A 47,836-nucleotide genomic window follows, 5' to 3' on the forward strand; every position below is an offset into this window, starting at 1 on the left:
AACTCGTTTCCCGAGAGGCGCGATTGAACTGGCTGTGGCGGGGCGGTTGAAATCCGACAGGTCCCGCGAAACTGTCTCACCCAGATTTGGCGCGCCTCCTGCTTTTTCTCGTGGATAATAGGGAATTCGAATTTGCATTGGGGTTTCCTTGAGCGCAACATCCATTTCATGAATTTTTGAACGGGAGCGTCTCATGCATCTGGCCCGGTTTCCCCGCGTCCCTCTTGCCCATCTACCCACTCCGCTCGAACGGCTCGACCGCCTGAGCGCCGAACTCGGCGGACCCGAGATCTGGATCAAGCGCGACGACTGCACCGGTCTGTCCACGGGGGGCAACAAGACCCGCAAGCTCGAATTTCTCATGGCCGAAGCACAGGCCATGGGTGCCGACATGGTGATGACCCAAGGTGCCACCCAGTCGAACCACGCCCGCCAGACGGCGGCCTTCGCCTCCAAGCTGGGGCTGCGCTGCCACCTGCTGCTCGAGGACCGCACCGGGTCAAAGGATCACAACTACAACCGCAACGGAAACGTGCTGCTCGACCATCTGCACGGCGCCACCACCGAGACCCGCGGCCCCGATCTCGACATGCATGCCGAGATGGAGACGGTGGCCGATACTTTCCGCAAGGACGGCAAGAAGGTCTACACCATCCCCGGCGGCGGCTCGAACGCCACCGGCGCGCTCGGCTATGTCAACTGCGCCTTCGAACTGGTGGGCCAGGCCAATGACCGCGGCATGGTGATCGACCACATCGTCACTGCCACCGGCTCCGCAGGCACACAGGCCGGGCTGATCACCGGCCTCAAGGCGATCAACGCGCAGATCCCGCTTCTGGGCATCGGCGTCCGCGCCCCCCGCGAGAAGCAGGAGGAGAACGTCTACAAGCTGGCCCGTCTGACTGCCGAAAAGCTCGGCTGCGGGGACGTGGTGGCGCGCGAAGACGTGATCGCCAATTGCGATTATGTCGGCGAAGGCTACGGCATTCCGCGCGAGGACACGATCGAGGCGATCCGCATGTTCGCGGAGCTCGAAGGCATCCTTCTCGACCCGGTCTATTCCGGCAAGGGTGCTGCCGGCCTGATCGACCAGATCCGCAAGGGTCGCTTCAAGAAGGGCGAGCGGGTGGTGTTCCTGCACACCGGGGGTGCGGCGGCGCTGTTCGGCTACGACGCGGTGTTCGAGCGCGCACCGGGCGACAAGATGGCGGCGGAGTGAGAGATGGCCGAGATGCGTTTCACCGGTAGCTTCACCCAGCAGGAGCCGATCCCGGAGGAGGGCATCTCGGCGGCGCTGGAGCTCCTTCGCACCGGGCGGCTGCACCGCTACAACACCGTGCCGGGCGAGACCTCGCTCACCGCCCGGCTCGAGGCGGCCTATGCCGAATGGCAGGGCGCGAAATACTGCCTCGCGCTGGCTTCGGGCGGACAGGCGATGCAGATCGCCCTGCGCGCCTGCGGCGTACGCCCCGGCGACAAGGTCCTGTCGAACGCCTTCACCCTTGCCCCCGTCCCCGGCGCCGTGGCCGCGGTCGGCGCCGAGACGGTGCTGGTCGAGATCACCGAGGATCTGGTGATCGACCTCGACGACCTCGCCGCCAAGGCCCGCGCCTCCGGCGCCCGGCATCTGCTCTTGTCGAACATGCGCGGCCATCTGTGCGACATGGACCGGCTGATGCGGGTCGCCAAGAAGTGCGGCCTGACCGTGATCGAGGATTGCGCCCACACCATGGGGGCGAAGTGGAACGGGCGCCGCTCCGGCAATTTTGGCGCGATGGGTTGCTTCAGCACCCAGACCTACAAGCACATGAATTCCGGCGAGGGCGGGTTCCTCACCAGTGACGATCCCGAACTGATGGCCCGCGCGATCATCATGTCGGGCTCCTACATGCTCTATGAACGCCACGGCGCGGCCCCCGCCGCGGAGGCGTTCGAACGGATCCGGCTCGAGACGCCGAACATGTCGGCGCGGATGGACAATCTGCGCGCGGCGATCCTGCTGCCGCAGCTTGAGCGGCTCGATGACGCCATCGCCCGCTGGAACGCGCTGCACGACCGGATGGCCGAACGCCTCGCCACCCTGCCCGGCGTCGCCCTGCCGCATCGACCCGAGCCCGAGCTCTATGTCGGCTCCTCGATCCAGTTTCGCCTGCCGGGGCTCGGGGGCGACGCGGCGCGGCAACTGGTGGCCGAGGCGGCGGCGCGCGGGGTCGAGCTGAAATGGTTCGGTGCGTCGGAGCCGGCGAGCTTCACCTCGAACCATGGCAGCTGGCGCTACCTGCGCGAACAGTCCCTGCCCCGCACCGACGCGGTCCTGTCGACCCTGTTCGACATGCGGCTGCCGCTGACCTTCACCCCGGCCGATTGCGATGCCATCGCCCATCATCTCGACGCCGCCCTCGCGGCGCTGCGCAGCCCGGAGGGCGCGGCATGACCCCGAGGCGGATCGGCATATTGGGCGGCATGGGCCCCGAGGCGACGGTGCTGCTGATGCAGCGGCTCATCGCCGCGACACCGGCCCGCGACGACGCCGACCACATCCCCCTCCTCGTCGACATGAACCCACAGGTGCCCTCGCGCATCGCGCGGCTGATCGAGAGGCGCGGCGAGGACCCCGGTCCGGTGCTGGCCGCGATGGCGCGGGGACTGGTGGCGGGCGGGGCCACCGCGCTGGCCATGCCTTGCAACACCGCGCATCACTACGCCCCCGAGATCCGCGCCGCCGCCTCTGTGCCCTTCATCGACATGATCGCGCTCTCGGTCGATCATGCGGCCCGGCTGGCCGGGCCGGGCGGCACGGTCGGGCTTCTGGGTTCGCCCGCGCTGCGCAAGATCGAGGTCTTCGACCGCGCCTGCGCCGAGGCCGGGCTCACCCTTTTGCATCCGGCCGACGAGGGCGCGCTCCTGACCGCGATCCGCGCGATCAAGGCGCGCGGCCCCGATGAAGAGAGCCGCGCCGCCCTGTACACGGCCTCCGCCGATCTCGCCGGGCGCGGCGCGACGCTACAGCTTATCGCCTGCACCGAGTTTTCGCTCATCCCCGAGGCGCTCGCGCCCGAAGCGCAGGGCATCGACACGCTCGACCTTCTGGTCGAGGGCATCCGCGACGCCGCCTGGGGCGCGCGCAACCAAGACGGCCCCGCCGTCTGACCCCCGCATGAAGGCGCGAAACAGCGCCGATGCACCCAACAATGGAGACTGAAATGAAACGGATGACGACACGCGCGGCCCTCGCGCTTACCACCTTTCTGGCCGCCGGATCGGCGCTGGCAGAGACCGTGACGATCGGCCACTTCGGCAACCCCACGCCGATGCAGGTCGCCCGCGCCGAAGGCAAGTTCGACGCCGCCACCGGCTGGGACATCGAATGGCGCAAGTTCGGCTCGGGCTCCGAGGTGATCGCGGCCATGGCCTCCGGCGACATCAAGCTCGCCGAGCTGGGCTCCTCGCCGCTCGCCATCGCCACCAGCCAAGGCGTCGAGTTGGAGATGTTCATGCTGGCGCAGGTGCTGGGCTCGGCCGAGAGCCTGATCGCCCGCGACGGCAGCGAGATCGAGACGCTGGAGGATCTCACGGGCAAGCGGGTCGCGGTGCCCGTCGGCTCGACTGCGCATTTCTCGCTGATGGGCGCGCTCGATCATGCCGGGATCGAAGCCTCGGATCTCACGCTTCTCAACATGCCGCCCGACCAGATCGCCGCCGCTTGGGAGCAAGGCGCGATCGACGCCGCCTTCATCTGGCAGCCCGTCCAGAACCAGATCCTCGAAACCGGCACCCGCCTCGCCACCTCGGCCGAGACCGCCGAGTGGGGCTTTCCGACCTTCGACGCCTGGGTGGTGAGCGCCGAATTCGCCGCCGAGAACGCCGAGGCCGTCGCCGCCTTCGCCAAGACGATGGACGAGGCCAACGCCGCCTATCTCGCCGACCCGGCGGCCTGGACCGCAGACAGCGCGCCGGTGCAGAGCATCGCCGCCGAGACCGGTGCCGATGCGCAGCAGGTCCCGACGATCCTCGAGGGCTTCACCTTCGTGCCGCTCTCCGAGCAGCTGGGCGAAACCTGGCTCGGCAGCGCGCATGAGACGATGCGCGACACCGCCGAGTTCCTCAACGAAGCCGGTCGCATCGACCAGGTGGCCGAGGACTACTCGGGCTTCGTCAACACCGAGATCGGCTCCGCCGCGACGCAGTGATGCCGCGCCCCCGGCCCCCGCGCGGGGGCCGGGGCCTCCAGACCCCGACGAGGAGTGGTCCAATGGGACTGAACATCAATTCTGCCTCCGTGGTGTTTCCCGCAGCCGAGGGTCGGCCGCCGGTCGAGGCGCTGCGCGGCATCGACCTGGCCATCGCCGAGGGCGATTTCGTGGTGGCGCTCGGCGCGTCCGGCTGCGGCAAATCCACGCTTTTGAACCTGATCGCGGGCTTTCTCTCGCCCAGCTCGGGCGAGATCCTGCTCGATGGCCGCCCCGTGACCGGCCCCGGTGCCGACCGCTCGGTCGTGTTCCAGAAACACGCGCTGCTGCCTTGGCTCAACGTGATCGAGAACGTGGCCTTCGGGCTCAAGATGCAGGGCGTGGCCGAGGCCAAGCGCCTCGCCATCGCCGAGGAATATGTGAGGCTTCTGGGCCTCGACGGGTTCCAGAAATCGCCCGTCTACCGGCTCTCCGGCGGCATGCAGCAGCGCGTCGGCATCGCCCGCGCCCTGACCTGCGACCCAAGGGTGCTTCTGATGGACGAACCTTTGGGCGCACTCGACGCGCTGACCCGCGAAAAGGCGCAGGAGCTGATCCTCAGGATCTGGAACGACACCGGCAAATCCGTCTTCTTCATCACCCACAGCGTCGAGGAGGCGCTGTTCATGGGGACCAAGTTGATCGTGATGTCGCCCCGCCCGGGCCGCATTTCGCATCGCTTCGATCTGCCCTTCTCGCGCCGCGTGCTCGCGGGCGAACCGGCGCGGCAGGTCAAGGCCTCCCCCGAATTCATCCAGCTGCGCGAGGAGGTGCTCGGCATCATCTTCGCCGACGAGGAGGAAGCGGCATGATCGAGACCGTGAAGCACCGCCCGAGCGTCGCCGAAAAGGCCCGCATCAACCCGCGCAGCGGCGTCTTCGCGTGGTTCGCGCGCAGCCGTCCCACCAAGCCCGGCGAAACCTACGGCGTTCCCGGACAGGGCGACACCGCCTGGCTCTCGGTCGCCTCGATCCTGTTCCTGCTCTTCGTTTGGTGGGCGGTGACGGCGCTGGGTCTGGTCAAGCCGCTCTTCGTGCCGAGCCCGCAGGCCATCGTCGCCAAATTCATGGACGTCTGGCAGAACGGCTTTACCAACACCTCGCTGCTCGAACACGTCGCGGTTTCGACCGCGCGGGTCTTCGGCGCCTTCCTTCTGGCCTGCGCCGTGGGCATCCCGCTCGGCCTCGCCATGGGGATGAGCCCGGTGATGCGCGGGTTGTTCGATCCGCCGATCGAGTTCTACCGCCCCATCCCGCCGCTGGCCTACCTGCCCCTGATGATCATCTGGTTCGGCATCGGCGAGACCTCCAAGGTGCTGCTGATTTTCCTGTCGGTCTTCGCGCCGGTCGCGCTCGGCGCCCGTGCCGGGGTGCGGTCCGCCGCGATCGAGCAGATCCACGCCGCCTACAGCTTCGGCGCCTCGCGCTGGCAGGTGATGCGCCACGTGATCCTGCCCTCGGCCCTGCCCGAGATCCTGACCGCGATGCGCGTCGGCGTCGGCTTCGGCTGGACCACGCTGGTCGCCGCCGAGATGGTCGCCGCGACCAAGGGGCTTGGCTACATGGTGCTGTCGGCCAGCCAGTTCCTGCAGACCCCCACCGTGATCATGGGGATCATCGTGATCGCCGCGATCGCCTATGCCTTCGACCTGCTCATGCGCTGGATCGAACGCAAGGTCATTCCCTGGAAAGGCAAGATGTGAGACCCGACATGACCGTGACCCATCTCAAGACCGCCAAGCGCCACGCCGAGAGCGACCAGGCCGATACCCGCGCCGCCGTCAGCGCCATGCTGGCGGAGATCAAGTCGGGCGGCGAGGCCCGGGTCGAGGCCTATGCCCGCGACCTCGACCGCTGGGACGGCCCGGTGCTGGTTGATGCCGAGACCCGCCGCGCCGCCGCCGATCGGCTCCCCGAAAGCCTCAAGGAGGACATCCGCTTCGCCCATGCCAACATCCGCCGCTTCGCCGAGGCGCAGATGCGGACAGTGCAGGACTGCGAGGTCGAGATCCTGCCCGGGCTGATCGCCGGGCAGCGACAGATCCCGATCTCGGCGGCGGGCTGCTACGTGCCGGGCGGGCGCTACAGCCACATCGCCTCGGCGCTCATGACCATCACCACCGCCAAGGTGGCGGGTGTCGGTCACATCACCGCCTGCTCGCCCACCCGTCCGGGCGAGGGCATCCCGGCGGCGATCCTCTTCGCCATGGATCTCTGCGGCGCCGACGCGATCCTCAATCTGGGCGGCGTGCAGGGCGTGGCGGCGATGGCCGACGGGCTCTATGGCCTGCCGCGCGCCGACATCCTCGTCGGTCCCGGCAACCAATACGTGGCCGAGGCCAAGCGCATCCTGTTCGGCGAAATCGGCATCGACATGTTCGCGGGCCCCACTGACAGCATGGTGCTGGCCGACGAGACCGCCGATCCCGAGATCGTCGCCGTCGATCTGGTGAGCCAGGCCGAGCATGGCTGGAACTCTCCGGTGTGGCTTGCAACCACCGACCGCGCCTTGGCCGAAAAGGTCATGGAGATCGTACCCGGCCTGATCGACGCGCTGCCCGAGCCCAACGCCTCGAGCGCCCGCGCCGCATGGGCCGATTTCGCCGAGGTGATGCTCTGCGACAGCCGCGAGGCGATGGCGCAAATTGCCGACGATTACGCGCCTGAACACCTCCACGTGCAGGCTGCCGATCTCGACTGGTGGCTGAACCGGCTGCGCGCCTATGGCTCGCTGTTTCTGGGCGAAGAGACCACCGTGGCTTACGGCGACAAGGCGTCGGGGCCGAACCACGTGCTGCCGACCTCGGGGGCCGCGCGCTATACCGGCGGTCTTTCGGTGCACAAGTTCATGAAGACCGTGACCTGGCAGCGTGCCGACCGCGCCGCTTCGCGCCGGCTTGGCGGGGCGACCGCCCGGATCAGCCGGGTCGAGGGGATGGAGGGCCATGCCCGCGCTGCCGACATCCGCCTGACCCGCTACGCCGTGACCGAGCCCAGCCCCGCCTCCGCCAAGGTCGCGGGCTAGGTCCTCCCCCCGGTGCCCCGGCCCGGCCCGGCCCGGTCGGGGCGCCTTCTCTGCCGAAGGATTTCCCGATGTTCGTCGATGCGATCGCGCCAGCCTGGCTACGCGCGCCGGTGCTGCGCCTGCCCGTGCTGCTGCCCGGTTTCACCGTCGCCGCCGTGGTCGCCGTGGCGGCCCAGTTCATCTCCGAGCATTATGGTGCGCCGGCGATGCTCATGGCGCTGCTCTTGGGGATGGCGCTGCAGTTCCTGTCGCTCGAGGGGCGCTGCGTCGAGGGCATCGGCTTCACGGCCCGGCAGGTGCTGCGTCTCGGCGTGGTACTCCTGGGCGCGCGGATCTCGGTCGAACTGCTGCTCGATCTCGGGGCGGGGTTGATCGGTCTTATCGTGGCGGCGGTGGCTGCGACGATCTGTTTCGGCTTTCTCGCGGGCCGCGCGCTCGGCAAGGGTTGGCGCTTCGGCCTGCTGACGGGGGGCGCGGTGGCGATCTGCGGCGCCTCGGCCGCCATGGCCATCGCCGCCGTGCTGCCGCGCGACGAGACCTCCGAGACGGATCTGAGCTTTACGGTCCTCGGCGTCACCGTGCTGTCGACGCTGGCGATGATCGCCTATCCGCTGCTGACCAACTGGTTCGGCTTCGACACGCGCACCACTGGCGTCTTCCTCGGGGCCACGATCCACGACGTGGCACAGGTCGTCGGCGCGGGTTTCTCGATCTCGCCCGAAGCGGGCGAGACCGCGACGCTGGTCAAGCTGATCCGCGTCACCCTGCTCGCGCCTGTCGTATTGCTGTTCTCTCTGGCGATCCGAGCACGCGGCCTGGGCGAGAGTGCCGAAGGTCGCAGGCCACCGCTGATCCCGGGCTTCGTGCTCGGGTTTCTCGCTCTGGCGGCTCTGAACTCCGCCGGTTTCGTCCCGGCCATTCTGGCGGATCTCTTGGCCGACGCCTCGGGCTGGGCGCTGCTGATCGCGATCGCGGCGGTGGGGATGAAAACCTCTCTTGCCACCGTGCTGCAGGTCGGCGGCGTGGCCATCGCGCTCATCGCAGCCGAGACGCTCTTCCTCGCGGGTATCTTTGCCGCTGCGCTGTGACACGGTGTCGAGGGACGGCGCGGATGCGCTCGGCACAAGGAGAAGGCGCAGGCCGATCACGGCGGGCAGACGGGGCCTGCGGGTGATGTCACGGCTGTTCCTCCGGTCGGGCAGCCGGGGGTTCGGGGTGGCGGTACGGCGCGCGGCGGGCAACACCCCCCGCCGCGCCAGTGGGCGGTATCCTCAGTTCACCGCGAAGCAGTAGAACAAACCATCGCCGCCCGTGCCCTGCAGGTCCGGCAGGCTGCATCCGCGTGACGCATGAGCCGCGTTCCAAGACGTCGGCGCGTCGCCGCCACCGATGCGGTCGTGATGCCCGACCATGGCCGAGCCTTCGCCGCTGCTGGTCCAGTCCGAACAAGCCTTGCCCGCGAGCCTGCCATCGGCGGTCGAGCCGGTCAGGATGTCGTGCCGGTTCGGCTCGTCGCCACGCCCGTTGATGACCGCGCCGGTTTCGCTGAGCGAGGTCTCCTTGCCCAGATCGTTGGCCTCGCTATGCAGCTCGTCCACATCGGCGGCCACCGTGACACCTTGGGCATTCACCCAAGGGCCTGTCCCGATCCGGTCGCGGGCATCCTCGGCGCTGGAGGAAAGATAGGCAGCCCATGTCCTGCCGGTGACACCCACCGCCTCGGCGAGCGCAGTGCAATGCGCATCCGCCCCCTCCAGACCGCCCAGATCGGCGCCTTGCCCGGGGTTCTCGCTGGTGATGAAGAAGCTCATATCCGCGTCTTGGGCGGTGGCGGCCGTGCCGAGGCCGGTCAGAAGCACGAGGGGAAACATCAAGATTCTGGTCATTGGTTTTCTCCTGCTTGGGTGTCGTTCTACTGGTCCGCCTCCGGCCCGCCTTGCCCACCGGGTCCACCGGGGCCGCGCCCTTGCGCGGAGGCGTCGCATGTGCCTTCCGCATCGTTCAAGGTGCAGCCCGCCTGCGCGGTCAGACAACCAAGGATCGCGTTCGATCCCGGCGCGCCGGCGTGATAGTGATAGCCGTCCGTTTCATCCGCATGGCCATTGCACTGATCGAGGTCCGCAGGCGCCGATCCATCCGCCATCAGATGCGGCCGGATCGCGTGGCCATCCATGGCGATGCCGATCCGCGCGCCGTGATCCCCGGCCCCGTCCGTCTGCGCCACGCCGTCGAGGCAATCGGTGACCGCGTGGTAATGATAGCCGACATGCGGGTTCACATGCCCGCCACAATCGTCGAAGGGCGCGATGGTATAGGCCCCGAGGATCGCGTCGACAGGGGCCGGCCCGTCGAGACGCACGCCGTTATGGGCAAGGCCCGAGCCGTTCTGCCCGGTGCGACCCGCCGCTTCGGCCGCGACCGGCTCCAGCGGGATGACATAGGTCATCGCAGGCGTCTCGGGCAGCGTCTCGGGCAGGCATTGCACGCAATAGTTCTGATAGGCCGGGTCGACATCCGGGCGCGCCGCCGCCTCGCAGTCCTCGAGTGTGCCGGTATAGCGCACCTTACCGGTGTCGGGATCGAAAAGCTGCCAATTGCTGTCGCCGTAGATCTCCGACAGGCGGGTGATGAAATCGCCATCCACGTCGACGGTCTCCCCGTCGAGAAACCAGATGCCGCCCGCCTCCGCGCCGTCGCTCACGGTCGTCGGGCACCATGGCCCCGGCGCATGGCCCTGCGGAGCTGCGGTGAGGGTGATCGAGAAGCAGTCCGCTTTGGCCCCCTCCGACAAGGTGCATTCGACGATCTCGGGGCCGGAGACGACATCCGCGCCCTCGAAGAAATGCGCAATGTTCTGCAGGCGATCATCATTTTCCTGCGCCACGCCGATGGTCGGAAGGCTGGCCAGCGCGGCAAAGACGCACGTGGTCCTGATGGTCACGGGCTCTCTCCTCTTGTTGCCGGTCATTGCCCGCCGGGCGTGGGCAATGCCGCGCGCAAGGCCTCTTCCTCGATGCCGAGCGCCTGTGCGACTTCAGCCAGATCGGCCTCGCGTCCGCCCGCGTCGGTCATGGCCTTCATCAATGTCTCGGCGCTGATCCCCAGCGTGGTGGCGGCCTCTTCGAAGCCCGGGGGCATGCCACCGGCCGGCCCGCCGCCGCCGCGCATCTCTGCGGCACCGATGCCCTGATCCGCGGTGGTCGAGAAGTTGTCTTCGGCCATCGTGCCGACGAGGCAGGCGGGCAGGTTCGGGAAGCTTTCGGAGGCATGGTAGTGATAGCTCTCGCCCTGCGCCGTCATGCCGAGATGGCCGCCGCACTCATCCAGCGCCTCGGGCGCGCTGCCATCCGCCTCGACGCTGCCGAACATGGGAAACCCGTCGAAGGCATAGCCGAACAGAGCGCTCTTGTCCTGTTCCTGCGCGCAATCGGCCAGAACGCCCTCGGTCTCGTAGACCGTCTCGATATCCGAGGCGGTCGCGTGCCAGTGATACCAGCCGCCCGGATCGATGTGACCGCCGCAAACGTCTAGCGCGGGCAGGTGGCCGGTGTCGAGCACCGAGGGCGCGTCGGCAAAGATCGGCACCCCGTCGAGCGCGACGCCGACCTTGGCCACGGTGCCCAGATCGGTCGGGCTCTCGGCCATGACCGGCTCCACCGGCAGGCGCATGGTGATGACCACGCTTTCGTCCTGCGTCGCCATCAGGCAGGCATGATCGACATCGGGCCGCGCGCCCGAACCGGGGTCGCTGATCGCGACGTCGCCATTTTCGTCGTAGAACCTGTAGCCCTGATCGGCCAGCATCTCGAAGAAGGCGCGGTCGAGCCGGTAGAGCCCCGCCGCTTCGCCATCCCAGTCCCAGACGCCGCCGCTCTCGTCGAGATTGGTCGGGCAGAACGGCCCGATTTCCAACGCCTCGGGCTTGTAGGCGGCGGTGAATTCGTAGCACTTCGCCTCGCTGCCATCCTCGAGCGTGCAGTCGACGATCTCGGGCTCTTGGGTGAAGGCCGTGGGCGCGAACTGCGCGGGGTCGGGGTTGGACAGGGCCATGCCGGGTGTCAGCAGCAGCAGCGATGCCGAAAGCGGTGTCATCTTGCGAATTGTCATGTCTCGTTCTCCGGATCATCGTTTCGGCTGCGCCTACGGGGCGGTTCGGGCGCATGCTCGACCAGGACATCAAGTAGATCGGGGGGGAGGGTTTCAAGCTGTGTCGTCCGGCACGGGAACCTGACGTGCAAACGCCAGATCGACCTTTTGGCGACAGGTCGTTCGCCCCGAAGGAGACACCCCGTCCCGGATCGCCCCGCATCAGGCGCCCGAATTCCTTGACGGCCATTTCCGACATGCGCGTGATCCTTTCATGAACACGCAGAAACTAAACACTCGTCGGCAGCAGCCCGTTATCTGACAGACCGTAGGGGAAACATATACTTGGAACGATGAGGCCAGCGGTGGAAACGATGGTACAGGACATTCGTCCTTCATCGAAAATTTGGCGCTCGAGCCGTCTTCCGGATCGGGCCGTGCCGCTCGCTTGAAAAGCGATGACCTTCACGAAGCCGTGGATGTGGCGTCTGTGGTATCCCTTGCCCGTCCGTAATTTGATATGAACGAAAATGAGGTTCGCGCGCATGGCCTCGACCGTCTCGACATGCCAGCGCCGGCTTTCGACAAGCGACACAGGAGGGACCGACATGTTCCCTGACCGACCCAACCGACGCGGATTTCTCATCGCCGGCACGACCACGGCCGCAGCGGCGCTGGCGACCGGTGCCTCCGGGCTTCTCTTGCCCGCTTATGCACAAGGCCTCGCTCCGACGCGCAGCATGCGCGGCGGTTCCAACAACTACCTGCCGGGCGCACCGATCGTCGGTCGGATCGGCGGCGGCGGGTTCTGGATGGCGGGCACTGTGCGGCGCGCGGGCGACGGCGCCCCGCTTCGGAGCGTGCGCATACAGATCTGGGCGCACACGACCGAGGGGCACGAGCGCGACCCCCATAGCCACGGCGCGACGCTGACCGATGCCGATGGCGCGTTCCGGCTCGAAATGCCGCAGATCGTCCCGGCTTTCGGCCAGCCGCACGGCCACCTTGCCTATGACGACGCCGATTTCGAGACGGTGTTCTTGCGGCCGGTGATGCCGAGCGCCAAAGACACCAGCCTGAGCGCGCATTTCGTGCTTCGGCCCGTCTGAGCGGCTTGCCGGTCCTGCGCGCGATCCTGATCTGGGGGGCGCTCGTGATGGTCGCCGGGGTGCCGGTCGCCGTGGCCGCGACGAGCCCGCTGCTTGCTTGGCGCGATCCGGCCTACATCGCGGCGGGCTTCGCGGGTGTGGTCGCGATGGTGCTGCTGCTGCTTCAGCCGCTTCTGGCAGGAGGATACCTTCCCGGCCTGTCCGCTACGCGCGAACGGCGTGTTCACGGCTGGATCGGGGGGACGCTGGTCGCGGCGGTCGTTTTGCATGTTGCAGGGCTATGGGTCACCAGCCCGCCCGATGTGATCGACGCGTTGCTATTCGCGTCGCCCACACCGTTCTCCGCCTGGGGCGTCATCGCCATGTGGGGCGTTTTCGCCTCCGCGATACTGGTGGTCCTGAGGCACAAGCTGCGCCTTCGCCCAACGCAGTGGCGCCTCGGGCACACGACGCTCGGGGTAGTGATCGTGCTGGGCAGCGTGGTGCACGCGCTGCTGATCGAGGGGACGATGGGCATGGCCTCGAAAGCGGTGCTCTGCGCGCTGGTCCTTGCCGCCACGCTCAAACTCGTGATCGATCTGCGCCATCGGCTTTTACGAGCGAAGGCCGGCGACCCTCCCTGACAGCCCGACCGGTTCGGACTGGCAGGGCCGCGTGCAATGGCGGCCCTGCCGATCCCGTTTGGGCCTTCGCAAAGGCAGGCCCTCAGAAGGCGGGTACGGTCTGGCGGCGGCGCTGCAGCAGCACCACCACGCCCAAAAGCAGCAGCGCCGGGATATAGAACACGTATTTCGTGATCCGCTCGCGCGGTGCCTGCACCTGCGAGATCTGCACCGGCGTGTCCGAGTAGAAATCGAAATTGCCGAGCTTCTCGGCCGCCGATGTGCCGAACATCGGCTCGTCGAGCCGCACCACGTCGCCCTCCGGGAAAAGCAGCAGGCCGGAGGCGTCAATCCGCTCGGCGGCCCCGCCATCGCCCTCGATGTCCATCACGAGCGTCGTCTCGGTGATCTCGCCCGAGGTGAAGTCGGGCCCTTCGATCTTGAGACGCAGCGTGTCGCCCGCATTGGCCTCGGCCACCGCCGTCTCGAACTGCGCGGGCGCGTAGCTCTGGAACGGGCTCTGCAGCTGGTTCAGCCAGAAACCCGGCACGAAGAGCGTGAAGGCCACGAGAAGGAGTGCCGCGGATTCGTGGATCTTCGACGGCGCGAGGAAATAGCCCTGCGTCGCGGCGGCGAAGAGCAGCATGGCGAAGGTCGCCACCACGAAGATGAACACCGCCTGCCCGATGCCGAACCACGTGCCCAGATCGATGCCATAGAGGATCAGCGCCGGGTTGTAGATGAACAGGAAGGGCAGCGCGACGGTGCGCAGCGAGTAGAAGAAGGCGGTGAAGCCCGTCTTGATCGGATCGCCGCCCGACACGGCGGCGGCGGCGAAGGAGGCCAGCCCCACGGGCGGCGTCACGTCGGCCATGATCCCGAAGTAGAACACGAAGAGATGCGCCGCGATCAGCGGCACGATCAGCCCCTCCTGCGCGCCCAGATTCACCACCACCGAGGCCATCAGCGACGACACCACGATATAGTTCGCCGTGGTCGGCAGGCCCATGCCGAGGATCAGCGAGAACAGTCCCACGAAGATCAGCATCAGGATCAGGATGCCGCCCGAAAGCTGCTCGACGAGGCCGGCGAGCTCGGTGCCGATCGGCGTCTTGGTGACGGTGGCGACGATGATGCCCGCGGCCGCCGTGGCGACGCCGATGCCGATCATGTTGCGCGCGCCCGCAACGAGGCCGTCGCGCAGGTCGTGCAAGCCCGCGCCGAACTCATGCGCGATCTGGCTTCCCCGGCCGCGGAACATCGCCTTGAGCGGGCGCTGGGTGACGATGATGAAGAGCATCAGGCAGGTGGCGTAGAAGGCCGATTTGGCCGGGCTCTGCCGCTCCACCATCAAGAACCAGACCAGAACGATGATCGGCAGCACGTAGTGCAGGCCGGTGGCATAGACCTCGCCCACGGTGGGCAGCTTGATCTCCTCGTCCGAGGGGTCATCCATCGCGAGGTCGGGACGCTTGGCCGCGACCCAGACGAGACCGAGATATAGCAGACCCAGTACCACCATCATCACCGGTGCGGCGAGGGACGGCAGCGCCGCCTCGAGCGCGTCGACGCCGTAGATCAGCGCCGTGAAGGCGATGCCGCCGACGGCGAAGCCGAGCAGGAATTTCACGATCATCCCGGCGAAGCTCTTGCTTTGGCCAAGCGCGGGCATCTCGCGCTTCAGCGCCTCGAGATGCACGATGTAGACCAGAGCGATGTAGGAGATCACCGCCGGGATGAAGGCGTGCTTGATCACCTCCAGATAGGAGATGCCGATGAACTCGACCATCAAAAAGGCGGCGGCGCCCATCACCGGCGGCATGATCTGGCCGTTGACCGAGGAGGCCACCTCGACCGCGCCGGCCTGCTCCTTGGAGAAGCCCACCCGCTTCATCAGCGGAATGGTGAAGGTGCCGGTGGTGACCACGTTGGCGATCGACGAGCCGGAGATGAGACCGGTCATGGCCGAGCCGACCACGGCCGCCTTGGCAGGACCACCGCGCAGATGCCCCAGCCCCGCGAAGGCGAGCTGGATGAAGTAGTTGCCGGCGCCCGCCTTGTCGAGGAGCGAGCCGAACAGCACGAAGAGGAAGACGAAGGCGGTCGAGACCCCGAGCGGGATGCCGAAGACGCCCGCCGTGTCGAGCCATTGCGCGTTGATCAGCGAGGTGAAGGAGAGGCCCTCATGCTCGATCAGGTCGGGGATCAGCCAGCCGGTCCCGAACCACGCATAGAGCAGGAACAACCCGCCGACGACGGTCAGCGCGGGCCCCAGCGCCCGGCGCGAGGCCTCGAGCAGCACGAGGAGACCGACCGAGCCGATGATGACCTGCGTCTGCGTCGGCAGGCCCGAGCGCGCGGTCATCGCGAGATGGTCGGAAAACCAGAAGACGTAGAAGGCGCAGAAGGCGCCGACGAGGGCGAGGCCCCAGTCGATCAGCGGGATGCGTTCGCGCGGGCTCGACTTGAAGGCCGGGTAGGCCAGAAAGGCGAGGAAGATCGCGAACATCAGGTGGATCGGCCGGGTCTGCGAGGAGTTGAGCACCGGCAGGTAGGCGCCGAACCACAGCTGCGGCTGCGCGATCCAGAGCTGGAACAGCGACCAGACCATCGCCGTGCCCGCGATCAGCATCGCCGTGGCGCGGCTGGTCGGCGCGCGCGCGCCCGAATCCGAACTGGTGACAAGGTCCTGAAGATCGTCGTCCGAATATTGCCGGTCGTCCCGGTCCTCGCGCTGGTCGGCCATCGGACGCGTCCCCTCATGCTGTGGCGGTATCAGGCCCGTCCTTCGGGACGGGAAAGGCCGGGGCGCGCGGTCCATGCGCGCCCCGGCCGGTCATCTCGCGGGGCGTGGGGCTTACTCGCTGAGCAGCCCGGCTTCGCGGTAGTACTTCTCGGCACCCGCATGCAGCGGTGCGGAGAGACCGTCGGCGACCATCTCTTCCTGGGTCAGGCTGGCGAAGGCCGGGTGCAGGCTCTTGAACTGGTCGAAGTTCTCGAACACCGCCTTCACGGTCTCGTAGACCACGTCCTCGGGCACGGTGGCCGAGGAGATGAAGGTCGCGCCGACGCCGAAGGTCGAGACGTCCTCGTCATTGCCGCGATACATGCCGCCCGGAATGGTGGCGGTGCGGTAGTAGGGGTTGTCCTCGACCAGCTTGTCGACGGCCTCGCCCGAGACCTCGACCAGCACCGCGTCGCAGGCGGTGGTCGCTTCCTGGATCGAGCCCGACGGGTGGCCGACGGTGTAGACCATCGCGTCGATGTTGTTGTCGCACAGCGCCTGGGACTGCTCGGCGGCCTGCAGCTCGGAGGTGAGCTGGAAGTCGTCCATGGTCCAGCCCATGGCCTCCATCAGCACCTCCATGGTGCCGCGCTGGCCCGAGCCGGGGTTGCCGACATTGACGCGCTTGCCCTTGAGGTCCTCGAAGGTCTCGATCCCGGCATCGGCGCGCGCCACGACGGTGAAGGGCTCGGGGTGGACCGAGAACACCGCGCGCAGGTCCTCGAACGCGCCCTGCTCCTCGAACTGCGAGGTGCCTTCGATCGCGTGGAACTGCCAGTCGGACTGGGCCACGCCGAACTCAAGCTCGCCCGAGCGCACGGCGTTGATGTTGTAGACCGAACCGCCGGTCGATTCGACGCCGCAGCGGATGCCGTGATCGGCGCGGCCCCGGTTCACGAGGCGACAGATCGCGCCGCCGGTCGGGTAGTAGACGCCCGTGACGCCACCGGTGCCGATCGAGATGAACTTCTGGCCCTCCTGCGCGGCGGCACCGCTTGCGGCAAGGGTCAGTGCGGTCGCGGCTCCGACGAGATAGGTCTTCATAGGCTCTCTCCCTTAAGTCTCTTGATTTTCGTTGGTCGCCTTGGCGATTGGCTCGCCTAAGCGTGATCTCCCGCCTGTGAAAGTCAACACTGCACCGGTGTCAACGGGTTACGGCGCGGGCGTTTTCTCCAATTCTGCCAGAATGTTGGCGTCAAGGGGCAATTCGGCCGTGTTGGCGATGAAAGCCAGCACCGTATAGAAGCCCACCGTTGCCATCAGATCGAACATGCCCGCGCGACCGACCAAAGCTTCCAGATCGGCCTGCCGGGCGCGCGACAGACGCGACGCCTCCAACAGCTCGTCCACCGCGCCCGCGAGCACCGCGTCGGCCTCGGACATGGCGTCGAGCGGCCCCTTGATCGAGGCGATGCGCGCCTCCTCCATGCCGAGCTTGCGAGCGCGGCTGACATGGTGGCCCCATTCGTAGTCCGATCCGTGGCGAAGCCCGGTGCGCAGGATCACCACCTCACTGAACTCCGCCCCGAGTGCCGTGTCGACCACCACATGCTGTCGCAAGTCGGACCATGCCCGCAAGAGGGCCGGGTGATGCGCCATCACCCGGTAGATGTCGAGCCGGCCCGCGAAGCCGGGCAGCATGTCGGCGATCCCGCCGGGCCATTCGGCATCCGAGAGCGGCGTCGGCGCCGTCATGCGACCTCTCCCAGGCCCGCATCCACGGCCTCGGCCAGACGCTCGACGATGCGGTCGATGTCCTCGCGCTCCACGATGAAGGGCGGCGCCAGCAACACGTGGTCGCCGCGCGCCCCGTCGATCGTGCCGCCCATCGGATAGACCATGAGCCCGCGCTCCATCGCCGCCGCCTTGATCCGGGCATGCAGCTTGAGAGCGGGGTCGAAGGGGTCCTTGGTCTCGCGGTCGGCCACCAGTTCGATCGCCTGAAACAGCCCCCTGCCCCGAACGTCGCCGACATGGGCGTGGCGGCCGAAGGTCTCCTTCAGCCGCGCGCGCAGATGCGCGCCCATCTCGCGCACATTGGCAAGAAGGTCGTCGCGTGCGATCACCTCCTGCACCGCCAGCGCCGCAGCCGCCGCCATCGGGTGGCCCATATAGGTGTGACCGTGCTGGAAGAAGCCCGACCCGTTCGAGATGGCGTCGTAGATCCTTTCGCTCAGCAACACCGCGCCGATCGGCTGGTAGCCGCCGCCAAGTCCCTTGGCCACGGTCATCAGGTCGGGCGAGATGCCCTCCTGCTCGCAGGCATGCAGCGTGCCGGTGCGGCCCATGCCGCACATCACCTCGTCGAGGACCAAAAGAACGCCGTGCCGGTCGCAGATCTCCCGGATGCGCCTGAAGTAATCGCCCACCGGTGGCACTGCCCCCGCCGTGGCACCCACCACCGGCTCGGCCACGAAAGCCAGAACGGTCTCGGGGCCGAGTTCCTGAATCTTCGTCTCCAACTCGCCCGCCGCGCGCGCGGCGTAATCGGCGTCGCTCTCGGCCTCGCGCTGCTCGCGATAGGCAAAGCAGGGGGCGATGTGGTGCGTCTCCATCAGGAGCGGCTTGAACTGCGCGCGTCGCCATTCGTTGCCGCCCGTCGCCAGCGCGCCCAGCGTGTTGCCATGGTAGCTCTGGCGCCGGGCGATCACGTGGCGACGCCCGTCTTCGCCGCGCTCGGTCGCGTATTGCCGCGCGAGCTTCAGCGCCGCCTCGACCGCCTCGGAGCCGCCGGAGACGAGATAGGCGTGGCCGATGCCCTCGGGCGCGTCGGCCACCAGCCGATCACCGAGCCGCTCGGCCGCCTCGGTGGTGAAGAAGCCGGTATGGGCATAGGCGAGGGTGTCGGCCTGCTCGTGCAGGGCGGCGATCACATCGGGATGGCCATGGCCGAGGCAGGAAACGGCGGCGCCGCCGCAGGCGTCGATGTAGTCGCGCCCCTCGCTGTCCGTGATGGTCAGGCCACGTGCCGCGACGGCCCGGCGGGGCTGAAGGCGCGTGGAGCGATGGAGAAGGTGGGTCATGACGGCTTCCGACGGTTTCGAGTAGGACCGATGTATGCGCCCCGGTGCCGGGCCGCGCAATCGTTGAAGCATCAAGCGGGGCAGTCATATCAAGTGTGGGCAGCCCCGGTCTTGCGGGCCGAGGCCGTTGCTACGATCATATGGTCGAACGCGTCCGTGTGTCAGGCCTTTCCGTAGGGTGCTTTGTCCTCTTGGCCGGTATGGGTGCGGATTAGGCTCCCCGAACTCTGCCGTCAGCGTTCAATACTCGATCGTGACAAGCACGGAATCCTCGTATTGCCCGGCATGCATTGCCTGACCGGCGAAGATGCGGCCATAGACGGTCACGGCGCTGGTGGCGGCCGTTCCGGTCGCCCGGACATCGCTGCCGGGCTGGTCCCCCCAAGGGCGCGAACGGCCGGCGTCCTGATAAAGGCCGTATCTCAGCTGTCCCAGCGGTCCGGTCAGGCGGCGGTCGGCAGGCCCGCTGGCCCCTATGCCCAGCCCGGGGCCCAATCGGATCGCGTATGGCGTATCGGCGGTGCACCTCACGCCGAGCTGAGCCGCGGCGTCGATCGGACCCGTGGTACCGGGATTGATCCGACCGAAATCGAGCGTGGCGCCCGCAACCTCGCAAAGGGACCTGACGCTGGCGCGCACGGAAAACTGGGGGATCGTCTTGACGGTCCTGCCGATTTCCGCGCATGAGGCCACGGGGTAGTCGAGCCTGATATCGGCCTGCGACGAGAAGGTGGAGGCGTAGTCTCCCGTGCCGGTCGACGCGCCGGTGGAGGTGATCCAGGCCAGAACCGGCAGGGTCGTCCGCGTCCCCAATAGCGACCCCAGCCGCACGAAGACTTCGTTCCGGCTGCTGGCGGCATCGGCGCCCAGACGCATGTCATAGCTGATCGCCGCCCCGTCGGCGCGGCGCATGTAGCGCGGCGCGTTCTGGGTCGCGGCGCCGCCGCTTCCGGGACCGAACCGCACGCAGATGCCGACGTTCGACAGCAATTGGGCACATGAGATCGTCAAGCTGCCCGAGCTTTGGTTCGTCACGCCCGCGCGCAGGCTGACCGAGCCGAAGGCGATATCCGTCATCGTGGCGGTGCAGTTCGACATCATCTCCATTTGCGCAGGGGCCCGATCGGGGAAGCCGATCGACAGGACGACGATGAGGGCGCACAGGGCCGCCCGGATCAAAGGCATGGCAAAGGCTCCAACATCATCGAGGCTGGCGGAAGCGTGGCGCGACAGACCTGCGCGCCTTGCGCGGCCTCTACCGTCGAACCCGGCGCGGTGTCCTGCAACAGCACCTGCCCGTCATAGCCGATGGCAAAAGCATTCGGCCTGCCATCAATTCGGACCGGCGTGCCAAGGGCGAGAGGCGCACCCGTGGCATCGACCAAGGTGACGAGACGCGACCGGGTGACGTCGGAAATACCGAAATCGACCGCAATGCCGCTGCGCCTCGCGGGCACGATTTCGGTCGCGGTCGAACTCCAGAGCGTATCGCCCGGCAGATCGTCGACATCCATCGAGAGGCTGTTGACGTGGTACGACGTCAGCCCCGAAACGAGAGCGTGGCCACCCGGCCCCGTGCGGGCGACCTCCCGGTTCTGAAGGCGTATCGGCAGACCGGCCCGGCCCGCATCGACCACCGCGAAGGAATCGTGGATCTGCCGTCCGGCCGCCAGACGGCGATCCAACACCGCGATCGCCCCTCGAAAGGCGATTTCCGAAGAGGCGAAACCGGAACCGGATGCGATCTGTCCCGTGGCGCGGCCGAAGCGGGTTTCCCTTTCCACCTGTCCGCCAACCCGCAAGGCTTCGCCGTCGCGTGTCGCCTGCACGGCATAGCCCGTGGCACCCGGCCGCTCATCTATCGCGCGTGACGCGTGCAGGCGGCTTCGGCCCTCATGGTCTAGGTGGAATTGGCGCGTCCGGCGCCCTTTGGTCAGGCTGAAGAGCACGGCGAAACGGTCTTCGTCCTGCTCGAAATCGTGACCACCGCTGAGGGTCAACGTCCCGCCGACCCGGTCGAAGGCCCTCGCGTAGCTCAGGCTGGCAAGCCGATGGCGCCGCCCCTCCTGTTCGAGGCGGATGTAGTTCAGCCCCAAGGAGTGACCGGTGCCTCGATACCCCAGGCTGACCAGATCACGGGCGCTTGGCGGATGCAGGGCTTCGCTCGCGGTCTCGGTCGTGCGATCGACGCCAAAGGCGAGGTCGGCGAAATCCCCGAAACTTCGATAGAGGCTGGCATCGAGAGACAGGCGGCCGAGCGGATAGGCCGAGAACGTCACCTCGCCGAAATGGCCGGTCCGGTCGCCATCATGGCTGGCCCCCGCAGAGATCGAGACCTCGGCCCGGCGTCCGGCGACATATTCGGCGCCCACTCCCGCCATGGCGAGATCGTCCATGCCCTCGACATGCGCCGACAGGGTCACCTCGTCCGTCGCGCCAAAGCGCAACGTCGCCGAGACCGCCGTCTCGTCGAGGTAGTCCGTTGTGGCCGAGCCATAGTTCAGCCGCGGCTGCCCCACCTCGATCGAATAGTCGGATATGCCTCGCCCGAGCAGCCGTCTTGCACCGAAGAAGGCCAGCTCCCGGCTCTCGGTGCGTCCGTCCGCACCGCGCAGCGTGACGACGGCGGTGCCCGGGCCCGTCCGGATCGGCACGTTGTCGATCTCGAACCGCCCCGGTTCGGTCGGGCCGGAATAGACCGGCGCGCCATCGAGAAAGACGTCGACCGTGCTCGGGACCGCCGCCATGCCGGCGTAGGACAGCATCGGCGCGGTCACCAGATCGCGGCGAAGCGAGAAGTCCTTTTGGACCTGCACACCGCCGAGGCGCACGGATCGCCCCCAGGATGGCGACGAGCCGATCACGTCGCCCGCCCGGAACGTCAGGGCGCGGTCCACCGCGTCATGCTGCAATACGCTGTCATAGCGCACCCAATCCGTCCTCGGATCGCTGCCGAGGGTGATGTAGGCATATCCCCTCGTGCCGGCCCAACCCCACGGTGTGAACACCCAGCCATCCAGCGCCAGCCCCGGCCCATCGGGCCGTATCTCCCCGGCCACATCCCGATACATGCGCAGGCTGGCGTCGTAGTTCAGCGCCAGCCCCGATGAGGGGTCGGCGGCGACGGCATCGGGCAGTAGCGGTCCGATCATCTGCGGCAGCAGCGCTTCGGGGGCCGCGTCGATCTCGATCCTTTGCGCCAGCGGATCGTAGCGGTAGTCGAGCGACGCGATCGCGTCGAGGGCCACGAGGCGATCACCGGGCGGTGCGTCGATGCCAAGCTCGACCAGCTCGCTGGCCGGTGAGGAAAACCGCCCCTCGGGGTCTCGCTCGAACATCGCGATCAGCCCGGTCGCCGCATCGTTGACGATGACTTCGAGAAACAGGGTCTCTTGGGCCTGCGGCATCAAGGCGGGAGACATGCCCGGATCGGTGAGAGCATTCCGATCGGCCGCCGCGGCGCTGCCCAGCCCGCCGATCCCGACGGCGCATGTCGCGATCAGCAAGTGGCGTCGCCCCGATCTCCCCGTTCGACCTGCGTTCAGTTCGAGAAGCACAAGGGTACGGAGTGACGGATTCTGAGGTTGATCTGACCGGCGTTGCGGGAGGCATCGGGCAGCCTGTCCACGAGGACGCGGTAGCATTCCCGGCCACGCGGCGGCGTTCCTGCAAGGCGCACGATGCGCGCGGTCAGCTCCTGCCGCGGACCCAGCTGCGCCATGGGCGGGCTGACCGCCACGGCGCGCGTCGGGGTCAGCCGATCGGCGGGCGTGCCCTCGGTCCATGCGAAGATACGCAGCTGCACCACGGCGCCGGCCTTGCTGGCGGCGCGCACGGCGATGGTGGTCTGCTCGGCCCCGCCCGGAACTTCGAGGCGGGTTGGCGCGACAGAGACCCCTTGGGCCGCGACAGGCGCCGCGGCGATCAGGGTGCCAAGGCAGGCCATGATCGCGGCAGGCCGGCACAGAAAGACAGGCAGCATGGTCGTCCCCATCAGTAGTTGACGGTCACCGAGATGGTGTCGCTGTAAGTTCCGGCAGAATATTGTCCGGCGGGAACGCGCCCATAGATCTGGAACAGCTGTGGTGCCGTGGCCAGGATCGAGCCCGAGAACAGGGCATCGCTGATCGAGAGAGGCGCGGTGCGCGCGGCGTTCGAGTAGATCTCATAGGGGACATGGGTTCCGGCGTCGCTTTTCATCCGCCGCTGGCCCGAAATCGCGAAGGTGCCGCCGTCGAGAAAGACCGACATCGCGGACTTGTCGGCCGAACAGATGATGGAGACGGTGCCCGCCGCCGCCTCCTCGGTCGGTGCGCCGACCTTGAGCAGGGAGAAGTCGAGCGGCGTGACCTCCACCGAACAGGTGTCCGCGACGGTGGCGGTCACGTTCAGCTTGGCCGTCTCGATGGCCGCGCTCGCGGTCCCCGGGCCAAGTGCCGCCGCCGTCACGCAGCCGATAAGTTGTACGAGACGCTGAGCGAACGGTTTCATTCTGGCCCTCCCATGCTTTGGCACACGTATAGGTATATATTCGAAAGTATTGGTAATAGTCCCTGAGTTGAGTGGCGCTCAACCGGCTTTCACCTGTCGCCTTTCGGCCACAGCATCGCCCTGCCTCGCCCTGCCTCGGACTGGTGATGGTCGCTCCGATCCTACGAAGTGCCCCTGTCTGCGGCCCTGCCTACCTCTGCAGACCCGTCAGCCATGCCGCAAATCATGCGGTGAGCCGTGCCGAGAGCCTTCGGCGATCTGGCGGCAAGGGTCACCGCCCTCGATCAACGAAAGCCCGACTGCCGAAGGGCGGGACGCAACATCGCGGTGGAAAGCGTTCTTTCCGATCTAGGCCACGGCCATGACCGGACCGTCGAGCAGCCGCATCAGCGCCCCGAAATACCCGTCGGACCGGGCCGGTAGTGTCGGGTCCGAGGTGATCGCGACGGCGAGATCGCGGCCCGGATGCGCCGCGATGATCTGACCGCCATAGCCGCGCCCGAGCACGTAGCCGGAGGGCGACAGGAACCAGCCATAGCCATAGGACAGCCCCGACCACGGCGAACGGGCCCGAGGCTCGATCGAGGCGGCGATCCAGTCTCGCGGCACGACCTGTTCCCCGGCAAAGCGCCCCCCGTCGCGCAGGAGCGTGGCGATCTTGAGCATGTCCCGCGGGCGCAAAGCCATTTCGTTGCCGCCCAGGTAGTACCCTTGGGGGTCGCGGGTCCATGGCGGGATCTCGATGTCGAGAGGTGCGCCCAGACGGTCGCGCGCCTGCGTAAGCAGGCTTTGTCCCGTCGCTTGGGCAAGCGCCGCGCCGAGGATGTGGGTCGAGCCTGTGGAATAAAGCATCCGTGTGCCGGGTGCCGCGACCATCGGGCGCGTCATCGCATCGGCCAGCCAGTTGCCGGAGCTGATCCAGCCCCCGTAATTGGCCCCCGACGTCCGCTCGAGGCCCGCCCGCAGAGTCACGAGGTCTTCCATGGTGATGTCGGCCACACCTTCTGTCGCATTCGCCGGCAGGAGGCTTGGGGCGACTTCGTCCAGCGTGGCGGTCACGGCGGGGATCTCGCCGCGATCGACCGCCACACCGAGCAGCAGCGCCACGATGCTCTTGGAGCAGGATTTGATGTTCGCGAAACGGTCGAGACCGGGACCCCGGGGCGCTTCGGCAAATACGATGCCATCACCGCGCCGGACTTGAAGGGAGTGCAGTTGCGGCAGGGCCTGCATGGTGGATCGCAGGTCGTCCGACTGTGCGCGAACCACCCACGGCGCGGAGAGCGCGGCGCAGGCGGTGAAGATGAAGGTGCGGCGCCTGGTCATGCGCCAATATCTTCAAGCGGTCGGCGCGGCTGTCCAGCTTTGCGCGGTCACAACACTGTGGGGTGGCATCGCGCTCATGGCAGTCGGTGTTACCCCCCTCCGCCATTTTGCGCGTGTCCGTGTCCGAAGCATCCGAGCGCCGAACCGAAGCCCGGCTCCGAGCAAATGGGCTTGCCCGGAGCAGGACGGGGCCGAAAGACCCCGCCCGGTAGGGTCGCGTCTATTCGGCCGCTTCCTTGCCACCGATGCTCTCGGCTGATGCGAGGCCCGGCGCATCGGAGGCCCCGCCCAGCTTTTCGCGCACCCCGGCCTCGATCTTGTCACCGGTCTCGCGGTCGATGTTCCGCCAGTATTCGAAGGCGCGCAGAAGCACCTTTTCGCTGACCCCGTCGCACAGATGCCCGACGACGTTTATCACCAGACGACCCCGCGCGGCATCATCCATCACCTCGCGCACAAGCTTGCCGGCCTGGCTCCAATCATCGTCATCCTTCCGCAAGGTGTAGGCCAGGCGCACCATATCGCCATCGGCGTGCCACAGGCCGGCCTCGCCACGTGGATCGGGTTGGGCAGCGGGACCTCCGTAGGAATTGGGCGCGTAGACCGGGTCCGAGACATTCTCGGTCCGTCCGGCGCCATCCTTGGAATAGCTGTGAACGGGGCTTTGGGCCTTGTTCACCGGGATATGCTTGTAGTTCACGCCGAGCCGGGCGCGGTGCGCGTCGGCGTAGGAAAAGCCGCGCGCCAGCAGCATCTTGTCCGGCGACAGCCCGACACCCGGCACCATGTTGTTCGGCTCGAACGCCGCCTGTTCGATCTGGGTATGAAAGTCCGTCGGGTTACGGTCGAGGGTCAGTTTGCCGACCTCGATCAGCGGGTAATCCGAATGCGGCCAGACCTTGGTCAGGTCGAAGGGATTGATGTTGTAGGTCTTGGCGTCCTCATAGGGCATGATCTGCCATTTCAGCGTCCAGCTGGGGTGGTCGCCCTTCTGGATCGCATTGAACAGATCGCGGCGGTGATAGTCGCCGTCGCTCCCGGCCAGCTTGTCGGCCTCGTCCTGGCTCAGATAGGCGTTTCCATCCCCCTGGTCGGTGTGGAAATGAAACTTCACCCAGAACTTCTCGCCCTCGGCGTTCACCAGCGAATAGGTATGGCTCGAATAGCCGTTCATCTCGCGCCAGCTTTTCGGGATGCCCCGATCCCCCATGAGATAGGCGACCTGATGCGCGCTCTCGGGCGACAGGGTCCAGAAATCCCACTGCATGTCGTGATCGCGCATGTCGTTGTCGGCGCGGCGCTTCTGGCTGCGGATGAAGTGCTGGAACTTCAGCGGGTCACGGATGAAGAAGACCGGCGTGTTGTTTCCGACCATGTCGAAATTGCCGTCATCGGTATACATCTTGACCGAAAAACCGCGCGGGTCGCGCCATGTGTCGGGGCTGCCACGCTCGCCCGCGACGGTCGAGAAGCGCATCAGCACGTCGCATGTCGCACCGGGCTGGAAGATGCCGGCCTTGGTATAGCGCGAAACGTCCTGCGTGGTCTCGAACCGCCCAAAGGCACCGGCGCCCTTCGCATGGGGCTGACGCTCCGGGATGCGTTCCCGGTTGAAATTCGCCATCTGCTCGAGAAGGTAGTGGTCGTGCAGGACGATCGGTCCGTCCGGCCCCACGGTAAGCGAATGTTCGTCGCTCTGTACGCGGATGCCTGCATCTGTCGTGGTCGGTGGACCGTCTTTTCCGCGTGTCATCGTTTCGCTCTCCATGATTTGTCCGGGGGACAAGCGATCCCTGTGGGGGATGTTCCCCATGGTCGATAGTATAACACGCTCCACCGAGCGGCCCATGTCGGGATATGGCCAAGCGATCCTCTCTCAGGCGCCCCGCTCCGGCCATGACGCCGAGGGGAGACCTCTCGCACCCGCAAGGCGCATGGCAAGAATGGTGGCCGCCACTCCATGGCAGATGGGCCGCAATGAAGCCCGAACCTCTTGACTGCCGCGCCATCTGACACGATATAAGGGCAACATAGATGGAGTTGGCCATGTTCATCGAGATCTCCGCCCATGACGGGCAATTCGCCCCCGGCCGCATCGCAGAGGCGCTGCGGACCACCAAGGACGAGGTGGCGCGGACTGTCGGCCTTGGCCGGGATGCCATCATGCGCGCGGATCGGGTGGCCAGCCCGAAAACCCAGAAGCGTTTGCGCGAGATGGTCGAAATCGTGAACCGGCTTGAGCCGCGCTTCGGCTCGCCGCTGATCGCATATGCCTGGTATCGGTCCGAGCCCCTGCCGGGGTTCGGGGGGATGACGGCCATGCAACTCGTGCGGGAAGGGCATGCGGACGAGGTCATGGATTATATCGACGCGGTCGATTCCGGCATTCACGCCTGAACATGCGCTTTCAGGGCATTCTGTATCGCGCCCTGAATCCGATGAGGGCGCGCGAGCCGCTCTCTGGCGAAGGCGCGCGCCTGTATGGCGGGCGGTTCAATCCACGCGGCACGCCTGCGCTCTACACCTCGATGTCGGTGCTCACCGCCATACGCGAGGCGAACCAGGCCGGATCTCTGCAGCCGACGACCCTGATCTCCCTAGAGGCCGAGCTGGACCCGATCTTCGATGCGGAGGATCCTGCCGAACTCGCGGCCAAGGGGATCGACCATGCCCTGCTGGCGCAGGGCGACTGGCGCTTGCAGATGCGGCGGAGCGGCACGAGCGCGGGGCAGGACTTCGTGCTGCGCCTCATTGCGGAAGGCTATCACGGGATGCGCGTCCGAAGCTTCGCCAAAGGCGCGGGCAGTGCCGATCTGAACATGGTCTTGTGGAAATGGGGGACGCGACCTCCCGTACGTGTGAGCCTCATCGATGACGACGGCCGCCTCGCCTGAGCTGCCCGGTTCCGCATCTTGGCGTCCATCCAGTGCCACTCGCAACAGCGGGTTGTCCTCAGGCATCCGGAGAGTCTCCGACTCGCGCTTATGATTGGTCGGTTCGATCTCAGAGCATGACAGGTTGCTGGCTCCGGCATCGCCGCATCCCATTGCAAAGGCAGGATAATTCCTAGAAAACGCGCGGCTATCAATCCACGATGTCGCGGGCACCCTGATCCGCGCCGGCAAGGATGGTCGGGCACAGGATTGGACGCAGCTTCCGCTTCGGGCTGACGAGTTCGTTCCAGGCTCGAATCTCGCGGTGTCATAGCGCCCCGCGCGGGCGTCAGCCGCGTCGCCCCGGATCGCTGCATTCGTCACGCCGGTCCGTTCCGATTCTACCGATGAATTTGCCGCCGAAGCGGTGAACTATGCAATGGCCCCCGGCCCGGCCGTGCCGTAGCGTCACGACCAGACACCGTTCCAAAAGGTACCCCCATGAAAGTCGCACTCTTCGGCGCAGGCCGTATCGGCAAGGTCCATGCCGCCTCGATCAAGATGGACCCGCGTTGCGAGTTGGTCGCCGTCACCGATGTGATGACCGAAGCGGCCGAGGCGCTGGCGCACGAGCACGGCATTGCAGCGCGCCGCGCCGACGAGATCCTCGCCGACCCAAGCATCGACGCCATCCTGATCGCCTCCTCGACCAACACCCATGCCGATCTGATCGAGGCGGGGGCGAAGGCCGGCAAGGCGATCTTCTGCGAAAAGCCGATTGACCTCGACTTGAAGCGCGCGCTCGAAATCGGGCGCATCGCCAAGACGCATGACAAACCGATGATGATGGGCTTCAACCGGCGCTTCGACCCGAACTTCGCCGCTCTGAAGGCCGCGCTGGAGGCGGGCGAGGTCGGCAAGGGCGAGCTTCTGGCCGTGACCTCCTACGACCCTGCCCCACCGCCGGTGAGCTACATCAAGGTGTCGGGCGGGCTCTACCGCGACATGATGATCCACGACTTCGACATGTGCGCCTTCCTCTTCGGCATGCCCAAGTCGGTGATGGCGCATGGCTCCTGCCTCGTGGACCCCGAGATCGGCGCCGCGGGCGACATCGACACCGCCGTCGTGGTCCTGACCTATGAGGACGGGCGCATCGCCACGATCCGCAACTCGCGCCGCGCGCCCTACGGCTACGACCAGCGGGTCGAGCTTCTGGGCTCGGAGGGCACGCTCGAGGCGCGCAACGAAATCGAGAACACGGTAGTCAAATCGACCGCCGCCGGCACCGTCTCGGCCAAGCCGGTCTTCTTCTTTCTGGAGCGCTACATGCGTGCCTACGCGATCGAATGGTCGGCCTTCGTCGATGCCTGCGTCGAGGGCAAGCCGGTGCCTGCCACGGTGCAGGACGGGGTGAACGCGCTGGCGCTCGCCGAGGCGGCGAACCTGTCGTTCCGCGAAGGCCGGCCGATCGAGGTCACCTCGGCGATGACGGGGGCCTGAGCCGAGGGTTTTACCCATGCCGCCAGCGCCGAGATGCTAAAACGCGACCGTCTCATCGAGGAGCGCTGCACGCAGCTTCACAAAAAAGCGGCATCCAAGCCTGTGGAGCAACGCCGGAAAGCCGGTTCTGACGAAAGTCGATGGCTTTCCGGCGCCCCCGGAATCCGGACAGGCTGGCGTCAGCGCAGCCGCCGCTCGGTGCTCGCGTCGAAAAGCATTACGCGGGATGCGTCGACGCGCAGCCCCACCCGGTCGTTGGGACGCGGCGCGGGATCGTCCTCGCGCAGCTCCACCACCAGCCGGTCGCCGGTCGCCGCCACGAGATAGGCGTAGGAGACGCCGCCCAACCGCTCGACCAGATCGACGAGGTGGCTCTCGCCCGGTGCCAGAGCGAGGTGCTGGGGACGGATGCCGACGATCACCTCAGTGCCGACGCCGGGCACCGCCGCCGCCACCTGCAGGGTCTGCGCACCGAGGCCCGGTGCCAGCACGCCGTCTTGGGCGGCCGATCCGCCGACGAAGTTCATCGCCGGGGAGCCGATGAAGCCCGCGACGAAGCGGTTGTCGGGGTCGCGGTAGAGATCCATCGGCGCGCCGACCTGCTCGATATGCCCGGCGCGCAGCACGACGATCTTGTCGGCCAGCGTCATCGCCTCGACCTGATCGTGGGTGACATAGATCATCGTCGCGCCGATCTCCTTGTGCAGGCGCGCGATCTCGACCCGCATGTCGACCCGAAGCTCGGCGTCGAGGTTCGACAAGGGCTCGTCGAAGAGAAACACCTCCGGTCCGCGCACGATGGCCCGGCCGATGGCGACGCGCTGACGTTGACCGCCCGAGAGCGCCTTGGGCTTGCGCTTGAGGTAATCGTCGAGCTTGAGGATGCGGCTCGCCTCGCGGACCTTCTCCTTGACCTCGGCCTTGGCATGGCCGGTCATCTTCAGCCCGAAGCCCATGTTTTCCTCGACCGACATGTGCGGATAGAGCGCATAGGTCTGGAACACCATCGCCACGCCCCGGTCGGCCGGATCGGCGCGGGTCACGTCGCTTTCGCCGATGCGGATCTCGCCCGAGCTGGTCTCCTCCAGACCCGCGATCATGCGCAGCAGCGTGGACTTGCCGCAGCCCGAGGGACCCACGAAGACCACGAATTCGCCGTCGGCGATATCGAGATCGACGCCGTGGATCACCTCCACCTCGCCATAGCGCTTCACCAGCTTGCGCAGGGTGACGTCAGACATTGCTCTCTCCCTTGTCGCGGGCCTGCCCCTGATCGGGGAATCGCCACGCCTCCGTGTCCTTCGATATCCGTCCCGCCGCCTCGCGCAGCAGCGGCACCATGGTCTCAAGCTCGTCCAGTGTCTTGCGCGCGGTCACCGAGGTGACCGAGAGCGCGCCGATCACCCGGTCTCGCGCCGACAGGATCGGCATCGCCACGCAGATGATGCCCGGCTCGTGCTCCTCGCGGTCGAAGGCGTAGCCGCGCTTGCGGATCTCGGCCAACTCGGCGCGCAGGCTCTCCGCGTCGGTGAGCGTGTGCGGCGTGAAGCGGTAGAAGCTTTGCAGCGCCACCGCCCGGTCGAGCGCCACCGCATCCAGAAACGCCAGCATCGCCTTGCCGACGCCGGTGCAATGCGCGGGCCCCACCTTGCCCGCCTGGCTGAACATCTCGATCGGGCGCGAGGGCACCCGCTTGTCGACATAGAGCACCTGGCCTGCGTCGAGCTGCGCCAGATGCACCGTCTCTCCCGCCTGCACCGCAAGGCGCGCCAGATGCGGCCGCGCCACCGGAGCGAGCGACGCCTGCTCCCACGCGGCATGGGCCAGCCGCATCAGCCGCAGCCCCGGCGCATAGGTCTGCCGCTCGGGATCGAAGGCGAGAAGCCCCTGATTCGTGAGGGTCTGCAGCAGCCGGTACAGCGTCGCCTTGGGATAATCCGATCCTTCGCGCAGCTCGTTGAAGCGCACGGGGCGCTCGAACCCCGCCACGAGGTCGAGCACCGTCACCGCCTTGCCGATGGTCCCGTCGCCTGCCTGCTGTTCGCGTCGCTGCGCCGTCATGCCGCCTCCTCCGTCACGTCGCAGCGGGCAAATGCGCGCCTCGACTGTTGACAACCATAGGGCAGACCGGCGTATGATTTCAATATGCAAAACCTAGTCCCAAATAATGAGACAGGCGATGCGTTAGAATGGGGAGGAAACCATGAAGATTTACCACCGGGCCGCGATTGCCGCGCTGGCCATGTCGACCACGCTGGCCAGCGGCGCCTTTGCCGAAAGTCACGAGATGGCGCTCTCTGGCGATCTCAAGATCTTTTCGGACATGTCCAACCCCGCGCCGCGCGCGGTGATGGAGGGGATGATCGAGCGATTCGGCGAAATGCACCCGGAGCTGAACATCGAGCTGACGGTGATCGACCGCGAAGCCTACAAGACCCAGATCCGCAACTTCCTGTCGGCCAACCCGCCGGACGTGGCGAACTGGTACGCGGGCAACCGGATGGCCCCCTATGTGGATGCCGGGCTTTTCGAGGACGTGTCGGACCTCTGGGAGGGGGATCTGAGCGAGCAGCTGGCCTCGACCAAGGGCGCCATGACCCTCGACGGCAAGCAGTGGGGCGTGCCCTACACCTACTACCAGTGGGGCGTGTATTACCGGAAGGACCTCTACGAGGAATACGGGCTCGAGGAGCCGCAGGACTGGGAGGCCTTCAAGTCGAACTGCCAGACGCTGCTCGACAACGACATCAAGTGCTTCACCATCGGCACCAAGTTCCTGTGGACCGCCGCCGGCTGGTTCGACTACCTCAACATGCGCACCAACGGCTTCGACTTCCACATGGCGCTGGCCAATGGCGAGGTCGAGTGGACCGATGAGCGGGTGAAACAGACCTTCGCCAACTGGCGCGAGCTGATCGACATGGGCGCCTTCATCGACAACCACACCGCCTATAGCTGGCAGGAGGCGCTGCCCTTCATGGTCAATGGCGAGGCGGGGGCCTATCTTATGGGCAACTTCGCCGTCGCGCCGCTGCGCGAGGCGGGGCTCACCGACGAGCAGATCGACTACTACCAGTTCCCGGCGATCAACGGGGATGTGGAGCTGGCCGAGGACGCGCCGACCGACACCTTCCACATCCCGTCGGGCGCGCAGAACAAGGAAGCGGCCAAGGCCTTCCTGAAATTCGTGGCCTCCGCCGACAACCAGACCACGATCAACGCGGGCGACGCGCTGGGACAGCTTCCGGTCAACAGCGGCTCCTCGGTCGATGACGACAAGTTCCTGAAGGAAGGCTTCGAGACGCTGTCGTCCAACAGCCCCGGCGGCGTGGCGCAGTTCTTCGACCGCGACGCGCCGGCCGAGATGGCCAAGGTCGCGATGGAGGGCTTCCAGGAGTTCATGGTCAAGCCCGACCAGCTCGACCAGATCCTCGACCGGCTCGAGCGCGCGCGCCAGCGGATCTACTGATAGCACCTGAATGATCGCCGGGGGCGGCCCGCCCGCCCCCGGCGTCCCACGTTCATCCCAGAAGGTTCAGCCATGGCCCCGCTTCCGCCCTCCACCGCGCCCCGAGCGGCCCCGCGCTCGTGGTGGCGCCGCAACCAGATCGCCATCACCCCGTGGCTTTTCCTCGCGCCGGGCATCCTGTTCTTCGCGATCTACGTCCTGATCCCGGTGTTCCAGAGCTTCAACGTCTCGCTCTATGATTGGGACGGGCTCGGCGCGGCCGAATATGTGGGCCTGCGCAATTATGAGGAGATGTATTGGGACGATGCCTTCTACACCTCGCTCAGGAACAACCTGATCTGGCTGGTGCTCTATCTTCTGGCGATCCCTGCGGGCCTCGCGATCGCGTTGTTCCTGAACCAGACCGTCACCGGCATCCGCATCTACAAATCCCTGTTCTTCTTTCCCTTCGTGATCAGCCAGGTCGTCGTCGGCCTCGTCTTCAGCTGGTTCTACGACCCGTCCTTCGGGCTGTTGAACGTGATGCTGGGCTGGGTGGGCCTCGGGCCGGTCAACGTGCTGGGCGACGAGAGCTACGTCACCTACGGCATCATCGCCGCCGGCCTGTGGCCGCAGACCGCCTATTGCATGATCCTCTATCTCACCGGCCTCAACGCCGTGGACCCCGAGCAGATCGAGGCGGGCCGCCTCGACAACGCCAAGGGGTTCCGGATGCTGTGGCACATCATCCTGCCGCAGCTGCGCCCGGCCACCTTCATCGCCTTCGTGGTGACGATCATCGGCGCGCTGCGCTCGTTCGACCTCATCTCGATCATGACGGCGGGCGGACCCTTCGGCCAGAGCCGGGTGCTCAGCTTCTACATGTTCGAGGTGGCGCTGTCCGAATACGGCTTCCGCATGGGCTACGGCGCGGCGATCGCCGTGGTGCTGTTCCTGATCATGCTGGTCTTCATCACCTACTTCCTGTGGTCCATGTACCGCGACGAAAGGGGCCGCTGACATGTATCCCGCACCCATCGAGCGCGCCTCGCGCCCCGTCCAGTTCGCCTATCAGGCGCTCATTCCCATGGCCCTCGTGCTGTGGCTCCTGCCGCTCATCGCCGTCGCGGTCTTCTCGATCCGGCCCGACGCCGATTTCGCCAACGCCAATTACTGGGGCTGGCCGTCGTCGTTCGAGGGCATCACCAACTACTCCAAGGTGTTCCTCGAAAGCGACATGCCGCGCTACCTGTGGAACTCGGTGCTGATTACCGTGCCCACGGTGATCGGCGCGGTGGCGCTGTCCTGCATGACCGGCTTCGCGCTCGGCATTTACAAGTTCAAGGCGAACCTCTGGATCTTCTTTCTCTTCGTCGCGGGCAACTTCGTGCCGTTCCAGATCCTTATGGTCCCCGTCCGCGACCTCACGCTCGATCTCGGCCTTTACAACACCAAGACCGGCCTCGTGCTGTTTCACATCGCCTTCCAGACCGGGTTCTGCACGCTGTTCATGCGCAACTTCATCCGCGCGCTGCCCTATGAGCTGATCGAGGCGGCACGGGTCGAGGGCGTGGCCGAATGGCGGATCTTCTGGTTCGTGGTGCTGCCCCTGATGAAGCCCGCCATCGCGGCACTGGCCGTCCTCATCTTCACCTTCATCTGGAACGACTATTTCTGGGCCGTGGTGCTGACCCAAGGGGCCGAGAGCCAACCGGTCACCGCCGGGATCACCTCGTTCAACGCGCAGTACCGCGCCGCCTATCACCTGATGAGCGCAGGCAGCATCGTCGCCGCCCTGCCGCCCGTCGCGATGTTCTTCCTGATGCAGCGGCACTTCATTGCCGGGCTGACCCTCGGAGCCGTGAAATGATGCAATGCTGGCGACTGGACAGCTTCGTCCAGACCCTCGTTCTCGCCTCATCCGACGCGCGCCTGCCGGTTGTCGTCTACTGGGGCGCACCGCTGCCGAAGGGGTGCGATCTCGACGCCATCGCCGAAGCGGAGGCGCGCGACATCACCGGCGGCATGCTCGATGCCAACCCGCCCCTGTCGATCTGCCCCGAGGCGGATCGCGGCTTTCCGGGTCAGCCGGGGCTGAACCTGCGCGACGCCGGGGGCCGCGTGCTGCGCCCCCGGCTGCGGCTCTCGGGCGTCGAAGAGGGGCGCGACGCGCTCACCGTCACCTGCGAGGACGCGGATGCCGGGCTGCGCCATGTCGCGCGCTTCGCCATCGATCCCGACACCCATGTCCTGACGCTTTCCTCCGAGATCGACAGCGACGCGCCGATCATCGTCGACTGGCTCGCCGCCCCTGTGCTGCCCGCGCCGCAGCTCTCGGACGAGATGATCGACGTGTCGGGCCGCTGGATCGGTGAATTCCAGCTTCAGCGCACGCCGTGGTCGGCGGGCATCCGGATGCGCGAGGCGCGCACCGGCCGCTCGGGGCACGAGCATTTTCCGGGGCTCATCGTGCCCGGACGCGGCACGACCAACACGGCGGGCGAGGTTTATGCCTTCCATTACGGCTGGTCCGGCGGCCACCGCATGGTCGCCGAGGAGCTGCCCGACGGGCGGCGGCAGGTGCAGTTCGGCCATGCCGGCGCGACCGAGCTTGGCCCTGTGACCCGTGCCGCCACCGCGCCCTTGCTCGTCACCTTCTCGCGCAACGGGCTGAACGGCTGCGCCACCGCGTTCCAGCGCCATATCCGCGACCGCATCGTGCGATGGCCCGACGCCGAGCGCCCGCGCCCGGTGCATTACAATTGCTGGGAAGCGATCTATTTCGACCATGATGTCGCGACCCTCAAGGAGATCGCGACCCGCGCGGCGGCCCTTGGCGCCGAACGCTTCGTGCTCGACGATGGCTGGTTCGGCAAACGCGGCGACGACACCTCCTCCCTGGGCGACTGGTGGATCGACGCGCGCAAGTTTCCCGACGGGCTGACCCCGCTGATCGAGCATGTCCACGATCTGAACATGAGCTTCGGCATCTGGTTCGAGCCGGAGATGATCAACACCGACAGCGACACCTTCCGCGCCCATCCCGATTGGGCCATGGGGCCGCAGGACCAGATCGAAGGCCGCCAGCAGCGCGTGCTCGATCTCGCCAACCCGGAGGTGCGCGACTACCTCTTCGACCACATCGGCGCGGTGCTCGACGATCACGTCATCGACTACATCAAATGGGACCACAACCGGCTGCTGCCCTATCCCGACGCTGCCCAGACCCATGGCATCTATGACCTACTGGACCGGTTGCGCGCGGCGTTTCCGGACGTCGAGATCGAAAGCTGCGCCTCGGGTGGCGGACGCATCGACGCGGGCATCCTCGCGCGCACGCAGCGCGTCTGGCTGTCGGACAGCAACGACGCACGGGAGCGTCTGCGCATCCAGCACGACGCGGCGCTGTTCTTTCCGGCGGCGATCACCGGCAGCCATGTCGGCCCGCGCCATTGCCACACCTCGGGCCGGGTGCTGCCGATGTCGATGCGGGCCTGGGTCGCGGCGCAGCGGCACATGGGCTTCGAGATGGACCCGCGCGAGCTGACCGAGGCCGAGGCGCAGGTGCTCACCCGCGTCACCGCATGGTGGAAGGCCAACCGCGACTGGACCATGCAGGCCGAGATCCACCGCCTCGATCATGCCGACCCGTCGGTCATCGCCGAGTGCCAGATCGCGAAAGGCGGCGAACGCTTCGTGGCCTTTGCGGGCCGCGCCGCCACTGCGTCGCAGATCCTGCCGCGTCCGCTGCGGTTCACCGGGCTCGACCCGGAGGCGAGCTACCGGGTGGAGCTGACCAACCGCGAAGACCTCGGCCCGCTGTCGCGCGGTGACATCGCGATCAAGCGCGGCGCGATCGAGCTTCCGGGCGCGCATCTGATGAGTCACGGCCTGCAGCTTCCCGCCGCCTTTCCCGACACCATCTGGGTGATCGAGGGCACGCGCCTCTAGCGAAGCCCGGTGACCGTCGGAGAGTGCGATGGCCCGTCTGGTCCCGCGCCTCAAAAGCCGGGTTGGCGCAACTCCGGCGGCCATGGCGCGCGGATGCCGGAAAACTGGACCTATCTTGCGCGCACACTGGACCTACGTGCGGACCGGAGGGCGTGCCTATACTCGGGGCGCCCCCTTGCCCAGCGAGATCCCCATGACCTATCGCCCTGCCGACTTCGCGACCCCCGAGACCGTCTTCAAAGCCTTCGAGGGCGTCAACCTGATCGGCGGGGCGCGTCGCGCCACGCAGGCCACCCTCGCGGTGACGAACCCCGCCACCGGCGCCGAGATCGGCCGCGCGGCGGCGAGCGACGGCGCCGAGACCGCGCAGGCGGTCGCCACCGCCCGTGCGGCGCAGCGGGACTGGGCGGCCACGCCCGCCCGCGCGCGCGGCAAACAGGTCGGCGCCGCCGCCCGCGCCGTCACGGCCCAGGCCGAATTGATCGCGCAGGTGCTGGCGCGCGAGACCGGCAAGGCGATCCGCACCGAGTGCCGCGGCGAGGTCGCGGTCGCCGCCGACATCCTCGAATTCTATGCGGGGCTCGGCTCCGAACTGAAGGGGCAGACCATCCCCTTCGACCCCAGGATGCTCACCATGACCACGCGCGAGCCGCTGGGCGTGGTCGCGGCGATCCTGCCGTGGAACGTGCCGCTGGTGCTGTTCGCGCTCAAGGTGGGTCCTGCGCTGGTCGCCGGCAACAGCGTGGTGGTCAAGGCCTCCGAGGAGGCGCCGTTCGCCACCTTCCTGCTGGCCGAGCTGATGAGCCGCCACCTTCCGGCGGGCGTGCTCAACGTCGTCAATGGCACGGGCGCCGATTGCGGCGACGCGCTGACCCGCGACCCGGGCGTGGCCAAAATCACCTTCACCGGCTCCGAGGCGGTGGGCGAGACGATCAACAGGATCGGCGCCGAACGCATCATCCCGGTCTCGCTTGAGCTCGGCGGCAAATCCCCGATGATCGTCTGCGCGGATGCCGATCTGGACCGCGCGGTGGCCGGTGCGGTCTCCGGAATGCGCTTTACCCGGCAGGGGCAGAGCTGCACCGCCGCGAGCCGCATCTTCGTGCATGACGATCTCATCGACGCCTTCACGGAGAGGCTGGGCGCCGCGCTGGACGCGCTCAGGATCGGCGATCCGCTCGACGAGGCGACTGATGTAGGCACCATCATCAACGCCCGCCAGCGCGCCACGATCGACCGCTATGTTGCTCTGGCCGAGGCGACGCCCGGCGCCACCGTCACACGCCATGGCACGCTGCCCGACGCGGCGCATCTCGCGCCCGATCTCTACATGCAGCCGGTGCTGCTGCGCGGATTGCCTGACGATCACCCCTGCGTCATGGAAGAGATCTTCGGCCCGGTCGCGGTGCTGCGCGGCTGGTCGGACCGCGACGAGGTGATCGCGCTGGCCAACGCGACGCATTACGGGCTCGCGGCGACGGTCTGGACGCGCAGCCTGTCGGTCGCGCTCGACAGCACCTCGCGGCTCGAAGCGGGCTACGTGCAGGTGAACCAGAACCTCACCATACAGCCCAACGTGTCCTATGGCGGCTTCGGCCGGTCGGGTCAGGGCAAGGAGGCCTCGCTCGAGGCGATGGTCGAGCATTTCACCCGCTCCAAGACCATCGTCCTGAACTTCGACTGACGCGCCGTGGGCGATCTCGAACTGCTCGCTCTGGCGACGGTTGCGGCGGGGTTTCTACGGGGGGTGACGGGCTTCGGCTTTGCCCTTGCGGCGGTGCCGTTCTACAGCCTCAGCCTGCCGCCGGTGGAGGCGGTGATCATGGCGCAGATGCTGCAGATCGCGGCGGCGCCGGGCGATCTGATCAGGCATCGCCGCGCCATCGACGCCCGTGCGCTGCGCCTGTTATGCTTGGGCGCGCTGGTCTGCACGCCGCCGGGCGCCTATGTCGCGACCCGGCTCGACGCCGACGTGATGCGGCTGGCGATCGCGGTCTTCGTGCTGGCCGGGCTGGCGGCGCTGCTGTCGCGCCTGCGGGTGCCCGAGGGGCCGGGCGCGGCCATCGCCGCCGGCGGCCTTGCGGGACTGCTGGGCGGGCTTGCTGCCATGCCGGGGCCGCCGGCGGTCGCCTATTTCCTCGGTCGCGACACGGACCGTGCCGCCGCGCGCGCCTCGCTGCTGCTGTTCTTCGCCTTCACCGCGGCGATCGCGCTGTTGTCGATGACGCTGGGCGCGCAGGTGCTCAGCTGGGAGATGATGCGCGGCGCCGCGCTGCTCTACCCGGTGATGATCGCGGGGACATGGATGGGCACTCGGCTGTTTCGCCGGATGGGTGAGGGACATTATCGACAGGCGGCGCTGGCGGTGCTCTTCGTCTCGGGGCTGTTGACCGGGATCAAGGGGCTGGGCGGTCTGCTCTGATCTCCGATCGGCACTGAGCTTGCCGCTTCGTCACGTCGCACCGCTGCGGCGGCTGCCCGACCGGTGCGGACCTTTTCCCTACCGAGGACAGCGCCGCAGCCGCGCTCGACGCCCGATCCTAACTGGACCTAAGCAAACGTCCCATCTGGCCCTGCGCTTGGCGTGCGATCGGGCGCAGCTTGGGTGGCGACGCCGTGCCGGCCCCTTGGCATGGCGCGCTTCACCTTCCTTGCGCCATGCCCATGAGGACCTCGCCGTGAACCAAGCCGCCCCCAACGACTTCAACCGCGTGATCGACGCCGACCGCGCGCATGTCTGGCACCACATGACCCAGCACAAGCCGCTCGAGACCACCGATCCGCGGATCATGGTCGAGGGGCGCGGCATGCGCCTTTGGGACGCGACCGGGCGCGAGCATCTCGACGCGGTTTCGGGCGGGGTCTGGACCGTCAATGTCGGCTATGGCCGCGAAAGCATCGGCGAAGCGATCCGCGCGCAGGTCACGAAGCTGAACTATTTCGCCGGAAGCGCCGGCTCGATCCCCGGTGCGCGCTTTGCCGAGGCGCTGATCGCGCGGATGCCCGGCATGGCCCGGGTCTATTCGGTCAATTCGGGCTCCGAGGCCAACGAGAAGGCCTTCAAGATGGTGCGCCAGATCGCACACAAGCATCACGGCGGCAAGAAGCACAAGATCCTGTACCGCGAGCGCGACTATCACGGCGCGACCATCGCCACGATGTCGGCCGGTGGCCAGCCCGAGCGCAACGCGCAATACGGCCCCTATACGCCGGGCTTCGTGCAGGTGCCGCATTGCCTCGAATACCGCGCGCAGTGGGATGTCGAGGAATACGGCCTGCGCGCCGCCGATGCGATCGAAGAGGTGATCCTGCGCGAGGGGCCCGATACCATCGGCGCGCTGTGCCTCGAAACCGTGACCGCGGGCGGCGGCGTCATCACCCCGCCGCGCGGGTACTGGGAACGGGTGCAGGAGATCTGCCGCAAGCACGAGATCCTTCTGCATCTCGACGAGGTGGTCTGCGGCGTGGGCCGTACCGGCGAATGGTTCGGCTACCAGCATTACGGCATCGAGCCGGATCTCGTGACCATGGCCAAGGGCGTGGCCTCGGGCTACGCCGCGATCGCCTGCCTCGTCACCACCGAGGCGGTGTTCGAGCAGTTCAAGGACGACAGCGACCCGATGAGCCTGTTTCGGGACATCTCGACCTTCGGCGGCTGCACCGCGGGCCCTGCGGCGGCGCTCGAGAACATGCGGATCATCGAGGAAGAGGAGCTTTTGGCCAATACCCGGGCGATGGGCGCGCGGCTGATGGGCAACCTTCGCGCCCTGCAGGACCGGCACGCCGTGATCGGCGATGTGCGGGGCCTCGGCCTTTTCTGCGGGGCCGAGCTGGTGGCCGACCGCGCCACCCGCGCCCCGGCGGATGAGCGACTGGTGCAGGCCGTCGTCGCGGATTGCATGGCACAGGGGGTGATCATCGGCGCGACCACGCGTTCGTTGCCCGGTTACAACAACACGCTGTGCCTCGCGCCCGCGCTGATCGCCACCCCGGGCGACATCGACGCCATCACCGAGGCCATCGACGGCGCGCTGCGCCGCGTGGCGGGCTGAGCCGCGCTTCCGGCGCGGGGCGGCGGATGCTACCGGGGACGTGCGGGGCGCGGTCGCCCTGCCCGTCCCTGCCCGTAGGAAGGCCCCCTAGGATGCCGATCCCGCCCGAGATTTTCCTGCTGCCGCCGGGCAGCGACGCGACGCTGCAGCAGCAGATCCAGCAGATCGTGGCCGAGGCGATCGTCTCGGGGCGCTGCGCGGCGGGCGAGAAGATGCCGTCCTCGCGCCGGTTGGCTGCGCATCTGGGCGTCTCGCGGATCACCATCACGGTCGCCTACAACGAGCTGGTCGCCAATGAGTATCTCGTTGCGCGCGATCGATCGGGCTATTTCGTTGCCGACACCGCGCCGCGCCGGCCGCGCTTCGACGACCCGGTGCGGCATGCGCGTCCCGGTGTTGCTTGGGCCGACCGGCTCACCCGCCCGGTCCGCCAGCGCGACGACATCCTGCGCCCGCCGAACTGGATGGATTACCGCTTTCCCTTCATCTACGGCCAATCCGACCCGGAGCTGTTCGACCATGCCAACTGGCGCGCCTGCGCGCTGCGCGCGGTCGGGCGGCGCGACTTCGATACGCTGGCGCAGGACCGCTACCAGAGCGACGACCCGATGCTGGTCGAGTTCATCCTGCGCCACATCCTGCCCCGCCGCGGCATCCACGCCCAGCCCGACCAGATCCTGATCACCATGGGCGGGCAGAATGCGCTTTGGATGATCGCGCAGCTGCTGCTCTCCGACGGAGAGGTCGCGATCGTCGAGAACCCCTGCTTTCCGGGGCTGCGGCGGATCTTCGACCAGATGGGTCATGTCGGGCGGTCGGTGGACGTGGATGCGGGTGGGCTGCCACCGGAGCGGATTCCCGAAGATGCCCAGCTCGTCTTCACCACGCCGAGCCACCACGCCCCCACCAACGTCACCATGCCGATCGATCGACGGATCGAGATGCTCGAACGCGCCGCGCGCGACGATTTCCTGATCGTCGAAGATGATTACGAGTTCGAGATGTCGTTCCTCGCCCCGCCCTCCCCGGCGCTCAAGTCGCTCGATCAGGACGGGCGGGTGATCTATGTCGGCTCATTCTCCAAATCGATTTTTCCGGGGCTGCGGCTCGGCTACGTGGTCGGCGACCGGCTCATGATCGAGGAGATGCGCAAGCTGCGCTCGGTGGTGCTGCGCCACCCGCCCAGCCACATCCAGCGCAGCACGGCCTATTTCCTGTCTCTGGGCCATTACGACGCGCAGGTCGCCCGGCTGGCGCGCCATTACGGCCAGCGCCGCGCGATCATGGAGAGCTGCATCAGGGTGCATGGGCTGACCCCCGTAGGCGGCGAGAGCCATGGCGGCTCATCGTTCTGGATGCGTGCGCCCGAAGGCGTGGACACGACCCGGCTCGCGCTCGATCTGCGCGCGGATTCGGTGCTGATCGAACCGGGTGCCGCCTTCTTCGCGCATCGCGCGCCGGACCGGTCGCATTACCGTATCGCCTATTCCTCGATCCCCGCGAACCGGATCCAGGACGGGATGGCGCGATTGGCGCGGGCCATGGAGCGCGCCGTCGGCGGGCAAGGCGGCAGCGCGATGCCCAACGATTGATCATCGCAGGGTCCCAGCCGGCCCCGTGAAATTTTACCGAAGAATTTCATTTACAGGGTCGTGAAAATCGCGGACATTTTTTCATGACTGCCTTGAAAAGCCGGTGCCGCCGCGATGCACGATCCTGATACCCTTGGCCATGACATCCGCGCCTTGCGTGGCGCGCGCGGCATGACGCTGGCCGGACTGGCCGAGCGGCTCGGTCGCTCCGTCGGCTGGTTGAGCCAGGTCGAACGCGGCCTCTCCACCCCGACCGTCGAAGATCTGCACGCCATGGGCGAGATCCTCGGCGCGCCGGTGTCGATGTTCTTCGGCAGCCCTCGCGGCCCTGCCGAGGAGCGCGGCCTCCTGGTGCGCGCCGCCCATCGCCGCGAGATCGGCGAGCGTGACAGCGGGCTGGTCGAGGCGCTGATCTCACCCGATCTGACCGATGATTTCGAGGTCGTCCATTCGACCTTTCAGCCCGGCGCCGCCCTCGACCGGCCCCGCTTCCGCGCCACCACCACCGAGGTGGTCTACCTGCTCTCGGGCCGGCTCGACGTCTGGATCGAGGATCGCGGCTTCACGGTCGAGGCGGGCGACAGCTTTCGCATCAAGGGCGCGCCCTACCGCTGGGCCAACCCCTACGAGACCCCGGCCGAGGCGCTGTGGGTCATTTCGCCCCCCGTTTATTGAGGTCCGGCATGTCCCTTCCCTCTACGGCCCGCGTGGTCATCATCGGCGGCGGCGTGGTCGGCGTCTCGGCGCTCTACCACCTTGCCCGCGCCGGCTGGACTGACTGCGTGTTGCTCGAAAAGAACGAGCTGACCGCCGGATCGACCTGGCACGCGGCGGGCAACTGTCCGAACTTTGCCGCGAGCTACGGCGTGATGAACATGCAGCGCCACGGCCTCGCGCTCTATCGCGGGCTGGCGCGGGAGGTCGATTACCCGATCAACTACCACGTCACCGGCGCGGTGCGGCTCGCTCACACTCACGCGCGGATGATGGAGTTCGAGCGCGTGCGCGGCATGGCGGCACATATGGGGCTGGAGATGGAGATCTGCACCCCCGAGGAGCTGCAGGCGCACATGCCGTTCATGGAGACCCTCGATCTCGAGGGTGGGCTGTGGGATCCGCTCGATGGCGACATCGACCCCAGTCAGGTCACGCAGGCGCTGGCTCGCGGCGCGCGCGCCGCAGGCGGCACCATCGCACGTTTCACCCCCGCCACCGGCGTCAGCCGCCGGGGCGGCGAATGGATCGTCCACACCGAAAAGGGCGACATCCGCTGCGACTACGTCGTCAATGCGGCGGGCTACTACGCCGCCCGCATCGGGGAGTGGTTCGTGCCGCATGGCGGCCGCCCGGTGCCGCTGGCGGTGATGAGCCATCAGTATTTCCTCACCGAGGCGATCCCGGAGGTGCGGGCCTGGACCGAGGCGCATGGCCGCAAGCTGCCGATGCTGCGCGATGTCGACAGCTCCTACTACCTGCGGCAGGACACCTATTCGCTCAATCTCGGCCCCTATGAGCGCGACTGCCGGCTCGGCTGGGCCTCGGGCGAGGAGATGCCCGAGGATTTCAGCTTCCAGCTCTATCCCGACGATCTCGACCGGCTGGAATGGTATATCGAGGACGCCATGGCCCGCGTGCCGCTTCTTGGCAGTCAGGGCGTGCAGCGCAACATCAACGGCCCCATCCCCTATGCCCCCGACGGGCTGCCGATGATCGGCCCGATGCCGGGTGTGCCCAACGCCTTTGAGGCGCACAGCTTCACTTTCGGCATCGCGCAGGGCGGCGGCGCGGGCAAGGTCATCTCGGAATGGATCATGCATGGCCATACCGAGTGGGACATGTGGTCATGCGATCCGCGCCGCTTTACCGATCACGCCGATGCTGCCTTTGCCACCGCGAAGGCGATGGAGACCTACGGCCACGAGTACGCGATGCATTTCCCGCGCCACGAATGGCCCGCGGGCCGCGACCGCAAGCTGTCGCCCAATCACGACCGGCTTGGCGCCGACGGCGCGCAGATGGGTGCCTATAACGGTTGGGAGCGGGCCAACTGGTTCGCTCGGCCCGGCGACGATACCTCCGAGGCCGCGACGCTGACATGGGACCGCGCGGGGCCCTGGCAGGCGCGGGTGCGCGAGGAGGCGATCGCGGTGCGCGACGGCGCGGGCGTGATCGACCTCGCGGGCTTTTCGCGCTTTGCCGTCTCGGGGCCCGGCGCGGCCAAGGCGCTGCGCGGCCTGATCGCGGGCGCGCTTCCCAAACCGGGGCGGATGAACCTCGTCTATATCGCCGATGCGCGCGGCCACGTGCTGACCGAGATGTCCTGCATCCGCCATGGCGAGGATGACTTCACCTTGATGACCGCCGCCGTGGCGCAGTGGCATGATGGCGAGATCCTGCGCGCCGCGATGCCCGAGGGTGTCACGGTCAGGGACATGACACGCGACGTGGTCGCGATGCTGGTGACCGGTCCGAAATCGCGCGAGGTGCTGGCCGGGCTGACCGAGGCCGACCTGTCGCTCGGTTGGCTGACCCACCAGAAGGCCCGCGTCGCGGGGCGGCCTGCCCTGCTGGTGCGGGTCTCCTTCGCGGGCGAGCTGGGTTGGGAGGTGCATTGCGCCCCCGGTGACGCCTCTGCCGTCTATGACGCGATCCGCGCGGTGGGCGCCGTGCCCTTCGGCATGTATGCGCTGAACTCGCTGCGCATCGAGAAGGGCTACCTGACCTGGAAGGGCGACCTTTCCTCGGATTACGACCTGTTCGAGACCGGCCTCGACCGCTTCGTGCGGCTCGACAAGCCGCAGGATTTTCCCGGCAAAGCCGCGCTGATCGCAGCCCCGCGCCCCCCTGCCCGGCGACTGGTAGCGCTCAAGGTCGAGACCGGCGCGCAGGACGCCCCCTACATGGCGGCCGTGTTCCATCATGGCACCCGCGTGGGCGAGGTCCTGTCCTCGGCCTATGGCCACCGCGTCGAGGCCGCGATCGCGCTGGCGATGCTCGATGACGCGACCCCTGCGGGCGCGACCGTCGAGGTCGAGGTCTATGGCCGGCGCCTCACCGCAACCGTGCAGCCCGGCACCTGCCTGTGGGATGCGGACAATGCCCGTATCCGCGCCTGACCCGAAAGGACCCCGACCATGGCACTTCCCCCTGAACAGGCCCGCGTCGTCATCGTCGGCGGCGGCGTCATCGGCTGCTCGGTGGCCTACCACCTGACGCAGCTCGGCTGGCGCGACGTGGTGCTTCTCGAGCGCAAGCAGCTCACCTCCGGCACCACGTGGCACGCCGCCGGCCTCATCGCCCAGCTGCGCGCCACCAAGAACATGACCCGGCTCGCGAAATACAGCCAGGAGCTCTACGGACGGCTCGAAGCGGAGACCGGCGTTGCGACCGGGTTTCGGCGCAACGGCTCAATCACCGTGGCATTGTCGGAGGCCCGCCGCGAGGAGATCCTGCGGCAGGCCTCGATGGCGCGCGCCTTCGGCGTCGAGGTCGAGGAGATCGGCCCCGCCGAGCTCAAGACCCGCTACCCGCATGTCAATGTCGAGGACGTCAAGGCGGCGGTTTATCTCGACAAGGACGGCCAAGGCGATCCGGCCAACATCGCGCTGGCGCTGGCCAAGGGCGCGAAGATGCGCGGCGCGAAGATCGTCGAGCGCACCAAGGTGACGGGGTTCGAGAAGAAGGGAAGGCGGATCACCGGCGTGTCATGGACGAACGAGACGGGCGAGAGCGGCCGCATCGCCTGCGACATGGTGGTCAACTGTGCCGGCATGTGGGGCCACGAGGTCGGCCGCCAGATGGGCGTCAACGTGCCGCTCCATGCCTGCGAGCATTTCTACATCGTCACCGACACGGTGCCGGGGCTGACGCAGCTGCCGGTGCTGCGCGTGCCCGAGGAATGTGCCTATTACAAGGAGGACGCGGGCAAGATCCTGCTCGGCGCCTTCGAGCCGGTGGCCAAGCCATGGGGCATGAACGGCATCCCCGACAGCTTCGAGTTCGACCAGCTGCCAGAGGATTTCGACCATTTCGAGCCGATCCTCGAGAGGGCGGTGAACCGGATGCCGCTTCTGGCCGAGACGGGCATCCACACCTTCTTCAACGGGCCCGAAAGCTTCACCCCCGACGACGCCTACCATCTGGGGCTGGCGCCGGGGATGGACAATGTCTGGGTCGCCGCAGGCTTCAACTCGATCGGCATCCAGTCGGCGGGCGGCGCGGGCTCGGCGTTGGCCGCATGGATGGACACGGGCGAAAAGCCCTTCGATCTGGGCGACGTGGACATCGCGCGGATGCAGCCCTTCCAGGGCAACCGGCACTACCTGTTCGAGCGGTCGCGCGAAACGCTCGGCCTGCTCTATGCCGATCACTTCCCCTACCGCCAGAAGGCCACCGCCCGGGGCATCCGCCGCTCGCCGCTGCACGAGCAGCTCCTGCGCGAGGGCGCCGTGATGGGCGAGCTGTCGGGCTGGGAGCGCGCCGGCTGGTTCGCCGACCCAAACCAGCCGGCGGAATACGAATATTCGTGGACGCGGCAGAACTGGTTCGACAATGCCGCGCGCGAACACCGCGCAATCCGCGAGAATGTCGGCCTCTACGACATGTCCTCTTTTGGCAAGATCCGCGTCGAGGGGCCGGATGCGGAGGCGTTCCTGAACCATGTCTCGGCCTCCGACCTGTCGGTTCCGGTGGGCAAGATCGTCTACAGCCAGTTCCTCAACGCCTCGGGCGGGATCGAGGCGGACGTGACCGTCACCCGCCTGTCGGAGACGGCCTATCTCGTCGTCACCCCCGCCGCGACGCGGCTGGCCGATCAGGAATGGCTGCGCCGCCACATGGGCGCGTTCCGCGTCGCGCTGTTCGACGCGACCGCCGCCGAGGCGGTGATCTGTGTCATGGGACCACGCTCGCGCGACCTGCTACGGCGCGTTTCGCCGAGTGATTTCTCGAACGCCACCAATCCCTTCGGCACCTGTAGGGAGATCGAGATCGGCATGGCGCTGGCCCGCGCGCACCGCGTCACCTATGTGGGCGAGCTGGGCTGGGAGATCTACGTCTCCGCCGAGATGGCCGCCCATGTCTTCGAGGTGCTGCGCGAGGCGGGCCGCGAGATGGAGGCGCGGCTGTGCGGGCTGCACATGATGGACAGCTGCCGGATCGAGAAGGGCTTTCGCCATTTCGGGCACGACATCTCCTCGGAGGATCACATCCTCGAGGCGGGTCTGGGCTTTGCCATCAAGAAGACCGGCACCGATTACATCGGCCGCGACGCGGTGGCGCGCCGCCGCGAGGAGGGGCTGCGCCACAGACTGGTGCAGTTCATGCTGACCGATCCCGAGCCGCTGCTCTACCACGCCGAGCCGATCCTGCGCGACGGGCGGATCGTGGGCTATCTCTCCTCGGGCGCCTATGGCCACCATCTCGGCGCGGCCATGGGCATGGGCTACGTTCCCTGCGATGGCCAGTCGGCGCAGGAGGTGCTCGAGAGCGCCTACGAGATCGAGGTGGCCGGGCGGCGCGTCGGCGCGAAAGCCTCGCTCAAGCCCTTCTACGATCCGAAATCCGAAAGGGTCAAAGCCTGACCCCTCCCCCTCCTTGCGCGAAAGGTTTGCCAGATGAAGATTCTCGTCCCCGTGAAGCGGGTGATCGACTACAACGTGAAGGTCCGTGTGAAGTCGGACGGGTCTGGCGTCGATCTGGCGAACGTGAAGATGTCGATGAACCCGTTCGACGAGATCGCGG

40 protein-coding genes and 1 pseudogene are annotated in these 47,836 nt (G+C 67.3%); 25 read left to right on the forward strand and 16 right to left on the reverse strand.

Features of this window, described 5'->3' with window-relative positions; genetic code table 11:
* The coding region (locus tag ACJASC_RS14995) for a hypothetical protein (RefSeq protein WP_415146714.1) at positions 1–195 on the reverse strand (195 nt) is incomplete at its 3' end.
* Here ACJASC_RS14995 and cuyA point away from each other — a divergent pair.
* The 8 genes from cuyA (at position 194) to ACJASC_RS15035 (ending at position 8,341) form a co-directional block, all read left to right on the forward strand.
* The gene (gene cuyA / locus ACJASC_RS15000) at positions 194–1,219 is read left to right on the forward strand and encodes a D-cysteate sulfo-lyase (protein ID WP_415146715.1); all 1,026 of its coding nucleotides are present in this window, start codon (positions 194–196) and stop codon (positions 1,217–1,219) included. The genes ACJASC_RS14995 and cuyA overlap by 2 nt on opposite strands.
* A 3-nt stretch (positions 1,220–1,222) precedes the next feature.
* Positions 1,223–2,434 (forward strand): DegT/DnrJ/EryC1/StrS family aminotransferase, encoded by a 1,212-nt coding sequence (locus ACJASC_RS15005; RefSeq protein WP_415146716.1) that lies wholly within the window; start codon positions 1,223–1,225, stop codon positions 2,432–2,434.
* The gene (gene cuyB, locus ACJASC_RS15010) at positions 2,431–3,150 is read left to right on the forward strand and encodes a cysteate racemase (protein ID WP_021694380.1); all 720 of its coding nucleotides are present in this window, start codon (positions 2,431–2,433) and stop codon (positions 3,148–3,150) included. The genes ACJASC_RS15005 and cuyB overlap by 4 nt, the downstream gene beginning before the upstream one ends.
* Positions 3,151–3,212: 62 nt before the next feature.
* Positions 3,213–4,190 carry a taurine ABC transporter substrate-binding protein gene (gene tauA, locus ACJASC_RS15015; protein WP_415146717.1) on the forward strand — a complete coding sequence of 326 codons (978 nt, stop codon included), beginning with the start codon at positions 3,213–3,215 and terminating at the stop codon, positions 4,188–4,190.
* Between the two features lie 62 nt (positions 4,191–4,252).
* Positions 4,253–5,041: a taurine ABC transporter ATP-binding protein gene (locus tag ACJASC_RS15020; RefSeq protein WP_415146718.1), complete on the forward strand. Its 789-nt coding sequence runs from the start codon at positions 4,253–4,255 to the stop codon at positions 5,039–5,041.
* Positions 5,038–5,931 (forward strand): ABC transporter permease subunit, encoded by an 894-nt coding sequence (locus tag ACJASC_RS15025; RefSeq protein WP_415146719.1) that lies wholly within the window; start codon positions 5,038–5,040, stop codon positions 5,929–5,931. Before ACJASC_RS15020 ends, ACJASC_RS15025 begins: the two co-directional genes overlap by 4 nt.
* 8 nt (positions 5,932–5,939) lie before the next feature.
* On the forward strand, positions 5,940–7,253 hold the full coding sequence (hisD, locus tag ACJASC_RS15030; protein ID WP_415146720.1) for a histidinol dehydrogenase: 1,314 nt from the start codon (positions 5,940–5,942) through the stop codon (positions 7,251–7,253).
* 68 nt (positions 7,254–7,321) lie between these two features.
* Positions 7,322–8,341, forward strand: a complete 1,020-nt coding sequence (locus ACJASC_RS15035; RefSeq protein WP_415146721.1) for a YeiH family protein — start codon at positions 7,322–7,324, stop codon at positions 8,339–8,341.
* Positions 8,342–8,524: 183 nt separating this feature from the next.
* Here the strand turns inward: ACJASC_RS15035 and ACJASC_RS15040 are convergent, their stop codons facing one another.
* The 3 genes from ACJASC_RS15040 to ACJASC_RS15050 are packed head-to-tail and all read right to left on the reverse strand — an operon-like array spanning position 8,525 to position 11,360.
* Positions 8,525–9,139, reverse strand: coding sequence for a hypothetical protein (locus tag ACJASC_RS15040; RefSeq protein ID WP_415146722.1), 615 nt, complete (start codon positions 9,137–9,139; stop codon positions 8,525–8,527).
* Positions 9,140–9,165: 26 nt separating this feature from the next.
* Positions 9,166–10,194 carry a YHYH protein gene (locus ACJASC_RS15045; RefSeq protein WP_415146723.1) on the reverse strand — a complete coding sequence of 343 codons (1,029 nt, stop codon included), beginning with the start codon at positions 10,192–10,194 and terminating at the stop codon, positions 9,166–9,168.
* Between the two features lie 23 nt (positions 10,195–10,217).
* On the reverse strand, positions 10,218–11,360 hold the full coding sequence (locus tag ACJASC_RS15050) for a YHYH protein (RefSeq protein WP_415146724.1): 1,143 nt from the start codon (positions 11,358–11,360) through the stop codon (positions 10,218–10,220).
* 587 nt (positions 11,361–11,947) lie between these two features.
* On the opposite strand from ACJASC_RS15050, the gene ACJASC_RS15055 reads away from it, so the two are divergent.
* Entirely contained in the window at positions 11,948–12,448 is a 501-nt protein-coding gene (locus tag ACJASC_RS15055; protein WP_415146725.1) for a peptidase associated/transthyretin-like domain-containing protein, read from the forward strand.
* Between the two features lie 14 nt (positions 12,449–12,462).
* Positions 12,463–13,071, forward strand: coding sequence for a ferric reductase (locus tag ACJASC_RS15060; RefSeq protein ID WP_415146745.1), 609 nt, complete (start codon positions 12,463–12,465; stop codon positions 13,069–13,071).
* Between the two features lie 82 nt (positions 13,072–13,153).
* Here ACJASC_RS15060 and ACJASC_RS15065 read toward each other — a convergent pair whose 3' ends face one another.
* From ACJASC_RS15065 to ACJASC_RS15110, 10 genes are all read right to left on the reverse strand, one after another.
* Complete coding sequence (locus ACJASC_RS15065; protein WP_415146726.1) at positions 13,154–15,796, reverse strand: TRAP transporter permease; 2,643 nt, start codon at positions 15,794–15,796, stop codon at positions 13,154–13,156.
* 111 nt (positions 15,797–15,907) lie between these two features.
* Positions 15,908–16,879, reverse strand: coding sequence for a TAXI family TRAP transporter solute-binding subunit (locus ACJASC_RS15070; protein WP_021694395.1), 972 nt, complete (start codon positions 16,877–16,879; stop codon positions 15,908–15,910).
* A 108-nt stretch (positions 16,880–16,987) separates the two neighbouring features.
* Positions 16,988–17,530 (reverse strand): carboxymuconolactone decarboxylase family protein, encoded by a 543-nt coding sequence (locus tag ACJASC_RS15075; protein ID WP_021694396.1) that lies wholly within the window; start codon positions 17,528–17,530, stop codon positions 16,988–16,990.
* Positions 17,527–18,858 (reverse strand): aspartate aminotransferase family protein, encoded by a 1,332-nt coding sequence (locus tag ACJASC_RS15080; RefSeq protein WP_415146727.1) that lies wholly within the window; start codon positions 18,856–18,858, stop codon positions 17,527–17,529. The genes ACJASC_RS15075 and ACJASC_RS15080 overlap by 4 nt, the downstream gene beginning before the upstream one ends.
* A gap of 240 nt (positions 18,859–19,098) precedes the next feature.
* The gene (locus ACJASC_RS15085; protein ID WP_415146728.1) at positions 19,099–20,037 is read right to left on the reverse strand and encodes a Csu type fimbrial protein; all 939 of its coding nucleotides are present in this window, start codon (positions 20,035–20,037) and stop codon (positions 19,099–19,101) included.
* Entirely contained in the window at positions 20,034–22,364 is a 2,331-nt protein-coding gene (locus tag ACJASC_RS15090; RefSeq protein ID WP_415146729.1) for a fimbria/pilus outer membrane usher protein, read from the reverse strand. Before ACJASC_RS15090 ends, ACJASC_RS15085 begins: the two co-directional genes overlap by 4 nt.
* 35 nt (positions 22,365–22,399) lie before the next feature.
* Positions 22,400–22,840, reverse strand: coding sequence for a fimbrial biogenesis chaperone (locus tag ACJASC_RS15095; RefSeq protein WP_021694401.1), 441 nt, complete (start codon positions 22,838–22,840; stop codon positions 22,400–22,402).
* 11 nt (positions 22,841–22,851) lie between these two features.
* On the reverse strand, positions 22,852–23,349 hold the full coding sequence (locus tag ACJASC_RS15100; RefSeq protein WP_415146730.1) for a Csu type fimbrial protein: 498 nt from the start codon (positions 23,347–23,349) through the stop codon (positions 22,852–22,854).
* A gap of 348 nt (positions 23,350–23,697) precedes the next feature.
* On the reverse strand, positions 23,698–24,675 hold the full coding sequence (locus ACJASC_RS15105; RefSeq protein ID WP_415146731.1) for a serine hydrolase domain-containing protein: 978 nt from the start codon (positions 24,673–24,675) through the stop codon (positions 23,698–23,700).
* 220 nt (positions 24,676–24,895) lie between these two features.
* A complete protein-coding gene (locus ACJASC_RS15110) occupies positions 24,896–26,428 on the reverse strand; it encodes a catalase (RefSeq protein ID WP_415146732.1) in 1,533 nt (510 codons plus the stop codon).
* 293 nt (positions 26,429–26,721) lie between these two features.
* Between ACJASC_RS15110 and ACJASC_RS15115 the strand changes: the two genes are divergently transcribed.
* The 3 genes from ACJASC_RS15115 (at position 26,722) to iolG (ending at position 29,051) form a co-directional block, all read left to right on the forward strand.
* Positions 26,722–27,072 carry an MbcA/ParS/Xre antitoxin family protein gene (locus tag ACJASC_RS15115; protein ID WP_021694406.1) on the forward strand — a complete coding sequence of 117 codons (351 nt, stop codon included), beginning with the start codon at positions 26,722–26,724 and terminating at the stop codon, positions 27,070–27,072.
* 2 nt (positions 27,073–27,074) lie between these two features.
* Positions 27,075–27,569 (forward strand): RES family NAD+ phosphorylase, encoded by a 495-nt coding sequence (locus ACJASC_RS15120; protein ID WP_415146733.1) that lies wholly within the window; start codon positions 27,075–27,077, stop codon positions 27,567–27,569.
* A gap of 480 nt (positions 27,570–28,049) precedes the next feature.
* Positions 28,050–29,051: an inositol 2-dehydrogenase gene (gene iolG / locus ACJASC_RS15125; protein WP_415146734.1), complete on the forward strand. Its 1,002-nt coding sequence runs from the start codon at positions 28,050–28,052 to the stop codon at positions 29,049–29,051.
* A 179-nt stretch (positions 29,052–29,230) separates the two neighbouring features.
* On the opposite strand, the gene ACJASC_RS15130 is transcribed toward iolG, so the two are convergent.
* Both ACJASC_RS15130 and ACJASC_RS15135 read right to left on the reverse strand, forming a co-directional pair.
* Complete coding sequence (locus ACJASC_RS15130; RefSeq protein WP_021694409.1) at positions 29,231–30,292, reverse strand: ABC transporter ATP-binding protein; 1,062 nt, start codon at positions 30,290–30,292, stop codon at positions 29,231–29,233.
* Positions 30,285–31,112, reverse strand: coding sequence for an IclR family transcriptional regulator (locus ACJASC_RS15135; RefSeq protein ID WP_021694410.1), 828 nt, complete (start codon positions 31,110–31,112; stop codon positions 30,285–30,287). Before ACJASC_RS15135 ends, ACJASC_RS15130 begins: the two co-directional genes overlap by 8 nt.
* Before the next feature lie 142 nt (positions 31,113–31,254).
* On the opposite strand from ACJASC_RS15135, the gene ACJASC_RS15140 reads away from it, so the two are divergent.
* The 12 genes and pseudogenes from ACJASC_RS15140 to ACJASC_RS15195 all read left to right on the forward strand — a co-directional run.
* Entirely contained in the window at positions 31,255–32,520 is a 1,266-nt protein-coding gene (locus ACJASC_RS15140) for an ABC transporter substrate-binding protein (protein WP_415146735.1), read from the forward strand.
* A 72-nt stretch (positions 32,521–32,592) separates the two neighbouring features.
* Complete coding sequence (locus ACJASC_RS15145) at positions 32,593–33,519, forward strand: carbohydrate ABC transporter permease (protein ID WP_415146736.1); 927 nt, start codon at positions 32,593–32,595, stop codon at positions 33,517–33,519.
* A 1-nt stretch (position 33,520) separates the two neighbouring features.
* Positions 33,521–34,369: a carbohydrate ABC transporter permease gene (locus tag ACJASC_RS15150; protein WP_021694413.1), complete on the forward strand. Its 849-nt coding sequence runs from the start codon at positions 33,521–33,523 to the stop codon at positions 34,367–34,369.
* Positions 34,366–36,450: an alpha-galactosidase gene (locus ACJASC_RS15155; RefSeq protein ID WP_415146737.1), complete on the forward strand. Its 2,085-nt coding sequence runs from the start codon at positions 34,366–34,368 to the stop codon at positions 36,448–36,450. The genes ACJASC_RS15150 and ACJASC_RS15155 overlap by 4 nt, the downstream gene beginning before the upstream one ends.
* Before the next feature lie 193 nt (positions 36,451–36,643).
* Positions 36,644–38,134 (forward strand): aldehyde dehydrogenase family protein, encoded by a 1,491-nt coding sequence (locus ACJASC_RS15160; protein WP_415146738.1) that lies wholly within the window; start codon positions 36,644–36,646, stop codon positions 38,132–38,134.
* A gap of 6 nt (positions 38,135–38,140) precedes the next feature.
* Positions 38,141–38,872, forward strand: coding sequence for a sulfite exporter TauE/SafE family protein (locus ACJASC_RS15165; RefSeq protein WP_415146739.1), 732 nt, complete (start codon positions 38,141–38,143; stop codon positions 38,870–38,872).
* A gap of 256 nt (positions 38,873–39,128) precedes the next feature.
* Positions 39,129–40,502: an aminotransferase family protein gene (locus ACJASC_RS15170; protein WP_415146740.1), complete on the forward strand. Its 1,374-nt coding sequence runs from the start codon at positions 39,129–39,131 to the stop codon at positions 40,500–40,502.
* 92 nt (positions 40,503–40,594) lie between these two features.
* Positions 40,595–42,094: a MocR-like pyridoxine biosynthesis transcription factor PdxR gene (pdxR, locus tag ACJASC_RS15175; protein WP_415146741.1), complete on the forward strand. Its 1,500-nt coding sequence runs from the start codon at positions 40,595–40,597 to the stop codon at positions 42,092–42,094.
* A gap of 114 nt (positions 42,095–42,208) precedes the next feature.
* Positions 42,209–42,769 carry a helix-turn-helix domain-containing protein gene (locus ACJASC_RS15180; protein WP_415146742.1) on the forward strand — a complete coding sequence of 187 codons (561 nt, stop codon included), beginning with the start codon at positions 42,209–42,211 and terminating at the stop codon, positions 42,767–42,769.
* 8 nt (positions 42,770–42,777) lie between these two features.
* On the forward strand, positions 42,778–45,210 hold the full coding sequence (locus ACJASC_RS15185) for a GcvT family protein (protein WP_415146743.1): 2,433 nt from the start codon (positions 42,778–42,780) through the stop codon (positions 45,208–45,210).
* An 18-nt stretch (positions 45,211–45,228) separates the two neighbouring features.
* Entirely contained in the window at positions 45,229–47,676 is a 2,448-nt protein-coding gene (locus ACJASC_RS15190; protein WP_415146744.1) for a GcvT family protein, read from the forward strand.
* Between the two features lie 33 nt (positions 47,677–47,709).
* Positions 47,710–47,836 (forward strand): annotated as a pseudogene (locus tag ACJASC_RS15195) (electron transfer flavoprotein subunit beta/FixA family protein); the annotation flags it as partial.

Source organism: Limimaricola cinnabarinus (assembly GCF_047631075.1).
GTDB lineage: Bacteria > Pseudomonadota > Alphaproteobacteria > Rhodobacterales > Rhodobacteraceae > Limimaricola > Limimaricola cinnabarinus.

What these genes read in the sequence shown, in the direction of transcription:
- cuyA (WP_415146715.1), top strand. Translation starts at nt 194, where the DNA reads ATGCATCTGGCCCGGTTTCCCCGCGTCCCTCTTGCCCATCTACCCACT.
- ACJASC_RS15005 (WP_415146716.1), top strand. Translation starts at nt 1,223, where the DNA reads ATGGCCGAGATGCGTTTCACCGGTAGCTTCACCCAGCAGGAGCCGATC.
- cuyB (WP_021694380.1), top strand. Translation starts at nt 2,431, where the DNA reads ATGACCCCGAGGCGGATCGGCATATTGGGCGGCATGGGCCCCGAGGCG.
- tauA (WP_415146717.1), top strand. Translation starts at nt 3,213, where the DNA reads ATGACGACACGCGCGGCCCTCGCGCTTACCACCTTTCTGGCCGCCGGA.
- ACJASC_RS15020 (WP_415146718.1), top strand. Translation starts at nt 4,253, where the DNA reads ATGGGACTGAACATCAATTCTGCCTCCGTGGTGTTTCCCGCAGCCGAG.
- ACJASC_RS15025 (WP_415146719.1), top strand. Translation starts at nt 5,038, where the DNA reads ATGATCGAGACCGTGAAGCACCGCCCGAGCGTCGCCGAAAAGGCCCGC.
- hisD (WP_415146720.1), top strand. Translation starts at nt 5,940, where the DNA reads ATGACCGTGACCCATCTCAAGACCGCCAAGCGCCACGCCGAGAGCGAC.
- ACJASC_RS15035 (WP_415146721.1), top strand. Translation starts at nt 7,322, where the DNA reads ATGTTCGTCGATGCGATCGCGCCAGCCTGGCTACGCGCGCCGGTGCTG.
- ACJASC_RS15040 (WP_415146722.1), bottom strand. Translation starts at nt 9,139, where the DNA reads ATGACCAGAATCTTGATGTTTCCCCTCGTGCTTCTGACCGGCCTCGGC.
- ACJASC_RS15050 (WP_415146724.1), bottom strand. Translation starts at nt 11,360, where the DNA reads ATGACAATTCGCAAGATGACACCGCTTTCGGCATCGCTGCTGCTGCTG.
- ACJASC_RS15055 (WP_415146725.1), top strand. Translation starts at nt 11,948, where the DNA reads ATGTTCCCTGACCGACCCAACCGACGCGGATTTCTCATCGCCGGCACG.
- ACJASC_RS15065 (WP_415146726.1), bottom strand. Translation starts at nt 15,796, where the DNA reads ATGGCCGACCAGCGCGAGGACCGGGACGACCGGCAATATTCGGACGAC.
- ACJASC_RS15070 (WP_021694395.1), bottom strand. Translation starts at nt 16,879, where the DNA reads ATGAAGACCTATCTCGTCGGAGCCGCGACCGCACTGACCCTTGCCGCA.
- ACJASC_RS15075 (WP_021694396.1), bottom strand. Translation starts at nt 17,530, where the DNA reads ATGACGGCGCCGACGCCGCTCTCGGATGCCGAATGGCCCGGCGGGATC.
- ACJASC_RS15080 (WP_415146727.1), bottom strand. Translation starts at nt 18,858, where the DNA reads ATGACCCACCTTCTCCATCGCTCCACGCGCCTTCAGCCCCGCCGGGCC.
- ACJASC_RS15095 (WP_021694401.1), bottom strand. Translation starts at nt 22,840, where the DNA reads ATGCTGCCTGTCTTTCTGTGCCGGCCTGCCGCGATCATGGCCTGCCTT.
- ACJASC_RS15100 (WP_415146730.1), bottom strand. Translation starts at nt 23,349, where the DNA reads ATGAAACCGTTCGCTCAGCGTCTCGTACAACTTATCGGCTGCGTGACG.
- ACJASC_RS15105 (WP_415146731.1), bottom strand. Translation starts at nt 24,675, where the DNA reads ATGACCAGGCGCCGCACCTTCATCTTCACCGCCTGCGCCGCGCTCTCC.
- ACJASC_RS15110 (WP_415146732.1), bottom strand. Translation starts at nt 26,428, where the DNA reads ATGACACGCGGAAAAGACGGTCCACCGACCACGACAGATGCAGGCATC.
- ACJASC_RS15115 (WP_021694406.1), top strand. Translation starts at nt 26,722, where the DNA reads ATGTTCATCGAGATCTCCGCCCATGACGGGCAATTCGCCCCCGGCCGC.
- ACJASC_RS15120 (WP_415146733.1), top strand. Translation starts at nt 27,075, where the DNA reads ATGCGCTTTCAGGGCATTCTGTATCGCGCCCTGAATCCGATGAGGGCG.
- iolG (WP_415146734.1), top strand. Translation starts at nt 28,050, where the DNA reads ATGAAAGTCGCACTCTTCGGCGCAGGCCGTATCGGCAAGGTCCATGCC.
- ACJASC_RS15130 (WP_021694409.1), bottom strand. Translation starts at nt 30,292, where the DNA reads ATGTCTGACGTCACCCTGCGCAAGCTGGTGAAGCGCTATGGCGAGGTG.
- ACJASC_RS15135 (WP_021694410.1), bottom strand. Translation starts at nt 31,112, where the DNA reads ATGACGGCGCAGCGACGCGAACAGCAGGCAGGCGACGGGACCATCGGC.
- ACJASC_RS15140 (WP_415146735.1), top strand. Translation starts at nt 31,255, where the DNA reads ATGAAGATTTACCACCGGGCCGCGATTGCCGCGCTGGCCATGTCGACC.
- ACJASC_RS15145 (WP_415146736.1), top strand. Translation starts at nt 32,593, where the DNA reads ATGGCCCCGCTTCCGCCCTCCACCGCGCCCCGAGCGGCCCCGCGCTCG.
- ACJASC_RS15150 (WP_021694413.1), top strand. Translation starts at nt 33,521, where the DNA reads ATGTATCCCGCACCCATCGAGCGCGCCTCGCGCCCCGTCCAGTTCGCC.
- ACJASC_RS15155 (WP_415146737.1), top strand. Translation starts at nt 34,366, where the DNA reads ATGATGCAATGCTGGCGACTGGACAGCTTCGTCCAGACCCTCGTTCTC.
- ACJASC_RS15160 (WP_415146738.1), top strand. Translation starts at nt 36,644, where the DNA reads ATGACCTATCGCCCTGCCGACTTCGCGACCCCCGAGACCGTCTTCAAA.
- pdxR (WP_415146741.1), top strand. Translation starts at nt 40,595, where the DNA reads ATGCCGATCCCGCCCGAGATTTTCCTGCTGCCGCCGGGCAGCGACGCG.
- ACJASC_RS15180 (WP_415146742.1), top strand. Translation starts at nt 42,209, where the DNA reads ATGCACGATCCTGATACCCTTGGCCATGACATCCGCGCCTTGCGTGGC.
- ACJASC_RS15185 (WP_415146743.1), top strand. Translation starts at nt 42,778, where the DNA reads ATGTCCCTTCCCTCTACGGCCCGCGTGGTCATCATCGGCGGCGGCGTG.
- ACJASC_RS15190 (WP_415146744.1), top strand. Translation starts at nt 45,229, where the DNA reads ATGGCACTTCCCCCTGAACAGGCCCGCGTCGTCATCGTCGGCGGCGGC.